Source organism: Methanobrevibacter sp., from assembly GCF_030539555.1.
GTDB lineage: Archaea > Methanobacteriota > Methanobacteria > Methanobacteriales > Methanobacteriaceae > Methanocatella.
Window position 1 is genome coordinate 1 of sequence record NZ_JAUNXX010000008.1, and the last position, 49,666, is coordinate 49,666.

Consider the following 49,666-nt stretch of genomic DNA (forward strand, 5'->3'; position numbering starts at 1 on the left):
TCCCATGGTTTTACGAGAATCACATCTCCTTCACGTATCCAAATACGTTTTTTCATTTTTCCAGGAATTCTGGTCATTCTAATATTCCCATCAGCACAACGAACTTTTAATTTTCCGTGTCCCATAATTTGTTCAACGATTCCAGGGATTTCTCCTTTTTTAGGAGTTCTTACCCTTCTGTACTCTTGTTGTTGATTGTTATTAGGCTTAGACAAATACTCTCCTCCAAAATATATTAGCTTTAAAGCATAAGATTAAATTATTTATATATTTATGAATATATTAATATATTAAGTTATTGGATATTATATAAAGTGGATATTATGGGTACTGAATTTTTAAAGATTAAAGAATGTGATGAAGCTATTGACATTATTCGGGAATTGTTTGACAATAATCTTAAGCCTCAAAGCGAAGAGATTAATGTGGCTGAAGCTTACGGTAGAATTCTTTATGAGGATGTTTATTCCAGAATGGATTTTCCACCCTTCGATAAGGCTTTAAAGGACGGTTTTGCAATTCTTGCTGAAGACAGTTTTGGTGCTTCAGAGGAATCTCCGAATACTTTGGAAGTCATTGACTTTTTGGAAGCCGGTTCCACTACTGATAAGAAAGTCGAAAAGGGCAAATGCATAGAGATTAGTACTGGTGCGGCTATGCCTGAAGGTTCAGAAGCTGTAGTGATGGTGGAATATGCTGAAAAATTTGATGGTAAAGTTAATCTATTGACCACTGCCACTCCGTCACAGGATGTTGCTAAAAAAGGTTCTGATATTGAGGAAGGCAAGCTGATTCTTAAAAAAGGCGATTTCTTAAATCCGGGAAAAATTGGGGTTTTACTTTCACAGGGTTTCGAAAACATCGAAGTTTATAAAAAACCTACTGTAGGTATAGTTTCTTCTGGAAATGAAATCACTCTTCAGGGCGAAGAGCTGGAATACGGAAAAATCTATGATGTAAATGGGGGGATGATTAAAAATGATGCCGTTTCCTGCGGAGCGGATGCAAAATTCCTCGGGGTTATGAGAGACAACTATGATGAAGTTAAGGATAAAATCACTGAATCCCTAAAAGAAGTTGACATACTGTTCTGCTCTGGTGGAACTTCCGCAGGTCTTGGGGACGTTTTAAAGCATGTTCTGGATGAGTTGGGTGAAGTTCATATTCACGGAATTTCAGTTCAGCCTGGTAAACCGACTATTGTTGGGGTAATCGAGGGCAAATTAGTTATAGGTCTTCCTGGAAATCCTGTTTCTGCTTTAATGATATTCAATGCATTTGTTGCTCAGCCTTTATCCAAATTAGCGGGCATTGAAAAGGAATTCGAGTCAAAAATTGTCAGAGGCGTAATGACTCGCAGAATCCATTCTCAAGTGGGCAGAATGCAATATCAACTTGTAAAAGTTGATGGAAATAATGTTAATCCAATATTTAAGGATTCAGGTGCTATTTTCTCACTTTCTACAGCAGATGGATATGTTAAAATTCCTAAATTGGTGGAATTGCTTGATGAAGGTGAAGAGGTAGAAGTTTATTTATTCAATTAATGTTATAATTTAAGTAAGGTGTAATTATGGATTATGAAGTAAAAGTAATTCCTGAACAAAAATTAGGGGTTATTAATTATAAAGGACCAATCTCAGATTTGGACATTCTTGTTTCTAAATTAATGGGTTGGGTTGATGCCGAAGAAATAGAATATGAAGGTGAACCTTTCGTTGTTTATTTTTCACCAAGACATGAAGTTAATAAAGGCGATGCAGTTTATGATGTCAGTATCGTAATCAATGAAGATGCAGATGAAAAGGATATGATTCGTGTTGTGGATATGATAGAAAACAAAGTCTTGTCCGGAGTCCATGTTGGTCCTGCAGACAATATCTTGGATACTTATGCCGAATTGGTTGAAATCGCCCAGGAAAATCATTATGATATTATTGGTTCTCCTAAAGAAGTTTTAATAAAAAATTTCCACAACTGTGATGATGAAAGCGAATTTATCACAGAAATCCAATTGCCTATCATAGAAATGTAAGGTGATATGATGTCTAATAAAGAAGAGTTTGATCTTGACAAGGAAGTTGAAAAGCTTTCTCGCAAATCAAATATAAACATGAGAAAATCAGAATATGCTTTTGAAAATCAAATACGAAAATTGGATAAGGACATTGATAAAATAGTAAAAGAAAAAATAAAAGATTTCGACAATAATAAACAGTTAACACAAGATTATCTAACTATTGATTATACTGAATCAACCATCAATAGGTATAAAGAAAAATTAAAGAAAATTTAATTTTTCTCTTTTTTTTAATTTTGGCCCACTACTCTTAAATCATGCACTATTAATTTTGGAATGATGAATGGGCCGTACTGTTTGATTTCTGAATTGAGACCTTCCACTTTTTTCATGATTTCAAAAATGTTCCCTGAAATCATAGCTTTATTGATAGGATCTGTGAGTTCTCCATTTTCTATTTTAAAAGCATTGCTCGCTTCTACTGAAAAGTCTCCTGAAATCGGATTGGCGGTATGTGCTCCTAAAACACTTGTAGTTAGCACTCCTTTATCAATTTCTGACAAATCTTTCATTTCCTTAAACTTAAATTCCAGATTTGATGGTGAAATCATTGGTGTTGTCAGATAACTTCCTCGGTATCCGTTTGAAGTAGTTTCAACACCTTCTTTGTTTGCGGTGTAAATATCATAAATAAATGAATTTAAAATTCCGTCTTTAATTAATTCAGTTTTCTTGGATACGCTTCCTTCCCCATCACATTTTGCTGTATACATTCCCTTTTCTAAAAGAGGATTGTCAATTATTGAAAGAGTTGGATTTGCTATTTGCATTCCTATCTTATCTTTTAAGATTGATCTGCCCCTCATTACATTTTCACCATCGAACGCATTTAAAAATGTTTGCAGAAGTCCTGTAGCAGCATAATAATCTAAAACTACATTATAATCATCAGTTTCAATAGGTTTGGTGTCAAGTGAACTTTTTGCTAAATTGCACACATCATTAGCTAATTTTTCACCATCTAAGTCATAAAATCTTGAAGAAAGGGAATTGTATGCTGTTGCAATTTGGCCTTCCTTTTGGATTGTTACGGATAATCCTATTCCAAACCCTGTGCCTACATTTTCTATGGAAACTCCGTTTGAGTTTGTAATTAGGGATTTTCCAGCACTTGCAGAAAAACCGGATCCTGTTACTTCACACCCGCTGTCCATTGCTTGTGAAATAACACTTTTTAATAAGTCAACACATTCATCTAAACTTAAATCATTGAATTTTTTATCATAAACGTCTTTAACGTCACATACTTTTTTTACTTCAGCAAAGGAGTAGTTTTCATCAATCTTGTTTAATTTGGTGTTTTCAATGGCCTGTGCGGCAGTCTGTGAAATTTTATCCAAATTGGATGTAAATGCAAAACCGATTTTATTGTCTTTAATTACTCTGATTCCAATTCCTTTTTCAATCTCTTCTTTTGCAAAGTTCAATTCCTCTTTTTTTGAATCAAGCTCTATTGACTTGGATTCATCAACATAAATTTCGTAAGCATCACATTTATTTTCTACTTCTTTTTTTGCAATTTCTGCTATTTCATAAATCATATTTATCACTTATATGGCAAATTTTTCAATAGCTTCAGCTACGCCATCACCAAAGTTATTTTCACATGTGTATGTGCTTATTTCTTTTAATTTGTCTTCTGCATTGCCTACAGCAATTTTATAACCTGCTACCCTAAGGAAATCTTCGTCATTTTGACTGTCTCCAATAGCCATAACGTTTTCCATGTTAATGCCGTTTCTTTCACATAAATACTTGAGTGCGGCACCTTTGTTTACTCGCTTATCTGTAATGTGCAGTGCAAAACCGCTGTCATATATTTCAATTTTATCGAGATTTTCAAAATCGCTTAAAGTCTGTTCAAGTTCTTCGCGTGCAAGGGTTTTATAGAATACTGTTTCAGTTAATCTGTACATGTTGTCATGAGATGCATGCTTTTCAAATTTATCGCCTAATCTCTCTTTTAGGTGTTTTTCTGCAGAGCTTACAAGATCTCTTTCAACCAATGTTTCCACGGCGTTATTGTTTTCCCCTTCTTTGAAAACAATTCCTCCATTCTCAGCAACCAATCCTCCACTGCATCCGATTAGAACTTCCGTGGCGTATGCGTAGTTTACCACGTTGCCGGTAACTATGATTGTGGGGATGCCTTTTGATTCTGCTTTTCTTAGTGCTTCGATTGCAGAAATACAAATTTGCCTTTTTTCATCAGTTATTGTTCCGTCAATATCTACTGCTATAGCTTCGATTGTCATTTTAATCACTGTCTTGAGTATCTATGCGCAATGTTGCAGGTTCCTTCTTTACTTACCATGCATGCTCCAATCGGGTGCAGCGGATTGCATTCTTTTCTAAATAATTTACAATCTTCTGGACGTGCGAGTCCTCTAAGAATAGGTCCGCAAATACATCCTTTAGGTGCTTCATTAACGTCAATCACCTCAATGTCGTATTTTTCACGTGCATTAAACTCGCTGAATTCATCCTTGATTTCCAATATGGAATTAGGTATTTTTGGAAATCCTCTCCATTCTCTGGATGTGACATCGAATACCTGTTCAATCATGTCCTGTGCGATTACATTTCCTTCTTCACGAACAGCCCTATTGTATTCATTTTCTATTTTCGGTGTTTCATTGTGGATCTGTCTTAAAATCATATATACTGACATTAATATGTCTAATGGGTTAAATCCGGCTACTGCTTGTGGTATTCCATAGTCTGTTGAGAAATATTCAAAAGGTTTGGTTCCAATGATGGTACAAACATGTCCGGGTTGTATTAATGCATTTAATGTGGTTTGGCCGGAATTGATTAAAAAATCAATTGCTGGAGGTATTAACCTGTGGCAGGAAAGTACTGAGAAGTTTTCTGGGGGTTTAGCCAATAATTCTGCAGCGGTTGTTGGTGCAGTTGTTTCAAATCCTGCTGCAATAAATACGACGTCATTGTCTTCTTTTTCAGCTATTTCAATAGCTCTGTTAATTCCATAAACGACTCTAACGTCTCCTCCTTCTGCTTTAGCGTCTGCAAGTGATGAATGGGAGCCCGGAACTCTTAACATGTCTCCAAATGTGGTGATTGTAACTCCTTTATCGATTAGTTCTAATGCTTCATCGATTTCACGTGATGGAACTACGCAGACAGGACAACCTGGTCCCGCAACGATTTCAACTTCGTCCGGCAGTAAACTTCTGATTCCATTTTCCATTATTGTATGTTCATGAGACCCACAGACATGCATTATCTTTACGGGGGTGGATAAGTTATTTATTCTTTTTAATAATTCTTGTGACATATCTTTCATATTCATGTTAACACCGAAGATTTAATATTCTATTATAAATATATCTAATTGTATTAATTAAATTTATTGTAATTTTTTAGGGATGATTATGTTTAATAATAATAAAATTCTGGTTGTTATTCCAGCAAGAGAGGATTCTTTGATTATTCCTCGTAAAAATATTCGTTTGCTGGATAATCGGCCGTTAATTTCTTATCCTATTGGAGTTGCCAAATCTTCCCAATATGTGGATGATGTTGTTGTAACTACAGACAATTCAGATATTGCATTGGTAGCTGAAAAATTTGGTGCAAGTGTTGTTAGGCATTCTAAGGATTTGTCAGGCAATCAGTTCCCGATGGAGGCAATAATATATAATGCAATGATTCAAAAAGAAAAATTGGCATTTGATGAGTATGATATTGTAATTAAAATTGAACCTTCTGCTCCTCTGCTCAAAATCAATACTCTAAATAGGGCTATTGAAAAATTTGAAGATTTTTCAATTGATAGTGTGGTTTCTGTTAGGGAAGATAAACATTTGTCTTGGGGATATGATGCAAGTAACCAAAGATATTATCCATTATATTCACAAAGGGATGATAAAAACAACATGCCAAGATTATTTAAGGAAACTGATGCAATTTTAGCCACTCGCAGATCTTTTGTCCTTGAAGATTCCTGTCTTGGAGAAAATGTTGATGTAGTTGAACTGTCCAGAGAAGAGAGTACTGAGATTGTTGATAAAGACGATTGGCTGATTGCTGAAAATTATCTTCAAAAGAAACGGATTGCCATTATCGTTAATGCTAATGATGAAATAGGCACGGGTCATATCTATAGATGTTTATCAATAGCTTCAAAATTATTGTTCAATGATGTTTTATTTTTCATTGATGAATCCCAGCAGTTAGGCATTGATATTTTAAATAGTTATAATTATTCTTATGAGATTTACAGTAATGAAGATGATTTATTATCTAAATTGAAGATGTTCGGCCCTCAAATAGTCATTAATGATATCAATGACACTACTTCGGAGTATATTCTTAAGCTAAAACAGCAAGGTTATTTTGTAGTCAATTTTGAAGATTTGGGAGTGGGAACCGAATTTGCGGATGTCGTATTTGATTCATTATATGAGCATGATTTGTCCGAGAGCAATATATTTGCAGGTTCCAAATACTTTATTTTAAAAGATGAATTTTATTTTCAACCTAGGAAAATTATCACCAATGAAGTTAAAAATGTTTTAATTGCTTTTGAAGGAAGTGACCCCAACAATTTAACTGAAAAAGTCTTAAATGCCATTTTGTCAACTAATTATGAAGGTAGAATTAACATTATTTTAGGATTGGGATACCCTGATAAGGAAGGGTTTATATCTAAAATAGAATCCAATTCTTCTATTCAAGTCTACAGCAATGTATCGCATATCAGTGAATTCATGTTTAAAGCAGATATAATATTCACTTCTGCAGGAAAATATATGTACGAAATCTGTTCATTGGGTGTTCCAACAATATGCTTATGTCAAAATGAACGGGAGTTAACCCATGTATTCTGCAGCAACACAAATGGATTCATAAACATGGGGCTTGGCGATGCTCTTGACAAAAAGGATATCATAACTCAATTCATCGATTTTGTAAATAATTATGATCAGAGAATTGAAATGAACGAAAAAATGCTTTCCATAGATTTAAAAAATGGATTTGAAAACATGTGGAATGTAATAAATACTGAATATAGAAGTTTTAAACTACAAAGATAGGTGTTGATTTGAACATATTTGACAAAAAACCTTATTTAATTGCAAATTTGGGATTTAATTTCATTGATATTGCTAAAAAAGAGGACATATCTGTAATTGATGCTGCAAAACTCATGATTGATGAAGCGAAATCCTGCGGAATTGATTCAGTAATGTTTCAATTAGACTGTCTGGAAGATTCTCAGTTTGATGAATTTGGTGTGGATGAATATATTATATTGTTTGATTACTGTAATCGTGTTGGAATCAAATTTTTAGCAGAACCCTTTGATTTTGATTCTGCTGATTATTTTGATGAATTTGTTGATGTTTATAAAATATCTTCTTGCGATTTGACTAATACTCCTTTTATTAAACATGTTGCAAGTAAAAATAAGCCGATATTACTTTTCACTGGGGCTTCTACTTTAAAAGAGATTAAAGTGGCAGTTAATGCAATTGAGGATGTTTCTACAGTGGACATCGCAATATTTCATTCTGTCTTGTCTTATCCCGTTGATTATAGGGACACTAATCTTTTAATGATTAAGGATTTGGCGAATCATTTTCCTGACTATGAAATCGGGTACGCTGACCATAGCAAAGTCGATGAAAATATGCTGATTTTAACAACTGCTGTTAATTATGGTGCAAGCATTATAGAAAAGTATTTCACATTGGATAAAACTTTAACAAGTGGTAATCATTGTCATTCAATGGATCCGGATGATGTCATCAAATTTAAGAATAACTTAAATACGCTGTCCACAATCAATGGATTTCTAAATAAACAACCTTTAATCTGCGAATCTTCTGCAAGAAAAGAGTTTAGAAAATCCATTGTTGCTAAAGTGGATATTACTAAAGGGGATGTAATTTCTGAATCGGATATTGAATTCAAAAGACCTGGAACAGGAATTTACCCTTCACAAATAGATGATATTATTGGTAAAACTGCCACTAGGAATGTTTCTAAAGGTACTTTAATTGATTTTGAAATGTTGATGGATTGAAAAAATAATAAAGTGTGGTGTTGTTTTATTTGATTATCTATTCGACGGTTATGCATTCATTAGGGCAAACATCAACGCATGTTTCACAGTAACTGCATTCGTCTGGTTCGTTAATAGTTATTTTACCGTCTTTAAGAATTAAAACTTCCATTGGGCAAATGTCACTACATTCGCCGCAATTATCACATTTTTCCAAATCTATTGTTATATCAGCCATTTTATAATCTCCAAAATGTTTATGTAATTCTTTATTTTTGTTTTTATATAATAACTTAATGCTTTTTCATCCTGTTTAATATTAAAATTATTATATCCAAATAAAATTATGAATAAAAAAAAGAAAAATTAAATTTCTGAAGAGCAATCTGCAGAATATCTGTTAATTAAAACAGCACATTTGTCAATTGTTTCAGAATCTAATTTTATGGTGCTAGTTTCGATTTTATGCAATAATTCCTCAATAAACAAATCTTCATCAGTTAAAGGCATATTTATTACAACAACTTCATTGTTTATAAATCCAACTAATGGTTCAACAAAACAATTTCTGATGTTGTTATCATTAAGGAAGTTAATTAAATCTTCACCTAAACTTAATGCTTTTTGTTTGATTTTGTTGTCTTGAGAGAATTTTGCCTGTTTGGTTGTGTATCTGAATTTTCTGGTATTGTCTGAAGTGGTGACTTCTTCAATTTTATCTTCATCCAGTTCACTGGATCCAATCATATTCAGATTTTCATTTTCAGATTCTAATCTAAGTTTTGGATTGTATTTCTGTGAGAGAAGTGCATAAATTCCAGTCGGACCAACTACTAAATGGTTAATGCTTGATGAAGATGTTGGAGTTTTAACATTGTAGAAGACATAATATTCATCAGAGAGAGTTAATAAGTGTTCCCTAATAATTCTTGTTCTTTCTTCATGTTCTTGCACATCACGAGTTTTGTAAAATCCGTAACATAAGATAATCACACCGATAAATAATGCTAGAATACCAATACCGCTATTGATTGTTAATATTTCAACAATGCTTAAAATGAAAATGACCGCACCTATGGCGAGAATTGTTGAATTTGAGTTCAAATCTCCTAAGTTAAAATTAAAATCCTCATTTTCAATAAAAGAAGTATTTGATTCTTCAAGCCCATTATTTGGTTCCTTTATACTTATCTTGTCAATTAAACTTTCGAACGAATTATTGGATTTCACCGGGTCGGTATTTGGATAGTATTCTTTCATTCCTTTGAGAAATTCATCTTTAAGGAAATTCTTCATGATATTGTAATCGTTGGTTTTTGGTATTGCGAATTCTTTTCCAAATTTGGACATGACCGATTGAGGTATTGTAGTTCTGGCGGTTTTAGGAGTAAGTTCCTCTTCTAATTCTGCTTGTTTTCTCTCATCATCAGCTATTTCTAGCATATGCTCTTCTGAGAAAAAATTTTCAAGTTTATTGGTAATTGACTTAAAGGATATATTATCTTCTGTTCCCGGTTCTTCAGGGGTTGGTTCTTTAGGCTTATTCTGTGCTCTGATTTTTTCCACTTCTATTTTCCTTTCTTTGAGATAATTGTCGAGTTCTTTGTTCATATCCTCATCCAAATATCTTAAAGAGCCGCCACAACTGTCACATTCATAGTCAAGTATGCTATCACTGCTTTTGATTTTATATTTTAGTCCGCAGTCTTCGCATTGGACTATATAAGAGTTATCATACTTGAATGAATCGATAAAAGAAGAGTGAGATTTTTTGTCGTCATCAGAATATTCTTCCAGATATTCTAATTCTCCAGCACAAGAAGAACACTCGAATGTAGCTATATCATCATTATCATCGAGTTGGTATTTTGCACCACAGTTCTTACAGCATACAACTTTCATATTATCCTCTTTAATTACTTGTTATGATATTATTTTTTTATTTTTTTTATTATATATGTTTCTAAAGTAATGTGATTTTTAATGTATTGTTGATATTTCGTTATCTTGTTATTTTGGTCAAATAATTGATTATCATTCTCCATTTTCATAATAATATAAGTAAACTTCTCCATTTTGGTATAACTTGGTATAAGGTTGTCCAATGGTCTTATTGTCTTTTGCAATGAAGTAACTAACTTTGTTCTTAACCATTTCGGATGTGAAATTAGTTTCATTGGATGTCTTTTCACACGATGGAATCTCTTTTTTCAATAAAAATGACATGTCTCCACCCCTGTCGGCCCAGATAGTTTTGTTCATGTATTGGGGGTCATGTTTGATTAGCCATTCCCCAACAGCCTTTTCCTCTGATGCAGCAGTGGCAAAATTCGGATGCATCTGATTGTCAAATGTATGAGGGGAATTTCCCAGTGCAAAAACTCCTGAACACAATAGTATTAAACATATCAATCCGATTGGGGCTATTACCCTGATTTTTTCCATGTATCTGTGGGATTTTAATTTATTGAAGATCAGATACATTGATAGGATTATATAATACACCACAACCGGCAGCATTGGTATGAAATACCTGTCTACTTTAATGTGGTGATATGTAAAGAATGAGAAATTAACTACAAACCAGAATATCATTATAAAGTCAAATGAGAAATAATCCACGTCTGTTTTATATAATATCCTATAAAGCGCTAAAAGGGATATTGAGATTATTATCAATGATAAAAGTATGGATATTTTAATAAAAGTGAATAAAAATACTGCCAATCCGATTACGAAAATTGCCAGTTTTAATTTGTTGTTTTTATTTTTCAATATTTCCTTATTTTCGTTACTAAATAACTTTTTAAGATATAATACTAATCCAAATAATAGGATAATCAGTAATATATAGGATATTATTGACGGATATCCTCCATGCCATTTCATATCAGCTATATGGAATGACCCAGGTTTTAATGAGTATGGGATGAACTTTTGAGTTCCCAAGTATATTAGGAAGTTATTGATGTAATAGAATATGTTGTTGTAGCTTGTATCAATGACGGTTTGGGTTGAGCCTGAAATGTCTTGTCCCTGTGATAGGAAAAACATGCCAATATCTAAAAAATAATAAATTCCAATAAATATTGCAAAAACCAGGGCTCCAATGCTTATTCCACAAATTATATCTTTTATATTATCTTTAATATACTGAACCGGTTCATCTTCCAGGAAAAATTGAATCAAAAGAACAGGCACCATTAAAAACACTGTAAATCTTGTGAAAAACCCTAAGATTATTAATGGAAATGCAATATAGAAAAACTTGGTATTTTTTCTAAATGCCAACATCATGAAATAAACAGACCAGATTGAAAAGCACAGTCCCGGAATGTCCAGCATCCCTTTAGTAATCCATACAATTATCAAGGGGAATGTTGATAAAATCATTGAACCTGTAAAGCTTAAAATTTCATCAAATCTTAATCTTAATAAAAAATACATTCCAAGGGCTGAAAATATATAAAAAACGCTGCTTACAATTATTATTGTTGAGTCGGATATGAATCCCATTCTGAAAAATACCGATGTTATCATTGGAATCAAAGGGGATAGTCCGCGTGTATCAGCCAATCCTGTGTCATAGCCTGCATAAAATAGGGCATTGTTTAGATAAAAGAAAACATCCCGGACATAATAAACTCCGACTTTCAAATCAATATTGAGCAGCAATAAGGTAATCGCTGTTACAATAATTAATAGTGAAGATATTGCAATAATATCTCTTTTGTGTTCTTTGAAATTCATAATATTCCTCATCAAAATGATCCAAAAATAAATGCAACAAATGCAATCAGCATTCCAATCTTCAAGTATTTTGATACTTTGCTTGCAGTTAACCTATTCTGATTTCTGATAATTAAAAGTGCTGAGTAGATAAATAATAAAACCGCAATTGCTATTACAATTAAATAATAGAATCCGAATATATTGTTGTAATATAATAATGGGCATAATGCACAGTCTATTATTATTAAAATGAAAGCTAATGTGGCTGTTATCTTTTCACCATATAGGATAGGCAATGTTTTGGCACCTTCGGATTTATCTCCTTCAATATCTTCAATGTCTTTTACAAGTTCACGGGCAGTTGTCATGACCCATGCAAAGAACCCAAGATACATTGATATGAGGATAATGTTTGGGTTGTTGAGAGTAAATCCTCCAAAAACAAATCCAAATCCGGTCATGAATCCTACGGTAATGTTTCCGATAAGGGGTGTTGATTTCAGTTTATATGCATATAAGTATAAAACAACATCTGCAAACAAAACGATAACAAATGGAATCCAGTTATTGGTCATGTAACTTATTAAGAATCCGCAAATTGTTCCAAGGCCAAATTGCAGATAACCGTAATTTCTCCCGGATTTAGGTGAAATTCTTCCTGATGGAATGGGTCTTTCAGGTTTATTGATTAAATCAATTTTATAGTCAAAATAATCATTAATCACATTTCCTGCAGCAGTTTCAAAAAATACAGCAAGCATTGCTAGAATTACTGGTATTGTAAAACTTCTGTCTATTATGGCCACTAAAATTATCGTTATGGCACCCATTAATGCATTTCCTGGTCTTAAAATTTCAATATAGGGATTCATTTTATCTCTCAAACATTTCAATATTTTATCATTCATTGTTTATTCTAATATAGGATATATTATAATAAAGCATACTTTTATATAATTTTACTATATACATAATATTAGTATTTTATTTAATAAAATTATTACTTAAATTAATTTATTAGCTGGTGTTATATTTGAACAAAATAAAAATCGCTATTGTTGGAATAGGTAACTGTGCAAGTTCCCTTATCCAAGGAATTCATTATTATGACGGTAAAAAACCAGAAGATGCAATAGGACTTATGCATTGGGATATTGGAGGATATGAACCAAGTGACATTGAAGTCGTTGCAGCTTTTGATGTGGATGCAAGGAAAGTGGGAAAAACAATCGATGAAGCAATTTTTGCAAAACCTAATTGTACAACCGTTTTCCAAAAGGATATTCCAAAATATGATGTTGAAGTAAGCATGGGTCACGTGTTGGATGGTGTTGCAGAGCACATGTCCAATTATGATGATGAGTACACTTTTGTTGTAAGTGATGCAGAACCTGTTGATGTTGTTGATGTGCTAAAGAAAAGCGGTGCTGAAATTTTAGTCAACTATCTGCCTGTGGGTTCAGAAAAAGCGGCAAGATACTATGCTCAATGTGCACTTGATGCTGGAATAGCTTATGTTAACTGCATGCCTGTTTTCATTGTTAGTGATGATGAATGGGATGCTAAATTTAGAGAAAAAGGAATTCCTATAGTTGGTGATGATATTAAAGCTCAAATTGGTGCTACTATCACTCACAGAACACTGGCTAGTTTATTCATGGATAGGGGTGTAAAGTTAGACAGAACCTATCAGATTAATACTGGTGGTAACACTGATTTTTTAAATATGCTCAATCGTGAAAGATTGGATTCTAAAAAGGAATCCAAAACTGAAGCTGTTCAGTCTGTTTTAACAGAAAGAATGGATGACCGTGACATTCACATTGGACCTAGTGATTATGTCCCATGGCAAAACGATAATAAGTTATGTTTCCTCAGGATGGAAGGCCGTACATTCGGTGATGTTCCGATGAACATTGAACTCAGATTGAGTGTAGAAGACTCTCCAAACTCTGCGGGATGTGTAATTGATGCAGTAAGATGCTGTAAACTAGGTTTGGAAAGGGGTATTGGAGGACAATTGACTTCCATATCATCCTATACCATGAAGCATCCTCCGATTCAATACACTGATGATGAAGCATATGAAAATGTTGAAAAATTCATTTCCGGCGAAGTGGAAAGATAATTTTTTCAATTTTCAAATTTCTTTTAATTATTTTTTAATCAATTGAATAGATATGCAACATATCTATTCGATTTTATTTATTCATTTACTTTTTTTCAAGTGACTTTTATGAGCTATTTACTTTTAGTATAATTTATATAATACAAAAAACATATATTATAGTTGGATATTTTACGATTATATATTAAAAATTATGAAAGAGGTGCAAAATAATGGCTAAAGTAAGATTTACTGAAACAGCACTTAGGGATGCTCACCAATCTTTACTTGCAACTAGGATGAGAACCCGGGACATGATTCCTATTGCAGAGGAAATGGATAAAGTAGGTTATTTTTCAGTTGAAGCTTGGGGTGGAGCTACTTTTGATACTTGTATCAGATATTTGAATGAAGACCCATGGGAAAGATTAAGACAATTAAAATCTGAATTTAATAAAACACCAATCCAAATGCTTTTAAGAGGACAGAACTTGGTTGGTTACAAACACTATCCTGATGATATAGTTACAAAATTCGTTGAAAAATCATATGAAAATGGTGTGGATATTTTCAGGGTTTTCGATGCATTGAACGATATTAGAAACATGGAAAAAGCAATCAAAGTCGCTAAAGACCAAGGAGCCCATGTTCAAGGAACTATTAGTTATACTATAAGTCCAGTCCATACTTTAGATGATTTTGTCGACTTAGCTAAAAATCTTGAAGCTCTTGATTGTGATTCTGTTGCCATTAAAGATATGGCGGGATTAATTACTCCTACTGCAGCTTATGATTTAGTTTCTGCCCTAAAAGAAGAAACTGATTTGCTTGTGGATTTACATTGTCATTGTACCAGTGGTATGACTCCAATAAGTTATTATGCAGCATGTCAAGCGGGTGTTGACATTTTAGATACGGCTATTTCACCTCTTGCTTGGGGAACAAGTCAACCACCTACAGAAAGTATGGTTGCTGCCCTTCAGGGCACAGAATTCGATACAGGTCTTGACTTAAAATTACTGGCCCATATTAAAAAATACTTCGATGACATTAAGGAAAAATACTTAGGTATTCTTGATCCTATCTCTGAAAGTATTGATGCGGACGTTCTATTATATCAAATTCCTGGCGGAATGCTTTCAAACCTCATTTCTCAGCTTAAAGAACAAAATGCATTGGACAGATACAATGATGTACTTGAAGAAATGCCTCGTGTCAGAAAGGATATGGGATATCCTCCTCTCGTAACTCCAACCAGTCAAATTGTTGGTATACAATCAGTAATGAACGTATTGGGTGGAGAAAGATACAAAACAGTATCCAACGAGGTTAAAGAATACATGAAAGGAATGTATGGTAAACCTCCAGCACCGGTTAATGCAGAAATTGCAAGTAAGATAATTGGTGATGATGAAGTGATTACCTGTAGGCCGGCTGATTTGTTGGAACCTGAATTTGATAAATTCAAATCTGAGGGTGAAGAAAAAGGATTTGTCAAATCCGATGAAGATGCTTTAACCTATGCATTATACCCACCAATTGCACCTAAATTCCTCAAAGGGGAAGCTGAAGAGGAAGAACTCAAACCGGCACGCATATTCGATGAGGATGATGCAATCGGAATTCCAACACAATATAATGTTGAAGTTGATGGGGATGTGTATGAAGTTAAAATCATGCCTACTGGTTTTATGGAAATCGAAGAAACTCAAGGCGGTGCTTTCAAACCAGTCGAAGGAGGCATAACCTCTTCTATGCAGGGTATGGTAATCAAACTCAATGTCAATGTTGGAGATAAGGTCACTGCAGGATCCACTATCTGTGTCATTGAAGCTATGAAGATGGAAAACGACATTCAATCCGAAGTTGATGGTGTTGTGGAAGAAATCTTTGTAGAGCCTGGTGATGCGGTTAGCGCAGGAGACACTTTAATGGTAATCAAATAGATTACCTTTTATTTTTTACTTTTTTCTATCTTTATTTTTGGAGTTGCTTTTCATGAAGGATATTTTTGATGAATGCCAACTAGGTGATTTGAAACTTAAAAGCAGAATAGTCAGAACAGGCACATGGGAAACTGAAACAGAAGAAGGTGGATTTTTAACACCTGCCATTTTTGAGAGATATGAAAAGATGGCATCAAGTGGTGTTGGAGCGATAATTTCTGAAATATTCGCACTTGACCATAAAGATAGATTTTTTCCTTATTCCACCAGTCTAAACTATAAGGGGTTCATTAAAGATTATAAGATGGTTACAGATATTGCACATGAATTTGAGGTTCCAATTTTGGGACAATTGGCATTTTTCTATTATGATGACGGAGAAAACCAGAAAGTTGAGGCTAATGACATTTCTCAGGAAGGCATAAGAAAGCTTCAGGCTGAAGTCATAATGGCTGCTAAAAAATTCTCATTTGCAGGTTTTGATGGAATTCAAATCAATATGGGGAATAATTTTTACCTAGCCCGTTTCATGAATCCATATTTTAATCAAAGAGAGGATAATTATGGTGGAAATACTGAAAATAGGGTAAGAATTTCATCAGAGATTATAAAAGTTATCAAAAGCACTATGGATATGCACGTTAGCTGCAGAATCAATCCTTGGGATGTCAGAAAAGGTGGAATCACTGCCGATGAAAGCATAGCCATAGCATGCGAACTTGAAAAGGCCGGTGCAGACAGCATTCAATTGACTGCCCGTACAATTTCACAGATTTATGATAAGGGTGAAAAACATCCGTTTTTAGTCTATGTCGATGATTTGGTTGATGCAGTAGAAATTCCAGTCATTTTGGGTGGATCTTTAAGGGAAATGGCAAAAATCAATGAAGTGTTGATCAATTCAAAAGTTGAACTTGTTTCAATGTCCAAGCCGTTCGTAGCGCAGGCCGACTTTCTGGCGGACTGGAAACGTGATGGTGAAGGTGTGGCGATTTGTCAAAGCTGCAATAATTGCTATTCCAAAAAGACCAGTACTTGTTTTAAATATTAAATTCGAAAAAATAGTTAAAAAAATAAATAAAAAATTCTTTAAAGAATTTATTCAAATCCTTTAAAGATTAACCTGCAAGACTTTCAAATCCTTTTGAAGCTAGTAATCTAGTAAATGAACCTTCCGGTTGCATTACAATATTTCCTTTGGAATATTCTTTTAGGGCTGTTTGTATCATGGTATTTTTCTTGTCAGGATTTTTTGCAGTAGTCGCAAGTGCTTTAACTAAAACCATAACTGCATCTCCTCTGGACATATTTCCTTCAACATTTTCATTACCCGGATAACCTTGATATGCATCGTTTTGACGAATAATTTCGGTTGCAGTAAGATTTGATACTTCTCCGTTTATTTTAAGAGGACGTATAGAATCAATAATGCTGTCTATACCTTCATCATAAACTACAACTACAGCATCAGCTCGAACTCCCATGTTAGCTTCAACAATTTCTTTAGCATATTCCATACCCACATCTAATCCGTCCCAAAGACAGTCGTGCATATACATTTTTCCTCCAAGACCTCCAGGGGCAGCTTGTGATGGGTGTGTCATTCCTCCAGGATATACTGGGGTGTAATTTTTTAATGACCCGTTTTCTAAACGAACTAAAAATGCCATATCGACACCACCATTGGATTGCTCATATTTATCTGAAGCTAAAACGAGAATAGTCTTATTGTCGTTTGTTAAATCGGGACCACTATATAAAGCTCCAAAAATTATGGCTATTAATCCAATAAGAACCACAATAAGAATTGCTATAATGAGTTTTTTTGTTCGATTCATTTAATTCACATGCCTTAATTTATAAAATTATTTTAATAAGATACAAATAAGTGTACTAATTTATATTTTTAATTAATTTATATAAATAATTTATGTAGTATTGTTTATTTGATAGTCAATAGGGATGTATTAACGGCGATAAGTGAGGAGAATTTCATTCAATTTGGTGTTATATTTGTCATTATTCTGTATATCTTGTTTGTATTTTGCTTCCAGGTAGTTATATTCTCCATCTCTATTTAATTTATCAATTTTTTCCTGTTTGTATATGTCAATGGATTCATTTAATATGTTGTTGAATGTATCTTCCGTAATTTCAGATGAAGGGGTGTTTTTAATCATGTTTTCTATTTCTTCTGTAAGTTCCGTGCCTGTCCATTTGATTTCATAGATTGATTCATTGGATGCGAAATATGCATGGGATTGGTTGTCATGAACAAACTCATTATATTGATAGTAATGTCTGACGGGATGATTGTCGATTGTTAGACTTTCAACAAAATCCTTTTCAGTTGCCCAAAGCCCAATATGTTTTGGAATGGCACCATCAATACATTGGATGGAAAATTCATTCTCTAAGCTATACCGGTCATCTGTAAGTTTTCCATCCTGGTATTTTGATGGTATTTCAAATGTTATTCCGTTTATTTCGGTAGTGGATGTATCCTGTGCCCAAACGCAGCCAACAACCAAAACAAATATGAGGATAATAAAAATTTTTTTCATAATTCTCTTATCTATTAATATATTTGCTATCTTTTAAAAAGCTTTTTAAACACAAATTAACAATATAATTATTGAGAGGGAGTATTATGGCAAAGGATGATAAAAGTAGTGTAAATCCATTTACTGGAAAATCACATTTTGACATTGTCAATGATGATAAATTCTTACAGCAGTCTTATAATGAATATTATTCCATGATTAACCAGTCCCAACTTTTAGATGACACTCCTCAGGGACAATTAGTTCGAAATGTGGCTATTAGATTAATTCAGGCTGTGGAAAATCATTTAGCTCAAATTGGGAGAAGTGATTATACGGAGGATTACTATGATTGGGATTTTCATTTAGTTGCCGACGATACGATTAATGCTTTCTGTATGCCTGGCGGAAAAATTGTAATGTTTTCAGGGATTCTTTCTGTTGCAGATACTGAAGAGAAGGTAGCTTTTATTCTGGGCCATGAAATGGCACATGCACTTCTTGACCATTCAAGAACAAGAATCAGCGCTCAAAATGCTCAAAATGCAGTTACTTCTGTAGCATGGATTGGTAGTTTTGCTCTTGACCTTGTCGGGTTGGGTGAAATTGGGGGTCTTGCAAGAGCAGCCACTAATGTTGCAAGTTTGGGTTCACAATTCTTTTTAATGAATCCATGGGGAAGAGACCAGGAATTGGAGGCCGACAAGCTAGGCATGATGATAATTCATTGGGCGGGTTATGATATTTCCCCAATTCCTCAATTTTGGCAGAACATGGCTGGTGGAAATCCGAATAACCATGATTTTTTCTCAACTCATCCGGCTGATAGTAAAAGAATTGCTGTAATGAATGAACTGATTTGTGAAATTGAAAATGAAAAGGATTTTTACTCAGCTCCAGTTTTAGCTGAAGTTCCAACCCCTAAAAATGAATTTAAAGAATCTCACATGATTGACAATGATAAGAAATATTGTCAAAATTGCGGGGCGGCTGCCGATAAAAGCGATAAGTTCTGCACCAGTTGTGGTGCTAAATTCGAAATTGAATTAAAATGTCCTAATTGCGGCAGTTCTGTTGATGATGGTGATTCGTTTTGCACAATGTGTGGAAGCAAACTTAAATAGGTGATTACATGGATGATAAAGTAAGGTATGTTAGTAAATCTTCATACAGACTTAAAGTTTTAAAATCTATTGGAAATGATGTTAAAATTCCTAAAGAGATTGCTCGGGATAGTGGTATTTTGCCAAATCATATTTCTAATGTTTTAAGACAGTTAAAAGAAAATGAAATTGTTGAATGCATCAATCCTGAAGTGAGAAAAGGGCGTCTTTACAGATTGTCTGAAGAGGGATTGGATGTCTTAAACAAATTGGAATAACTGCTTTTTTTACTTTTTTTCATATTTTTTTCGAAATGTTTATATACTAGTTTTGGTTAATATATTGTGTGTAAGTTAATAACAATTTATTAACAAAGTCCATATTGTAAATCCAAAATTTTAGGAGAAGTGAAAAACATGAAAATTTTACCTCAAAACCAGAACTTAGATTTGATATTTTTAATTGATAGAAGTGGATCAATGCATGGCTCTGAAAAGGATACAATCGGAGGGTTCAATGCATTCATAGAAAAAGAAAGAAAAAAGGAGTTGAACACTACTGTAACAACCATCCTGTTTGATGACGACTATGAAGTTTTATACGAAAGAAAAGATATCAATGATGTCGGTGATTTAACAGAAAATGAGTATTACGTAAGGGGATGCACAGCCCTTTTGGATGCAATTGGAAAAACAATAACAACCCTCAACAGAAAAATAGATAACAAGGCATTGTTTGTTATCATGACTGACGGTATGGAAAATGCATCAGTCGAATTCTCAAAAGAGCAAATCAAAAACATGATCTCTTCCCATACTTGGGAATTCATCTTTATCGGTGCCGATATAGATTCTTACGCAGAAGCGGGGAGCATTGGAATTAGAAGATCAAGAACAGCCCATTATGAAAAATCCAAACGTGGCTTTGAAGATTTATATTCCTCTGTTGAAAATGCATCATGCTGTCTAAGGAATGACATTTCACTGGATGAAGCAAATTGGAAAGGCGATTTGGAAAAATATGACTGACTACTGTTCATATTCAGTCAAATCTCTTATTTTCAATTTTTTGAATGCACGTTTGCGTCTCATGCAACTTTCACAAACGCCGCAATGTTTCTCTCTGCCGGCATAACATGAATAGCTGATTTCCATTGGAGCACCAACTTCAATGCCCAATTTAACAATTTCCTCTTTGTCCAAATCAATGGCTGGTGCTTCAATTCTAATATCCTTAGGCGAGCCAATATGTATTAACTCATTAAAAGCATTTAAAAATTCTTTTGAATTGTCAGGGAATGTTGCAGCTTCTTCTCTGTCCCATCCGACAATTATTGCCTCAGCACCTATGCTTTCGGCAAAAGATGTTGCAATTGATGTAAATACCATATTTCTGGCCGGAACCCAAACGCTGCTTGCAGTTTCGCTGCTTTTTTCAATGTCATCCAATTCCTCTTCTTTGATTTCCGGGATATCGTCATCGGTGTTTAATGTTGAATTGCTAATTTGTGCAAGCCATGGCAGGTCAACAACATAATGCTTAAAATCCATTTTTTTACATATCTCTTTTGAAGCTTTAAGTTCCTGATTAAAACTTTTCTGTCCGTAATTAAATGTTATGGCATGAATTTCATAGTCTTTTGCAAAAACACTTGTTGCAACTGTACAGTCGAGGCCACCGGATAAGACGGATATTGCCTTTTTCATTTTATCATCTCTTTAATCTTTATTAAGGGAAGATTTGTTTTTTTGGCAATTTGTTTTAAATCTTCATATTCTGCTCTGGATGAGATTAACTCTCCATTCACGTATCCGTTCTTGAAGGTCACTTCAAAAGTTTCTCCACATATTTCAAATTCTTTTTTTACAAATTCTCGTTTAGCTATTCCCCGATGCATATTTGGTGCTATTCTAATTCCCAAACTTCCGGTTTCTTTAAAGATCACATCAATTAACCTGTCTCTATTTTGTTTTTGGGATATTACTTTTAAAAGGCTGCCTTGACGATTCTTCTTCATTATTATTGGGGTGATGGAAACATCACTCGCTCCAGCATCTAATAGTTTATCGAATAAATATCCGATTTCTTCACCGGTTAAATGGTCGAGATTGGTTTCGATGACATCTATTTCATCACTTTCTGAAATGTCTGATGATTCAATGATTCTTAAAACATTTGGATGGTTAAAATCTTTTTTACCTGCACCGTAACCTATATTTTTTGGTTTTATCTGTGGAATGAATTCCTTTATTTCATCACAGATTTCAGCATAAATTGCACTGCCTGTTGGGGTTGCAAGTTCACTGTCAACAGGCCCACCAATAATGGGAATGCCCTTCAGTATTTCCATAACGGCAGGTGCTGGAACAGGTATTGTTCCATGTGTTGTTTTTACTCTGCCTCCTCCTACAGCTATTGGAAGGCCGATTATTTTTTTTTCATTGAATTTAAGTGAATAATATGCGTAGATTGACCCAATTACATCTGCCACAGCGTCACTCGCTCCAACTTCATGAAAATGTATTGTATCTAAACTTTTCCCATGAACTTTCGCTTCCGCTTTGGCTATTCGCTCGAATACTTTAATCGAAGCATTTTTGATATCATCTTCCAAATCCAAATTATCAATTTTTTCAATAAATTCCGGATAATTGACTGAATGTTCATCTCTAAGCATTTTCACTTGGCAAAATGTTGAATCGATGCCTTGTTTTGTAACTTTATCAAAATTTACTTCCACTCCTCCAAAGGGTAGAGCTGATTTTTCCATTATCTCCTTTAATTCATCTTTGTTGGCACCTAAATCAACTAATGCTCCTATAATCATATTTCCAGCTATTCCGCTAGATTGTGGGTCAATAATAATTGTCATGATAAAAAATCCTTTTTAACTAGTATGATATAAAATTTAAATTAAATAATTAATATACTATATGTATAATTAATCAGGTTACAACATGAAAATTAATATCATTGAAAAGGATTATGGAGTTTGTATTAATAATCCGAAGCATTTTTTAGCGTTCAGTGACTTTGGCGTTAGTGATGGTATTGACATTGTTGAAAATGTCAATGTGGTCATGGCTAAAGATGATTTCAAGTCAACTGCTAGAAAAGCTGAAACATTTAACCAATCTAAAGGTTCATATATTGCCCAATCAACAGAATCCTTGAATTATTTCAAAAAAACCTATGGCGATTTAACCATTTTTACGTTCATGGCTAATGATGTTGTTGTTGAAGAATTTACTCAACATTTGCAAGTTGCAAACTCTCCTAAAGGTTTTGCTGATGCAAGGATTAACTTAAGCCATATTCTTTACATTGATAAAGTATTGTCTCCAAAGGATTTGTTAAAAGTCTTTAAAGTTGTAGCAAACACAAAATCCCGAGTATTTGCGAATATGCGTTTGCCATTGCATATTCAAAACATCCTGAATACTGATGATTTTCTTGCTGTTCTCTCTGATATTCCTGAAAGTGAAAATGAAAGTTTGGACATTAACAATGCAATCTATGACGATGTTGATTTCGAGGAGTTGAAAGTCCGCATTGAGGATGCAGTGGAAATAAGTATTGAGGATGCCTTTGAAAAACTTGAATTGACATTCGGAATTCTGGATTATTTTGTGGCTGAAGGAATTCTTATTGGTGATTTGGTCGATGCCGGAATGGGACTTGTTGAGGATGTTTGCGATGAGTTAAAACAAAAAATGGAGGCTCAAATTCTCAAATCTCTAAGCGATATTAATGTTGTAATGTTGATTGCTGCTGCAATGAGAACGGAAGATGATTTGAATCGAAACAGAATAAGAGAAAATGATAATTCAGATTATTTGTATGTTGGTGAAGTTTTAGGCATGGCCATTTCAAACCAGATAGCAGGCACAAAAGCAATTTTTAATTTTAAAAGGTATTATGAAGCGAAACCGGGCATTATCTATGGATTGCCTCCTGTGTTGGATGGCATTTTCGCAGGTTTAATAGCCGGTTGCATCTCTAAAATATTTGAGGAATAATTATGGAAGATGATAGTTACTTTGAAGATGAAGAATTTTCACCGATAAAATCTCTGTTGGGACTTTTAACATTTTCAACAATATTGCCGATTAGAGTTTATACTTCAATCGAGTACATGACCAAGTTAACATGGTGCTGGCCTTTCCTACATTTGATTATTGGAATTTTGGCTACTGCTTGTGGTTATATTTGCCTTAATTTCCTACATTTAAATTCATTTTTCACAGCAGCAATGGTTTATGCATTTTTAATGATTATAACAGGATATAATCATTTGGACGGAGTAATGGACATGGCAGATGGAGTCATGGTTCATGGAGATCCTGAACGCAAAATTAAAATCATGAAAGATCCTTCTGTTGGTGCCGGGGGTGTTGCAACATTATTTTTGGTGGCCAGTTTAACAGTTGCCGGACTTTACAACATCTTGGATTATAATTTCATATTTGGCATCATTGTTTGTGAAATGGTTGCAAAAACATCTTTAATCACCACTGCACTTTTGTCCGAACCGTTGGTTCCGGGAATTGGAAGCTATTTTATGTTGGAGACCACTCCTTCAAAATATTTAATCTCCACAATAATTGTCTGTGCAATTTCCTTTTTATTGGGGGGCATTGTTGGTGTATGCGGAATGATGGGAGCGATGTTTTCCGGGATCATAATAGCTTTTATTGCAAGAAGGAATTTCGTGCTGGCTAATGGTGATGTTTTGGGAATGAGCAATGAAGTTGGTCGTTTAATGGCATTATTATTCATGTCAGTAGCTTTATATTTCTTTTAAAACATTTTAACATGTTAAAATCAATATTGATTTTTAAAAAAGCATTAGTTTATTAATTAGTGGTTATATAATTAGTTTTGGTGCGATTTACCACTTACTCATGACATATATAATCACCTCCATAACTTGCATCATTCACACTATCCAACATAATTAAACACCTTCAATTTTTAGCTAGTTAAATAGTAAGTGGTAATCCATCATTCAATTCAAGCAAATTATTATATATCTCAAATTTGAAATATTAGATTAGTTATTTTTTCAAATTAATTATTTTTAATTGATAATATGAATGTGAATGTTTTAAGATTGGACCATAGATTAAAAAGAGATACTCGTATAACAACCCATGTATGTTTGACTGCCCGTGCATTTGGGGCCAGTAAGATATATCTTGCAGGCGAAAGGGATAACAAGCTCATGGATAATGTAAGGGATACTGCTTCAAGATTTGGAGGGTCTTTTGAAATAGAATACACTGAAAGTTATATGGGTGTTATTAACAAGTGGAAAGCCGACGGCGGAAAAGTGGTGCACTTAACAATGTATGGATCACAGGCTCACGAAATTGCTCCTGAGGTCAGGGAGGATGGGTCTGATATTCTGATTATTGTTGGGGGTTCAAAAGTCCCCGGAAAAGTTTATAAGGCTGCTGACTGGAATGTTTCTGTGACAACCCAGCCTCACTCTGAAGTTTCTTCACTTGCCGTATTTCAGCATTTGTTGATGGATGGTAAAGAGTTTGATTTGGAGTTTGAAAATCCGGTGCTTGAAGTCATTCCAACAGCTCACGGGAAAAACGTTAATATACAAAACGAAAATCGTTAAGATATGAAATCATCCAATCTTTTTATAGCTTTTAATTTTTCATCTTTTTTTATGCGGGCCTGGTCAAGTGCATCTCTTATTGTTTGAATGGAATTGTCGTAAACTTCCCTATCAACCGGATATGGAAAACCATCTTTTCCTCCATGTGTAAAGCTATATTTTACGGGGTCTTTCCAACTGGCAGGTTCTCCATAAACCAGGTCTGATATTAAAGCTAATGCTCTTATTTTTTTAGGTCCTATCCCTTGAAGAAGAATTAATTCTTCATAATTTTCAGGTTGGATTTCATATGCTTTTGTTAGAACCTCAAATTCCTTATCTGAAATGTCCATGTCCAAGACAGGGTGGTGTTGAGGCATTGTAAAGTCATCTAGAAGCAATTGGTTATCTTTTCTTTTAAAATATTGTCTTAAGTGGTTGGGGTTATCGTTAATCAGGTCTACACTTATTTTTTGAGCTTCTTCACTGTCTTTTGAAGACATGTTTAGGGTATTTGGGGTTGTTTTATCACATGAAATTCCGCTGTGCGGGTCATTAAGTAGTTGGTCTACTTCTTCTCCCAGCCAATGGTATCTACGAGCATATTTGTTTTCGGTATTTAGGCCCTGTTGAACAACGGCCCAATCTCCTTTTTCTGTTACAAAGAAATTATGTTGATATAATGTGTATCCGTCTTGGATACATGAATTATCAATTTTGGCAGATAATTTACTTGTTTCAATTAGTTTTTCAGTTGTTTTTGTTTTTAAATTGAATATCTCTCCGGCCCGTTTAATTCCATTCGGAGTTTTTCTGGATTTTGCACCTTTTCCTCCAGTTAGATATATCCCATGTTCTTCTGGAGATAATGCTGATTTTAAAGCACCTAGGGTGGTTGTTGTGGTTCCTGAAGAGTGCCAATCAAAACCTAAAACGCATGAGAATGCTTGAAACCAGTAGGGATTTGAAATTCTGTTTAAAAATTCATTTAAACTATACTCTTCAATGATGACTGAAGCTAAAGCTCCTGATAATTTAACCATTCTTGAAAATAACCATAATGGGGGGTGTCCTCCATGAAGGGGTAAATTAACTGCTCCTCTTCTTTGCATGAATTGTTATATATAATTGATATGTATTGGCTTTTTAGTAAGAGCATTTGAAAAGTATTGGAGTTAATTTTTTTGGCCAGCATTGTAATTTTTCAATTCATTTCTTTGAAATCTTAAAAAATGAAAATATTTATTATTTGGCTTTATAATAAATATTCATTAAATCAATCAATAATTAAGAGGTTTTTACTTTGAATAAAAAAATAGAACTGTCAATGTTTTTGATGCTGGTTCTCTTTTTTTCAATTAGTGCAGTTCAAGCAAATGAAATCAATACAACTGATTCTCAAACATTGAATTTGGATGAAGATATTCATATTCAACTTGAAAATACAACTCCATTTGAGAAATTGGAATCTGTCGATTCAAATAATTTATCCGCCAATAACGATTATGCAATTTTAAACGATAATAACAAAAATCAAACAGAAATAAAATCACCGACAACCGGAATATATCTGAACGGGTGTTTTAATGTAATCCTAAAAGATGCAAATGCAAACACAACATTGCCTAATAAGCCTGTTAACTTTATCATAAATAATGTTAATTACAGTGCCGTTACGGATAATGACGGTTTGGCTAGCATTAAATTAAATCTAAAACCGGGCAATTATAAGGTAACAGCATATTTTGCAGGTGATGACATTTATGATGCCAGCGATAACCTGACATCAACGGTTAAAATAATTCCAACAATCAAGACAAAAAACATATCCAAATATTATAAAGGAAGCACAAAATACGTTGCAACCTTTTTAGATAGTTGGGGAAAAGTTTTAACAAATACTCTGGTTAAAGTCACAGTCAACGGCAAAGCATACAGCAAGAAAACCAATAATAAAGGCGTTGTAAGTATGCCGGTGAATCTTAAGCCGGGCACCTATAAAGTCATTTCCACCAATCCTATCACAGGATATAAGATAACCACCACAGTTAAAATATTGTCCACAATCAATTCGAAAAATCTCAATAAGGTCTTGGGAGATAATAGGAAATTTGTTGCAAAATTTTTAAAAAGCAATGGAAAGGCTTTGAATAACCAATATGTTAAACTCAAAATCAACGGTAAGATTTACAATGTCAAAACAAACTTCAAAGGTCAGGCAGTTCTCTCATTTAATAATTTCAAACAGGGCATATACAAAGTAATTTCATATAATAAGGATGGGTTATCAAAAACTAACACTGTTAAACTTTTCAACATCGCAAACACTAAACTGACTTCTCATTTTTATACAATTTTACCAACAGATAAAAATAAGGAAATCAAGATTGAATTGTCCACTAGTTTGGGGGGTAATTCAAATTCTGGGAAAATCATCAAAATAAAAATTAATGGAAAAACTTATTATAGGAAAACAGATGGTGATGGTGTTGCACATCTTAATGTGGCATCATTTAAAAAAGGTTATTATGCTGTTGAATATGATTTTGATGGAAATAAATTTTTCAAGCCATCAAAAGCAAAAAATTTTGTCACAATACTTGATGGCACAAAAACATCATTTGTAGTTAAAAGCACAACCAAATTCGGTTATGGTGCAGGCACACAATTGAAAGTAGCTTTCATGGCAGGTGGTGTCCCTTTAGCTAAAAGGACTATGACCTTAAGTATTGCGGGTAAAAACTATACTAGAATTACGGATGATAAGGGAATTGTATTCATACCCATCAACCAAAAGATCGGCAAGTACAATGTAGTCTGTAAAACATACAAGCAATATAAAATTGATGGCAATTCAAAATCTTTCCAAATAACAGTCTTCAAAAGAAGCCTTCCTAAACTTGCTTGGAAAAGCGGAAGTGTATATAAGGACTATTCACAATTTTTCAAAGTATTGTTAACAGATTCCAAGGGAAAAGGCATTAATGGCGGAAATATTGTGCTGTCAATTGATTCCAATAATCGCTTTGCAAAAACATCATCGAATGGATATGCCGGATTCAGAACTAGCGTTGCAATAGGCAAATACAAGGTTTCATTTAAATTCACGGGCAATAACGAGTATCTTCCATGCTCTGCATCTAAATACATTAATGTTAAGCTTTCCAAGTTTGGTGCAGGTCTAAATGAAGCAAAAGGTGCTTCTTCAAGCGCATATCTCTACTCATCCAGCCATTGTCCTGTGAACAATGCAAAAATTAAAGCATTGGTAAAATCATTGACCCGTGGCTTAACAGATAAGATAGACAAAGCGAAATCTTTGTTTAATTATGTGAGGGACAATGTAAGCTATAGCTATTACTATGACTCTAAACTTGGAGCAGTGGGAGCACTAAACGCTAAAACAGGTAACTGCGTTGACCAAGCACACTTACTGGTCTCAATGTATCGGACAGCTGGTTTTAAAGCAAGATATGTACATGGAACATGTTTATTTGCCGACGGCATTTTCGGGCATGTCTGGACTCAGGTCTTAATAGGCAATACCTGGGTTTGCGGAGACCCGATTAATCATAAAAACTCTTTGGGAAAAGTGTTATACTGGAATACAAATTCTTATAAGTTAAATGGCAGATATGCAAGTCTTCCATTTTAATTCTATTTTTTTTATTTTAATTTTTTCATTAACATTTATTTTTTACATAAATTTCAAATTTAAACAAAACTTTAATAAGTAATGGTTACCATATTTATTAATGTTATATTTATTAACAAATTATTTAATCAAAATTATTAAGGAGCGTAATTTTTATGGCTATAGATAACGGAGATTTTGTTAGAGTAAACTTTACTGGTAAAGTTAAAGAAACTGATGAAGTATTTGATACTACTTATGATGAAATTGCACAGGAAGCAGGTATTTTTGAAGAAAATAAAACTTACAAACCAATCCCTATTGTAGTTGGTGGAAACCATTTATTACCTGCAATCGAAGAAGCTATTAAAGGATTAGAAGCTGGAGAAACCAAACATATTGAAGTAGATTCCGACAATGCTTTCGGTCCACGCAATCCTAAATTAATTCAATTAGTACCAATCAAAGAATTCAGAAAACAAGGCATGAATCCTGTTCCTGGTATGAGAATCAACTCTGAAGGAACCACAGGTAAAATATTAACCGTAAACGGCGGAAGAGTAAAAGTTGATTTCAACCACGAATTGGCAGGAAAAGACTTGATTTATGATGTTGAAGTATGTGAAGTCATTGAAGATGATGAAGAAAAAATCAAAAGTATGATTGAGTTACACTACTCAAATCCTAATGTGGACATTGATAAAACCGAAATCGACATAGTTGATGGCGTTGCAAACATCAAATTGGATGAAATGGCTAAATTCGACCAGCAATCTTACATGGACGTTACTTTTGCAAGATTCAGAATAGCTAAAGACATCTGGGACAACATCGAAGACATTACCAAAGTTAATTTCGTAGATGAATTCGAAAAAAGAGAAGAATCTTCAGATGATGAAGAAGATGAAGAATAGAATTTTCACATGAGTTATTTTTAAAATAACTCCATTACTTACTTTTTTTTTAAACAATATTTTAAATACTATTTCTGATAAACTCTCATTCATGTTAGAACTTGATGAATTATTGGCTATTTTTAATGAAGAAAAAACACTGACGATGGATGAGGAGGCTGCCTTAACTTGCAATTATTATTCTCAGGAAGCACAAAAGATTACTTGTGAACTTAACAATAAATATCATGATTTCGATGAAATTCGCGAATTATTTTCTAAATTGATAGGTAAGCAGGTTAGTGATGATTTTAGAGTTTTCCCTCCTTTCACAACAGATTTTGGAAAGAATATACATCTTGGAAAGAATGTTTTCATCAATTCAGGCTGCAGATTCCAGGACCAGGGAGGAATATATATTGGCGATAATGTGCTGGTTGGCCATAATGTTGTTTTGGCAACTCTGAATCATGATGAAAACCCTAAAAAAAGAGGTAATTTAATCCCTGCACCTATAAAAATAGGCAATGATGTGTGGATTGGATCCAATGTCACTATTCTTTCAGGAGTTACAATTGGAGAGGGGGCCATTGTTGCGGCAGGGGCTGTTGTTACAAAAAATGTTGCGGAAAATACCGTCGTTGGTGGTGTTCCCGCACGCTACATCAGAGATATCAGAATGGATTAGATTTTTTCTCCTTTGTGAATTGCTACAATTCCGGGGATTCTGTCCACATTCAGTCTGAACATGGCTTCCATGCCTTCATGTTCGAATAGAACACATTCCTTTTTTAATACTTTGCTTGTAAGCAGTGCCGCTACTGGAGGGGTTATGACAAAAATGGAATTGTTTTCATCAAGGTGTTTGGCGGTTTCATCACTCAGCATCCCTTTTCCAATATGGATTTTAACGCCATTTTTACTTAAGCAGGGTATTGTAGATTCTATTTCTTCCTTATTGCTTGTTGTTGGTGCAATTCCGGCATCACTAAATGCTGTATGCATAATTGCGCTGCCTTTTAAATCGAAAGGAACCTCATTATTCTCAATTAACTCAACTAATTGTGGAAGGGCGGCATCACGGCCTGTATAAATGGTTCCGGAAATGGTTATTTGCTGGCCCACATTAAGATTATCTAAATCGGCATCGGAAATTGGTGTAGTTAGATTTATCATAATTATTATTTTATTTTAATTTTTTATAAGTTTTTTAATTTATCACGATTTTTCATAAGATATTTAAATGTTTATTAACATATATAATTAATATTCTATATTTATTTATGATAAATATATTAGGAGATTTTAAAATTGATTATTATTGATGAAAATTTATGTAAAGGATGTCATCTTTGCTTATTCATGTGCTATAAGAATGTATATGCAATATCTCCTGAAACTAATAAAAAAGGAGTCCAGTTACCTTTTGTTAAGTTTGAAGAGAGATGTACAAAATGCGGCACTTGTGAGATTGCATGTCCTGATCAGGCTATTACAGTAGATTTACCAGAGAATTGGTGGATGAAAGAAGACAATGATGTTAACTTTAATCCTAATTTTACAAAGGAGAAATAAACATGGCGGAAGAATTTTTTATTCAAGGAAATGAAGCATGCGCTAAAGGAGCAATAGCTGCAGGCTGCAGATTTTTTGCAGGATATCCTATCACTCCATCCACAGAAATTGCAGAAACTTTAGCAAGAGAATTGCCAAAGGTCGGAGGTTCATTTGTTCAAATGGAAGATGAAATTGCTTCTGCTGGCGCTATCATAGGTGGCTCTTGGGGAGGAGCTAAATCAATGACTGCAACATCCGGACCGGGTATTTCATTAATGCAGGAAAATATAGGTTATGCATTCATGAGCGAAACTCCAATTGTTGTCGTTGATGTTCAAAGGGGTTCCCCTTCTACTGCCCAACCAACCATGGCTGCACAAGGTGATATGATGCAGGCTCGTTGGGGATCTCATGGGGATTATGAACCGATTGCATTGTCTCCATCAAGCGTCCAGGAATTCTTTGATTTCACAATAAAGGCTTTTAATTTGGCTGAAGAATACAGGGTGCCTGTTTTTGTCATGGCTGATGAAGTTATAGGTCATATGAGAGAAAAGATAGTTGTGGAAGATAATATTGAAATTGTTCCAAGAAAAAGACCTGAAAAATCAGATGACTATCTGCCGTTTGAAAATGTTGAAAATGGAACAACTCCTATGCCTGCATTCGGTGACGGTTTTAACATACATGTAACAGGGCTCACTCACGATGAAAGAGGTTATCCTGACACCAACAATCCTGAAACTCATGATAAACTTATTCAGAGAATTTGTGATAAGATCTTAAACAATAAAGATAAAATCTGCTCTGTAAAATCCGAAAAATGTGAAGATGCAGATATCATTATCGTTTCTTATGGTGCACCGGTAAGATCTGTTGTTGAAGCGGTTAACAGAACAGATAAAAAAGTCGGCTATATTAAAATTGATACTCCATGGCCGTTCCCTGATGAACAGATTGCAGAAATTACAAAGAATGCCGGCGATATACTTGTTGTTGAAATGAATTTAGGTCAGATGTATTATGAAGTTGACCGTGTTTGTAAAAGAAACTCAAATGTTCATTTGATGGGAGTTATCGGAGGATTATTACCTACTCCTGATGAAATAGTGGAACAGATTGATAGGATAGGAGGAAACTAAAATGACTGAACAAAAACAAAATAGATTTCTCCCTTATTTAAGAGAAGACAGATTGCCTCACATATTCTGTCCGGGATGTGGAAATGGAGCCATTATCAATGCATTTCTGGCTGCAATGGAAAAGGCTGAAATGGATTTTGATAATATTGCAATGGTTTCTGGAATCGGATGTTCTTCAAGAATTCCAGGATATCTGAAATGCGATTCTCTCCATACTACTCATGGAAGGGCATTAAGTTTTGCAACCGGTCTCAAAACAGCAAATAAAGACTTGGATGTGGTTGTATTTACTGGTGATGGTGATGCAGCATCCATAGGGGGCAATCATTTAATTCATGCAGCTAGAAGAAACATTAACCTTACTGTAATATGTATCAATAATAATATTTATGGTATGACTGGTGGTCAAATCAGCCCTACATCTCCTAAAGGCAGTTTTGGAACAACTGCACCATATGGTAATCAGGATACTCCATTCAATTTAGCAGAACTTGTTGCCGCAGCAGGTGCAACTTACTCTGCAAGATGGACTACTGTTCAAATGGAAAACCTTGTTTTATCCATTAAGGACGGATTAAAAAACCCTGGGTTTTCATTTATTGAAGTTGCAACTCAATGCCCAACTTACTTCGGCCGTAAGAACAAATTGAAAACACCTACTGCAATGGCAGCCGTTATGAAAGCGAACACTGTCTTCAAATCTGCTGCAGATAGGATGAGACCAAAAGAATTGGAAGGAAAAATTGTAGTTGGTGAATTTGCAAATACTCAAAAAAGCGAATTCACAGAAAACATTGATAAAATTAGTGTAGAGAAATCTGGTAAGAAAACTCTTATCAATTCTGCATATGAAGCGGAGTTATAGGTGGATAAAATGAGAACTGAAATTAGAATTTGTGGATTTGGAGGTCAGGGAATTATTCTTGCAGGTATTATCTTAGGTAAATCTGCAAGCCTTTTTGATAATAAGGAAGCTGTTCAAACCCAATCATATGGTCCTGAAGCTCGTGGGGGAGCTTCTAAATGTGAAGTTGTTATAAGTGACAGTGAAGTTGATTATCCGAAGGTTCAAAGTCCAGATATTTTGGTGGCCATGTCCAACGAAGCTTTAATGAAATATATTGTGGATTTAAAGGATGAAGGAATATTGATTGTTGATCCCGGAACAACCGATGTTGAGGATGTTAGGGAATTTATCGATGAGCATAATATTAAAGTTTATGAGGCTCCTGCAACCAAAACAGCTACTGATGAGATTGGATTAAAAATCGTAGCCAATATTGTTATGGTCGGAGCTATTACAAAAATTACTAAAGTTATATCTAAAGAAGCGGCTATTAAAGCTATTGAAGTTAGTGTTCCTAAAGGAACCGAAGAAAAAAATATTGCTGCTTTTGAGGCAGGATATGCTTTAGCGGAATAGGTGTTATAATGAGATTTTTTGAAAATGTAGCTAAACAGATTTTTAATCAGGAAGGCATTCCAATATTGGAAGGGCATGTTGCATACTCTCCGGAAGAGGCGATGACTATTTCTTCTGAGATGGATGTTCCTGTTGTTATCAAAGCGCAAGTTTTAACCGGTGGTAGAGGTAAAGCCGGAGGTGTTAAATTTGCAGACAATCCTGGTGAAGCCTTAAAAGTTGCTGATGAAATTTTAGGAATGGAAATTAAAGGTGAAAAGGTAAAACATCTTTTAATTGAAGAAAAGGCCGAAATTCTCAACGAATTTTTTGTAACAGTATCTGTTGATAGGGGTGCTAGAAGACCTGTAATTTTGGCAAGTAAGGAAGGTGGGGTTGAAATTGAAAACCTTGCAAAAACCAACCCTGAAAAAATTATCAAATACTATCCAAACCCATTACTTGAATTTTTACCGTATGAAGCACGTGAAATTGCACGTAAAATGGGTGTTTCGTCTGAATTGATCTCTCCGATGGGAGACATGATCTGGAAATTGTACAATGTATTCACTAAATATGATGCCGATACTGCTGAGATAAATCCATTGGTTTTAACTCCTAACGGATTAGTTGCGGCTGATGCTAAAATGGTTGTCGAAAACGATTCTCTATTCAGACATCAGGATTTGGTTGACAGACTTCATTATAAGAAAAAAGCTGTTGACTTTGTACAACTGGATGGTGACATTGCTGTAATCGGTAACGGTGCAGGTTTGACTTTAACTGCAATGGACATGATCAAGCTTAACGGCGGAGAACCGGCAACATTCTTGGATATCGGTGGTGGAGCTTCAGAGCACATTATCAATCAGGCTTTAAACATTGTATTGAACTATGACCCTGTTAAGGTGGTATTTTTAAATGTTTTAGGAGGTATCACTAAAGCAGATGATGTTGCTCGTGGAGTAATCAAAGCTTTGGAACAAGCTGACCGTAAAGTGCATATTGTTATCAGATTGACCGGAACCAATGAGGAAGAAGGTCAAAGGCTTTTGGAAGAGGCTGGAATTCCATTTGAAACCTCAATGGAAAAGGCTGCTCTCAAGGCTGTTGAACTTTGTGAAGAGTTGAAAGCTGAAGGGAAGTAAATGAAGTTTTTTGCCATAAATGGGTCCCCAAGAAAAAATTGCAGCACTGCTCAGCTTCTTGATAAGTCCCTTGAGGGAGTAAGGTCTATCATTTCGGATGCTTCAACTGAAAGGATAGATTTATACGACTTTCCTTTTCACGGATGCATGAGCTGTTTTGCATGCAAACGAAAAAACGGGAAACATTACGGCAGATGCGCTCAAAAAGATGATTTAAAACCTATTCTGGAAAAGATTGTTGAAGCTGACGGTATTATATTGGGTTCTCCAATCTATTTCAGTGATGTTACTGGAAATATGAGGTGTTTTCTGGAAAGATTCATGTTTCCGTTCACAGCTTATAGTAAAACAGAAACTGTTGAACATAAGAAAATGCCGATGGCTTACATTTACACAATGAATGCTTCTGAAGAGTTTTCTCATCAGATAGGTTATCATGATTTGCATGGTCACTTTGAGATGGCTTTAAGCATGGTGTTCACTAAGCCTGAAAATCTCTATGTCTATGAAACATATCAGTTCAGGGATTATTCAAAGTATGTTTCAGACGCATTTGATGAAAAGGAGAGAAAACATATTAGAAAAACACGTTTTCCAAAAGATTTGGAGTCTGCATTTGAACTTGGCCGCAGTGTTGCTATTCGAGCAGGACAACTCGGCTGATTTCAGATTCATTAACCAACTCTTTACCGCATTCATCACCTATTTTTTTTGCAAATTCTTTTACTTCATTAAATAACGGCATATTGTCGAGTGTTAATCTGTCACGTGATGAGCCAACACACATGTATGCTTTAACTTCCACAAAATCGGGGTCCGCTTTTTTAATTAGTTTTGCATATTCTTCTGGTTTTTCCATATTCCTTCCCCTGACGCATGTGTTTCTTATGCATGTGCGTGAGTTGAAACTTGCCAATGTTTCAAGTGATTCATTTAAATTGTTCCAAGCATCATTTATTCTGGGTCTGCACACGGAATTAAATGTTTTCTCGTCAGGCGCATCCAAGGAAAGGTATAGTTGATAGGGATCGTTTTCCAGGTTTCTTAATCTGTCAACGCACTGGCCATTACTGACGACAAATGTAGTAAAGTCACGGCGGTTAAACTCACCAATCAGTTCATCGATTTTGGGATAAAGTGTGGGTTCGCCCGCTAATGAGATGGCGGCATTAGTCGGATTTTTCATTTCTTCCAATTTTTTCCTGTTTGCTTTGTCATTTCCATAAAATCCGCATAGTAAATTATTTTGCGCTTTAATAGCTCCGTCAATTATAGTTTTAGGGTCATCATATTCCTCATCTTCCCAGCTGGTTTGTGTATAAGTCAGGTCCCTCCAACAGAATTCGCATTCCTGCTGACAGTTTGGAACAGCAGGAGACATCTGAAGGCATCTGTGTGACTTGATTCCATAGAATTTCTCTTTATAACAGACTCCTTTATCTACAATACTTTGTCGTGTCCAATGGCATGTCTTTACTGCGGCGTGGCCATGGAATCCAACGAATCTATATCCGCTTTTTTCTAATTTTTCAATTTGGTTTTTATTGAATGACATAAAATCATTTCTATATTTACTTTTGGTAGTATATACATTTTTACAAGAAGATATTGTTCTAACAAATATTAAACAATATTCTAATATAAATAACAATAATTATTTAAACATTCAATTATCATAATTTATTTTATGAATTTATGGAATAAAAGTCAGGAGATATTATTTTTTAATAATTCCAGGTCTTTTGCTTCGATATCTCAATTATTTAACAAAACCGATGATGGAAGGCATGTTGCATATTGGCCAAAAGATTATAAAGGTAAAAAATCGACATTGCAGGCTAGAAATTCGTTAATAGGGAATTTCACTGAAAAATATGTAATGGATTTGTTCACTTCGATTATTGGTGAAGAGTTCCATGTTGTTCAGCAGGCCCAAATTCCTGCATTGGGCATTTCCTCATCATCTCCTGCAGACATTGTAGTTTCAGGGGTGGACAAAAAAATTCTAAAGCCCTCTGACGTAAAATTGATTTGTGAAGTTAAAATGTCTCTTGTTTGGAATTGGGAATATGATGTTGAAAATGATCATCTTGTTGAAATTGGCGATTATAGATATCATCAGGGAAAACCAAGTTTCACACGTTCAGATTCAATCTTGAAGGCCATAGGGAAATGTATTGATATTAGAGTTTCAAGCAGGCTTGCATCAAAAATACCTATCATTGTTTTGGGTAATGCTCCTTTGTCAAATGGATTTTGCAAAAAAGCAGATCATCTAAAAAAAGCAGGCATTATTCAGGGATTTTGGTCTTTAAATCCTTTTCCTCTTAATCATGGAAACACTAGAAAAACAACTCCTGAGGGGGGTTTTGTCAAATTTGATGATGTGGATGAATTAAATAGTTCCTTGAACAAATTATTTAATCGGGATTTAAACTTTTTTTCAGGCATGATTAATCCAACTGAATTGGGAAAAGTTATTGAAATCGCCAATTGCGAAAGGGATTATGAGAAAAAAGGATTAAAATTTTTAAGTTTGATGAAGGAGATTTAGATGGCTAGAAAAACAAAAACAACTTCTTTCGGTTCTATTGTGCGTGAAAGCCATGATTCAAGAAAATTTTACAGTTCAAAAGTTTTTTCACAATTCAAAATTCAAGAAAACATAGAATTTGAAGAAAATGAAATTCCTAAAAAGGACTTAAACAGGCTATATTGCAAATCCAGTGAAAATATGGATGAGATACCAGATAACAGTATTCATCTGATGATTACATCCCCTCCATACAATGTCGGAAAGGAATATGATGATGATTTGACATTGGAGGAATATTTAAGTTTATTGGCCTCTGTTTTTAGTCAATGTTACGATAAACTGGTTACTGGAGGCAGAGCCTGTATTAACATAACCAACATCGGAAGAAAACCCTATTTGCCACTGCATGCGATGGTGATTGAGATAATGTTGGATTTGGGCTTTCTGATGAGAGGTGAAATCATTTGGGACAAGTCAGCCAGTGCAGGAGGGTCTTGCGCATGGGGAAGTTGGATGTCAGCATCCAATCCTGTCCTTAGAGACTTCCATGAATACATTCTGGTCTTTTCAAAGGAATCCTATTCCAAAAACAAGATGCAGGATAAAAGAGATACCATTTCACGCGACGATTTCATTCAATGGACAAAGAGCGTTTGGACATTTCCGGCAGTGAATGCTAAAAAAATAGGCCATCCAGCCCCTTTTCCGATTGAACTGCCTCATAGGTTGATAAATCTGTATAGTTATGAGGGGGATATTGTTTTGGATCCGTTTTGCGGAAGCGGAACAACTTGTATTGCTGCACTTCAGAACAATAGGTCATATATTGGATATGATATTAAAAAAGAATACATTGACCTTGCCAATAATAGAATTAATAATCATAACTTTTTTTAATATAAATAATCATATATTATAATAATATAAGGCAGGCGATATTATGGATACACCAATTGTAATATTAAATTATAAAACATATTTGGAATCAAGTGGAACAAAGGCATTGGATTTGGCACATGACCTTGAAAGTGCTTCTAATGAATCTGGAATTACTATGGTTGCAGCCCCTCAAGCTGCCGATATTTACAGAATCAGCGAAGAAACTTCTCTTCCGATTTTTGCACAACATATTGATCCGATTTCTCCAGGCGGACACACTGGATCCAATTTGATTGATACTTTAATAGAATCTGGAATTAGTGGTTCATTAATTAATCATTCTGAAAATAGGATGAAGTTGGCGGATATTGATGAAGTCATAAAAATGTGCAATGCCAATGAAATAGAGTCTTGTGTTTGCACTAATAATATTGAAACTTCAAAGGCAATAGCTGCTCTTGCTCCAACTGCTGTGGCTGTTGAACCTCCAGAATTGATTGGTACAGGCATTCCAGTTTCCCAAGCACAGCCGGAAGTTGTTGAAGACAGTGTAAAAGAAGTTAAAGCTATCAACAAAGATGTTAAAGTTTTATGTGGTGCGGGAATAACTACTGGTGATGATATGAAGGCAGCAATGGATTTGGGTGCTGACGGGGTATTGCTTGCATCAGGAATCATTAAAGCTGAAAGTCCAAAGAACGCTTTGCTTGATTTGGTAAGTAAATTATAACAATATTATTGAGTGAGATAAATGGCTGAATTTAATACAATTGATGATTTTGACGTTGAAGATAAAACTGTGCTTGTTAGAATTGACATTAACTCTCCTGTGGATCCAAGTTCCGGAATCATTTTGGATGATACAAGATTGAAATTGCATGCTCAAACTGTTAAGGAATTGTCTAATAAAGGGGCTAAGGTTGTGCTTCTAGCTCACCAAAGCCGTCCGGGTAAAAAGGATTTCACAACTTTATCTCAGCATGCCGAAGCGTTATCCGATATTTTGAATTTGAAAGTAAAATATGTTGACTCATTATTTTCAGGTTCTGCTAAAGAAGCTATTAATGGTTTAAAACCTCATGAAATTCTTTTGCTTGAAAATGTTCGTTTCTTTTCAGAGGAAACTCTTTCAAGAACTCCTGAAGAGCAATCAAAGACTTTGCTCGTGAGACATTTATCTCCTCTGATTGACTATTTTGTCAATGATGCTTTTGCAGCAGCTCACAGGTCCCAAGCTTCATTAGTAGGATTCACTGTCAACACTCCTTCTGCGGCAGGCAGGGTAATGGAAAAGGAATTAACTGTAATTCAGGATGCTTTGGACAATGTGGTTCATCCTTGCGTATTCCTGCTTGGAGGGATGAAACCGGATGATTCTATTGATGTTATGGAAAATGTATTGAGCAACGGCACTGCAGATTCTATTTTGACAACAGGTATTGTTGGTAATATTGTATTGTGGGCTTCCGGTGCTGATATAGGTCAGGTCAACAGAGATTTCATTGTAAGTAAGGGTTATGAAGATATGGTTGAAAAATCCAAAGAATTGATTGAGAGATTTGGGGACAAGGTAAAATATCCTATTGATGTTGCCTGTGAAATTGATGGTGAAAGAGTAGACGTTGATTCTGGCGAAATTCCTAATGAAGCTATTTTTGATATTGGTGTAAAGACCATAGCATTTTATGCAAAGGAAATCAGGGATGCCCAAACAATCTTTGCAAATGGGCCTGCGGGAGTATTTGAAGATCCTAAATTCGCTATGGGCACTGAAGATTTGATTAATGCGATGGCAAAGTCTGAAGGATTCTCATTAATTGGTGGAGGACATATTGCGGCTGCTACTGCAGGACTTGGATTGGAAGATCAGATGAGTCATTTGAGCAGTGGTGGTGGTGCTTGCATTAGCATGCTGGCCGGTAAAGAGCTTGCTGCAGTGGAAGCTTTAAAAAACAGTAAAAAATAATTTTTTTTACTTTTATTCTTTTTTTTTAAGTGATATATGGAGAATTTAGCTAATTTCACTTTCAAGAATTGCCTTATCCTTGATTTAATAAAATAATGGAGAATAATTTTATTTTAATTTTATTTCTATTTTCATTTCATCAAATGAAATTCTAATTTTGCATATTTTGGCTATTTTTCGCATTGAAAGAGTTAATTATTGCTCTAAATTCTGATTGCAAAAGTATTTTAAAATAAAAATTAGCTATTAAAGATATTTAATAGCTCTTCTGATGATTTTTTAGGATTGTCGGAACTCATTATTGCGCTTACAACAGACAGTCCTGCTATTCCTGTGTCTGTCAGCTGATTTGCATTATCCAAATTGATTCCTCCAATAGCCACAACAGGAATATCAATGCTGTCAACAATTTGAATTAATTCCTCTTTTGTAACTGAAGGTGCATCATCCTTGGTGGCTGTTGGAAATACTGCTCCAGTTCCGATATAATCAGCACCATCGCTTTCAGCCTTTTTTGCTTCATTAATTGTGGCTGCCGAAACGCCCAATATCTTATTTTGACCGATTAATTTTCTTGTGACATCACAAGGCATGTCTGATTGCCCAACATGCACTCCATCTGCGTCAATGGCAAGTGCTATATCAACCCTGTCGTTAATAATCAGTGGCACATTGTATTTTGCTGTTATTTCTTTAACTTTCAAGGCCAAATTATAAAAATCAAGTGTATCTGCTGTTTTTTCTCTAATCTGAACTACAGTGACTCCACCTTTTATTGCCTCTTCAATTGTGTTTAGGAATTTCTCCACATTGTCGCTGTTGTCTGTGACAAGATAGAGGGATAGGTCTATGCTGTTCATAATATCATGATATTTGATTCGTTAACCAAACTTTCAGTGTTGGTTTTGTAAAGGTAATCTATTAAATAGGCTCTGAATGAACCGGTTCCTTCATCATTATCTTCCACTTTTGCTCTTGCCTTTTCACCGGCAATATCCATTGCTAAAATTGCAACTAATGCTCCTTCAAAAGGTGTTGATCCTCCGATGCAGCTGCCAACAATTGAAGATAGCATACAACCGCTTCCGGTAATCAATGGCATCATGTCATCTCCGTTATCGATTGCCACGGTTGTTTTCCCGTCACTTAATATGTCAATCGGACCGCTTGCAAGAATTGTTGTATCTAAGTTGTTTGCAAGTTCTTTTATGATTTCACCGTTAGCTTTTAAGTTTTCTTCGTTAATTATGTCATCAACATTTACGTCAACACCTTTTGCGATGTTATTTTCATCGATAACTCCAGTCAGTTTTGCTATTGCTTTTATTTCACTTATGTTTCCTCTTATCGCGGTTATTTTGTAATTGTTTAGGAGATTTAATGTTGTTTCGTTTCTAAGAGCTGTAACTCCGACTCCTACTGGGTCTAATATTATTGGTGTATTGGTTTTGTTTGCAACTTCGGCACTTATATTCATGGAATTGATTTGTTCTTTGCTTAATTTACCGATGTTTATTACTAAAGCGTCAGCTATTGTTACCACTTCTTCAAGTTCTTCTGCGTCTTCAGCCATGAATGGTGACCCTCCAATTGCTAGAACTGCGTTTGCACAATCGTTGATTGTAACTGAATTTGTTATGCAGTGTGTTAATGGATTTTTTTCTTTGATTTGTGTGTATGTTTCATCAATTCTTTCCAGTAATTCTTTTTTGCTATTTATCATGATTATTAATTATAAATTATCTCATATTTATATTTTTAATATATTTTGCTTAGTTTATAGTAAAGTATTTAAAGTACTTATAACATAAATTACATTGTTCTATAATATGGAGCTAAGCCTCGGTGGCTCAGTCTGGTAGAGCGCGAGACTTGTAATCTCGTGGTCGCGGGTTCAATTCCCGTCCGGGGCTTTTTAATTCATGTTTCTATTTTGATTTTTCAGTATTTTTTTCAAAATATAGTAACATTTATATAATAGAATGCATAAATTATTATTAGTATGCTATCTCATACATATTTATGTGTGGGTCCGTAGGGTAGCTTGGTCGATCCTTTGGGCTTTGGGAGCCTGAGACTCCGGTTCAAATCCGGGCGGACCCATTGTCCCGCCTTAGCTCAATTTGGCAGAGCGTTGGACTGTAGATCCAAATGTTGCTGGTTCAAGTCCGGCAGGCGGGATTCTAGAAATTATTTATTTATTGTCATAGGTTATTTTTTGGAAAATATTGTAATTTTCCGAAATGTTTATATATGATGACTAATATAGTAATTGATAGTGTATTATTACATGATATTATTTAAGTATTTCTTGCCCTGGTGGTGTAGGGGCTATCATGTGGGCCTGTCGAGCCCGCGACTCGGGTTCAAATCCCGGCCAGGGCGCTTCGAATACTAAATGATAACATATATCTCATAGGCCTGTAGCTCAGTCTGGCAGAGCGCTTGGCTTTTAACCAAGCGGCCGCGGGTTCAATTCCCGTCAGGCCTGTTTCTAATTTTATATTTTAACTTTTCTATTTGGAGGAAAATAATTTGAAAATTGATATTCAAGACCATAAACTTGTACCAACACACGAAATCATGACCGAAGAAGAAATTGCTGAGGAATTTGGTGATGTTGAGTATGATTTTAAAGACCTTCCTAAAATAAGATCTGATGACCCGGTTGTTAAAGCCATTGAAGCAAAAGCGGGCGATGTTTTGAGAATTACCCGTGAAAGTCAAACAGCTGGTGTATTTATCACTTATAGAATAGTAGAAGGTTAATTCAAATATAATTTTAGAGTAGTGAAATTTAATATAGTATAATTTCTGTGTTTTTTTGTTTTTTAGAAATTCATATAATAAATTTAACTTAGTTTGAGAGGAATTATCTTATAGGAGATAGTTATGAGTAAATTAAGAATAATGATTAAATGAATTAGTTTTATTATTTACTTTTATTTAGTTTATTATTTTTATATAGCGTTTACGTAAATGCTGGAGGAAGTCCATGACAGAGAATAATTGGAAATTAGTTGATGCATTTTTCGATAAATATGATTTAGTAGATCACCATATTAAATCATATAATGACTTTGTAAATAATAGGATTCAAAATATCATTGATATTACTGAACCTATTACATTAGATGATGGAAAATACACTTTAAAAACTGGTAAAGTACGTATTGAAAAACCATCTAATAAAGAAGCAGACGGATCAAGCAGTATCATTGATCCAACTGAAGCAAGACTTAGAAATTTAAATTATTCTGCAGATATGTACCTTGAAATGGCATTAAATGAAGAAGGGGAAGACAATCCTTTAGAGGAAGTATATATTGGTGAATTGCCAGTAATGCTTAAATCAGATATTTGCCACCTCAATGGCCTTACTGCTGAAGAATTAATTGAAAAACATGAGGATCCTCAAGATTTAGGAGGTTACTTTATTGTAAACGGTTCAGAAAGGGCTGTTGTCACAATGGAAGAAATCGCTCCAAACAAAATCATCCTTGAACGTTTGGATGAAGTAGAAGACAGACATGCAAAAGCTGTTGTTACTTCAATCAAAAGTGGTTTTAGAGCTAGAATTACATTGGAATACAAAAAACCACGTAAAAATGGAGTATTTTTAAGAATTTCCTTCCCATATCTTCCAGGAGAAATTCCATTAGTTATCCTTTTAAGAGCTCTTGGATTGGCTACTGATGAAGAAATCATTACAGCAATCTCTGATGACAATAACTTCCAGATGATGATTGCAGACGATATTCAAGTTTCACTTGAAGCTTTAAAACTGGACCAAAATGAAATGGACGGCATGTCCCTTGAAGAAAGAAGGGAATACATGCAGAATGCTGCTATTAGATACATAGGTAATAGGGTAGCTAAAAACATGCCTAGCGATTATCGTACAAAACGTGCAACCGATGTTATAAATCGTTATCTGTTGCCTCATATGGGTACTGAACAAGAAAGATGTTATGATAAAGCGATTTACTTGGCTGAAATGACTGAAATGTTATTGGAAGTTATTGAACAAAAAAGAGAACCTCACGATAAGGACCATTATACTAATAAAAGACTTAGAGTTTCTGGTGATTTAATGGAAGACTTGTTCAGAGTTGCTTTCACTAATTTAACCAGAGATATGAGTTATCAACTTGAAAGAAGCCTTTCTCGTGGTAAAGAACTTTCAATTAAGCAGGCTGTTCGTAGTGATGTTTTAACTGAAAATATTAAACACGCTATTGCTACCGGAAATTGGGTAGGTGGAAGAGCTGGTGTTAGTCAGTTATTGGACAGAACTAGTTACATGGGTACATTATCTCACTTAAGACGTGTTGTATCTCCGTTAACCAGAAGTCAACCTCACTTTGAAGCAAGAGATTTACATCCAACTCAATTTGGAAAGATATGTCCAAACGAAACTCCTGAGGGACCTAACTGTGGTTTGGTAAAGAATTTAGCTTTAATGTGTAATATTTCTGAAGGTTCTGATGAACAAGAAATTATAGATGTTATTGAAAATATGGATGTATTAATCGAATAAGCTATTAGGAGGGAATTTTTTGCAAAAGTGTAAAATTTACATAAATGGTGAACTTCTCGGGGCTTGTGAAAATCCGGTTGAGTTTACTCAAGAGATGAGAGAAAAAAGAAGAAACGGTGAAATCTCTCATGAGATGAACATTACTTATTATGAAGATAACAATGAAATTTATATATTTAATGATCCAGGAAGAGCAAGAAGACCATTAATTATTGTTAAAGAGGGTGTGCCTCTCCTCAAGGATGATCATTTAAATAAAATCGCTAATGGAAAATTAAAATGGGATGATTTGATAGACAACGGTCTCATAGAATACTTGGATGCTGAAGAGGAAGAAAACTCCTACATTGCAATGTCTTTAGCTGAGTTGAACGAAGAACACACTCACTTAGAAATTGACCCGGCTACAATGCTAGGAATTTGTGCCGGAATTATTCCATTCTCTGATCACAACTCCTCTCCAAGGAACACAATGGAAGCGGGAATGACAAAACAGGCTTTAGGTTTATATGTATCCAACTATGCATTACGTACTGATACCAGAGCACACTTATTACATCATCCGCAAACTCCTATCGTAAAAACACGTATTATTGATTCAACTAATTATGATTTAAGACCATCCGGTCAAAACTTTGTTGTGGCTTTAATGTCTTATGAAGGATACAACATGGAAGACGCAATGGTTATCAACAAAGGAGCTTTGGAACGAGGTTTAGCAAGATCTTCTTTCTTCAGAGCTTATGATACTTCAGAAAAAAGATATGCTGGTGGACAAGTCGATAAATTTGAAGTGCCTGATAAAAATATCAAAGGATACAGATCCGAGGAAGCTTACAGAAACCTGGATGACGATGGTGTAGTCAACCCAGAATCTGTGGTTAAATCCGGAGATGTATTGATAGGTAAAACTTCACCACCAAGATTCTTGGAAGAGGACTTCGGCACTGTTGCTGATAGAAGAAGAGAGACTTCCGTAACTGTAAGACATGGTGAAAAAGGTATTGTCGATGCAGTTCTTTTATCCGAGACTGTTGAAGGTTCAAGATTGGCAAAAATTAGAGTAAGGGATACAAGGCAACCTGAATTCGGAGATAAATTCGCATCAAGACACGGTCAGAAAGGGGTTGTCGGTTTGATTTTATCCCCTGAAGACATTCCATTCACAGAATTCGGTGTCGTACCTGATTTAATAGTTAACCCTCACGCTATTCCTTCAAGGATGTCTATTGGACAAGTGCTTGAGATGGTTGCCGGTAAAGCGGGCTGTCTTGAAGGCCAAAGGGTTGATGCAACTCCATTCAATCAAACTCTTGAAGACGAAATCAAACAGCAGCTTATCAACAACGGATTTGAATCTGCAGGATGTGAATCATTATACAGTGGAGTGACCGGTGAAAGATTGGATGCTGAAATATTTGTGGGAGTAGCTTACTATCAAAAATTACACCACATGACTACTGATAAAGTTTACGCTCGTTCCAGAGGTCCAGTGCAAGTACTTACACGTCAACCTACAGAAGGTAGGGCACGTGAAGGTGGTTTAAGATTTGGAGAAATGGAAAGAGATTGTCTTATTGCACATGGTGCAGCATTAACCTTAAAAGAAAGACTTTTAGATGAATCAGACAAATATGAAGCTATTGTCTGTGAAAACTGTGGTATGCTAGCAGTATTCGATAAAAATAAAAATAAGAAATACTGTCCTATCTGTGGAGATGTGGAAACATATCCGGTTGAAATTTCATATGCATTTAAATTATTATTAGACGAACTTAAGAGTTTATGTATTTTCCCTAAATTAGTTTTAGGAGACAAAGCATAATTAAATCGATATAAGGAGCCAACACATGAAAGGATTTATCAAAAAAATTGAGCAAATAAATTTTGGGCTAATGTCTCCTGATGACATTCGTGAAATGTCTGTTGTTACTGTTGAAACTCCAGATACCTATGAGGATGATGGTTTTCCTATTGAAAAAGGTTTAATGGATCCTCGTTTAGGTGTTATTGACCCAAGTTTAGTTTGTAGAACTTGCGGTTTCAGAGGTGGGGACTGTCAAGGTCACTTCGGAAGTATTGAACTTGCAAGACCTGTTATTCACATTGGTTTTGGTGATGTAATCCATAAAATTTTACGTTCAACATGTAATAGCTGCGGCCGTATTCTCTTGCCTCAGGATGTCATTGATGATTATAGCAATAAAATCTCTGAAGCGATGGAAAACAGGGAAAGCATATCCGACATTTTGAAAAAGTTACAGACTGAAACCAAAAAAGTCGAAATGACAGATGCCAAACAGGAAGAAATAGTTAAAAAGATCATGGATGAAGTATATCCTGAAGAAAATGATGATTATGATGCTGCAGATAGGGAAGATATATTATTAAACATCCTGGACCAGCTCTATGCAGAAGCATACATGGAAAGGTTCGAAACCGAGGAAAAACCTCAATTCAAATACATTGACCCTAAATTGCTTTGTCCTCATTGTAAGAAAAACCAATCTTTAGATGACATTGAAGCAAGCTACAGTATAATTGAAGCTAAAAATTCCGATGAACTTAAAAAGATTCATGATAAAGTAGTTGCAGATATAGAAGATGAATACGAGAAAAAGATTCAAAAGATAGATAACAAAATCGAGAAGCTTCAAAATGCAGCTGATGAAAACCCTGACGAAGAGCTTGATGAAGATGCAATTTCTGATTTGGAAAATGATAAAGCAAATATCATCGCTGAATTCGAGGAAAAATCCGAATCAAAAATTGAAAAAGAGATTAAAAAACGCACTAAAGATTTCGTGAAAGCTTACTTACAGGACTTAGTTCAGGAACCTATTCTTTTGGACAAGCCGGTTACCATTCGCCAAGGCGATTATAAATTGACCGCATCTGAAGTAAGGGAAAGACTTGAAAACATCTCTGATGAAGACTCATTTGTTTTAGGTGTAAACCCTGAAGTTGCAAGACCTGAATGGTTAGTGCTAACAGTATTGCCTGTTCCTCCTGTAACCGTAAGACCGTCAATTACATTGGATACCGGTGAAAGGTCAGAAGACGACTTGACCCACAAGCTTGTGGACATCCTACGTATCAATCAACGTTTACTTGAGAATATGGAAGCTGGAGCTCCACAACTAATTGTTGAGGACTTATGGGAATTATTACAATATCACGTTACAACTTACTTTGATAATGAAGCAAGTGGTGTTCCTCCTGCAAGACACAGGTCAGGCAGACCACTCAAAACCTTAACTCAAAGGTTAAAAGGAAAAGAAGGAAGATTCAGATCAAACCTTTCCGGTAAACGTGTAAACTTCTCAGCACGTACTGTAATTTCACCAGACCCAAACATCAGTATCAATGAGGTCGGTGTTCCTGAAATGATTGCAAAAGAAGTAACCGTGCCTGTTTATGTAAATGAATGGAACATTGAAGAGATGAAAAAATACATCCAGAACGGTCCTGACATACACCCTGGTGCCAACTACGTAATCAGAAACGACGGAAGAAAAATCAGAGTACGTACAGAAGAAACCAAAGAGTTAATACTTGAACAACTGGAACCTGGTTTCATTATTGAAAGACACCTGAAAGATGGAGATATGGTTTTATTCAACCGTCAGCCATCCCTTCACAGAATGAGTATGATGGCACACGAAGTAAGGGTACTTCCATACAAAACTTTCAGATTAAACTTATGCGTATGTCCGCCATACAATGCAGACTTTGACGGAGACGAAATGAACATGCACGTATTCCAGACTGACGAATCCCGTGCTGAGGCCAAGTCCCTGATGCGTGTACAGGAACACATTCTCTCTCCAAGGTTCGGTGGACCTATTATTGGTGCAATTCACGACCACATTTCTGGAGCTTACCTTTTAACCAGGGATGGTGTTGAATTCACAGAAGAAGAAGCTTTACAGATTATCCGTAAATCTCACTTGAAAATACCTGAATTCAAATCAAATCAGTGGATCTTAAAATATGACCCTGATTTCAGTGAAGATTCATTTATCTATAAGGATAAAGGTGAGAAATGGACAGGTAAAGAACTGTTCTCATTATTACTACCTAATGACTTGAACTTATCATACAGTGCCGAGATTTCAAAATGTCCTGTCGTATACCCTGCCGAAGATGCTACCGTTGTCATTAAAAACGGTATTTTGACTCAGGGGGTTATTGATGAATCCGCATACGGATCATTTTCAGGTAAAATCTTGGACAAAATTGTTAAGGAATATGGTCCTGGAAGAGCAAAAGAATTCTTAGACCGTTCCACTGACCTTGCAATCTGTGGAATTATGAAAACCGGAATTACCACATCATTGAATGATGAGGAAATTCCTACCGAAGCTCAAGACCGTATTAACGAGCACTTGGATAATAAAATGGCTGAAGTAGATAAACTTGTAGAGTCATATGAAGAAGGATATCTCCAAGCTTTGCCTGGTAGAAGCCTAGAAGAGACTTTAGAGATGAAAATCATGCAGGTTCTCGGGGAAGCTAGGGACATGTCCGGTCAAATTGCAGAAAACTACCTTACTATGGGTAAGCAATCCGACGATGATTCATATGAACATGTGATGGCTGTAGAAAACCACTCTGTAGTAATGGCACGTACTGGTGCAAGGGCATCCATGCTGAACCTTACTCAGATTACTGCTTGTGTAGGTCAACAGGCGGTTAGGGGTGGACGTATCGAAAGAGGATACTTGAACAGAACCTTGCCTCACTTCAAGAAAGGTGAGTTAGGGGCAAAAGCTAAAGGATTTGTACATTCAAGTTATAAATCCGGTCTTGACCC

General features: G+C 35.0%; 48 protein-coding genes and 5 tRNA genes. 36 read left to right on the top strand and 17 right to left on the bottom strand.

Annotated elements, in window-relative coordinates:
• Window positions 1-215 (bottom strand): translation initiation factor eIF-1A (locus tag Q4Q55_RS03100; protein ID WP_303371359.1); only part of this gene is annotated, 215 nt, incomplete at its 3' end.
• Window positions 216-323: 108 nt separating this feature from the next.
• On the opposite strand from Q4Q55_RS03100, the gene glp reads away from it, so the two are divergent.
• Genes glp through Q4Q55_RS03115 form a run of 3 tightly spaced genes read left to right on the top strand, consistent with a single transcriptional unit; the run spans window position 324 to window position 2,296 of the window.
• Window positions 324-1,547 carry a gephyrin-like molybdotransferase Glp gene (glp, locus tag Q4Q55_RS03105; RefSeq protein ID WP_303371360.1) on the top strand — a complete coding sequence of 408 codons (1,224 nt, stop codon included), beginning with the start codon at window positions 324-326 and terminating at the stop codon, window positions 1,545-1,547.
• Window positions 1,548-1,573: 26 nt separating this feature from the next.
• A complete protein-coding gene (locus Q4Q55_RS03110; RefSeq protein ID WP_303371361.1) occupies window positions 1,574-2,035 on the top strand; it encodes a GyrI-like domain-containing protein in 462 nt (153 codons plus the stop codon).
• Window positions 2,036-2,044: 9 nt separating this feature from the next.
• On the top strand, window positions 2,045-2,296 hold the full coding sequence (locus Q4Q55_RS03115) for a hypothetical protein (protein ID WP_303371362.1): 252 nt from the start codon (window positions 2,045-2,047) through the stop codon (window positions 2,294-2,296).
• A 14-nt stretch (window positions 2,297-2,310) separates the two neighbouring features.
• Here the strand turns inward: Q4Q55_RS03115 and Q4Q55_RS03120 are convergent, their stop codons facing one another.
• The 3 genes from Q4Q55_RS03120 to hypD are packed head-to-tail and all read right to left on the bottom strand — an operon-like array spanning window position 2,311 to window position 5,387.
• Window positions 2,311-3,621 carry a TldD/PmbA family protein gene (locus tag Q4Q55_RS03120; RefSeq protein ID WP_303371363.1) on the bottom strand — a complete coding sequence of 437 codons (1,311 nt, stop codon included), beginning with the start codon at window positions 3,619-3,621 and terminating at the stop codon, window positions 2,311-2,313.
• Between the two features lie 9 nt (window positions 3,622-3,630).
• Window positions 3,631-4,335 carry a phosphoglycolate phosphatase gene (locus tag Q4Q55_RS03125; protein ID WP_303371364.1) on the bottom strand — a complete coding sequence of 235 codons (705 nt, stop codon included), beginning with the start codon at window positions 4,333-4,335 and terminating at the stop codon, window positions 3,631-3,633.
• 5 nt (window positions 4,336-4,340) lie between these two features.
• Window positions 4,341-5,387 carry a hydrogenase formation protein HypD gene (gene hypD / locus Q4Q55_RS03130; RefSeq protein WP_303371405.1) on the bottom strand — a complete coding sequence of 349 codons (1,047 nt, stop codon included), beginning with the start codon at window positions 5,385-5,387 and terminating at the stop codon, window positions 4,341-4,343.
• Between the two features lie 88 nt (window positions 5,388-5,475).
• Here hypD and Q4Q55_RS03135 point away from each other — a divergent pair, with 88 nt between their 5' ends.
• Both Q4Q55_RS03135 and Q4Q55_RS03140 read left to right on the top strand, forming a co-directional pair.
• Complete coding sequence (locus Q4Q55_RS03135) at window positions 5,476-7,140, top strand: UDP-2,4-diacetamido-2,4,6-trideoxy-beta-L-altropyranose hydrolase (RefSeq protein WP_303371365.1); 1,665 nt, start codon at window positions 5,476-5,478, stop codon at window positions 7,138-7,140.
• An 8-nt stretch (window positions 7,141-7,148) separates the two neighbouring features.
• On the top strand, window positions 7,149-8,132 hold the full coding sequence (locus Q4Q55_RS03140; protein ID WP_303371366.1) for an N-acetylneuraminate synthase family protein: 984 nt from the start codon (window positions 7,149-7,151) through the stop codon (window positions 8,130-8,132).
• A gap of 37 nt (window positions 8,133-8,169) precedes the next feature.
• On the opposite strand, the gene Q4Q55_RS03145 is transcribed toward Q4Q55_RS03140, so the two are convergent.
• The 4 genes from Q4Q55_RS03145 to Q4Q55_RS03160 form a co-directional block, all read right to left on the bottom strand.
• Window positions 8,170-8,349, bottom strand: coding sequence for a 4Fe-4S binding protein (locus tag Q4Q55_RS03145; protein ID WP_303371367.1), 180 nt, complete (start codon window positions 8,347-8,349; stop codon window positions 8,170-8,172).
• A 128-nt stretch (window positions 8,350-8,477) separates the two neighbouring features.
• Window positions 8,478-10,013 (bottom strand): NERD domain-containing protein, encoded by a 1,536-nt coding sequence (locus Q4Q55_RS03150; protein ID WP_303371368.1) that lies wholly within the window; start codon window positions 10,011-10,013, stop codon window positions 8,478-8,480.
• A gap of 132 nt (window positions 10,014-10,145) precedes the next feature.
• Window positions 10,146-11,861 (bottom strand): glycosyltransferase family 39 protein, encoded by a 1,716-nt coding sequence (locus tag Q4Q55_RS03155; protein WP_303371369.1) that lies wholly within the window; start codon window positions 11,859-11,861, stop codon window positions 10,146-10,148.
• An 11-nt stretch (window positions 11,862-11,872) separates the two neighbouring features.
• A complete protein-coding gene (locus tag Q4Q55_RS03160) occupies window positions 11,873-12,715 on the bottom strand; it encodes a UbiA family prenyltransferase (RefSeq protein WP_303371370.1) in 843 nt (280 codons plus the stop codon).
• 161 nt (window positions 12,716-12,876) lie between these two features.
• Here Q4Q55_RS03160 and Q4Q55_RS03165 point away from each other — a divergent pair, with 161 nt between their 5' ends.
• The 3 genes from Q4Q55_RS03165 to Q4Q55_RS03175 all read left to right on the top strand — a co-directional run bounded on the left by Q4Q55_RS03165 (window position 12,877) and on the right by Q4Q55_RS03175 (window position 16,947).
• Window positions 12,877-13,971: an inositol-3-phosphate synthase gene (locus tag Q4Q55_RS03165; RefSeq protein ID WP_303371371.1), complete on the top strand. Its 1,095-nt coding sequence runs from the start codon at window positions 12,877-12,879 to the stop codon at window positions 13,969-13,971.
• A gap of 212 nt (window positions 13,972-14,183) precedes the next feature.
• A complete protein-coding gene (oadA, locus tag Q4Q55_RS03170; protein ID WP_303371372.1) occupies window positions 14,184-15,896 on the top strand; it encodes a sodium-extruding oxaloacetate decarboxylase subunit alpha in 1,713 nt (570 codons plus the stop codon).
• A 52-nt stretch (window positions 15,897-15,948) separates the two neighbouring features.
• Window positions 15,949-16,947 carry an NADH-dependent flavin oxidoreductase gene (locus Q4Q55_RS03175; protein WP_303371373.1) on the top strand — a complete coding sequence of 333 codons (999 nt, stop codon included), beginning with the start codon at window positions 15,949-15,951 and terminating at the stop codon, window positions 16,945-16,947.
• A gap of 67 nt (window positions 16,948-17,014) precedes the next feature.
• Here Q4Q55_RS03175 and Q4Q55_RS03180 read toward each other — a convergent pair whose 3' ends face one another.
• On the bottom strand, window positions 17,015-17,734 hold the full coding sequence (locus tag Q4Q55_RS03180) for a DUF4012 domain-containing protein (protein WP_303371374.1): 720 nt from the start codon (window positions 17,732-17,734) through the stop codon (window positions 17,015-17,017).
• Window positions 17,735-17,863: 129 nt separating this feature from the next.
• On the bottom strand, window positions 17,864-18,460 hold the full coding sequence (locus Q4Q55_RS03185) for a hypothetical protein (RefSeq protein ID WP_303371375.1): 597 nt from the start codon (window positions 18,458-18,460) through the stop codon (window positions 17,864-17,866).
• Window positions 18,461-18,546: 86 nt separating this feature from the next.
• Here Q4Q55_RS03185 and Q4Q55_RS03190 point away from each other — a divergent pair, with 86 nt between their 5' ends.
• The 3 genes from Q4Q55_RS03190 to Q4Q55_RS03200 all read left to right on the top strand — a co-directional run bounded on the left by Q4Q55_RS03190 (window position 18,547) and on the right by Q4Q55_RS03200 (window position 20,570).
• Entirely contained in the window at window positions 18,547-19,563 is a 1,017-nt protein-coding gene (locus tag Q4Q55_RS03190) for a M48 family metallopeptidase (protein ID WP_303371376.1), read from the top strand.
• An 8-nt stretch (window positions 19,564-19,571) separates the two neighbouring features.
• Entirely contained in the window at window positions 19,572-19,820 is a 249-nt protein-coding gene (locus Q4Q55_RS03195) for a transcriptional regulator (RefSeq protein WP_303371377.1), read from the top strand.
• 138 nt (window positions 19,821-19,958) lie between these two features.
• Window positions 19,959-20,570 (top strand): vWA domain-containing protein, encoded by a 612-nt coding sequence (locus tag Q4Q55_RS03200; protein ID WP_303371378.1) that lies wholly within the window; start codon window positions 19,959-19,961, stop codon window positions 20,568-20,570.
• Here the strand turns inward: Q4Q55_RS03200 and queC are convergent, their stop codons facing one another.
• Together queC and larC are read right to left on the bottom strand one after the other, a co-directional pair.
• The gene (gene queC, locus Q4Q55_RS03205) at window positions 20,571-21,248 is read right to left on the bottom strand and encodes a 7-cyano-7-deazaguanine synthase QueC (RefSeq protein ID WP_303371379.1); all 678 of its coding nucleotides are present in this window, start codon (window positions 21,246-21,248) and stop codon (window positions 20,571-20,573) included. It abuts the gene before it with no gap.
• Entirely contained in the window at window positions 21,245-22,414 is a 1,170-nt protein-coding gene (gene larC / locus Q4Q55_RS03210; RefSeq protein WP_303371380.1) for a nickel pincer cofactor biosynthesis protein LarC, read from the bottom strand. The genes queC and larC overlap by 4 nt, the downstream gene beginning before the upstream one ends.
• Before the next feature lie 85 nt (window positions 22,415-22,499).
• On the opposite strand from larC, the gene Q4Q55_RS03215 reads away from it, so the two are divergent.
• The 3 genes from Q4Q55_RS03215 to Q4Q55_RS03225 all read left to right on the top strand — a co-directional run bounded on the left by Q4Q55_RS03215 (window position 22,500) and on the right by Q4Q55_RS03225 (window position 25,174).
• On the top strand, window positions 22,500-23,561 hold the full coding sequence (locus Q4Q55_RS03215) for a phosphatidylglycerophosphatase (protein ID WP_303371381.1): 1,062 nt from the start codon (window positions 22,500-22,502) through the stop codon (window positions 23,559-23,561).
• A 2-nt stretch (window positions 23,562-23,563) separates the two neighbouring features.
• Window positions 23,564-24,346 (top strand): adenosylcobinamide-GDP ribazoletransferase, encoded by a 783-nt coding sequence (cobS, locus tag Q4Q55_RS03220; protein WP_303371382.1) that lies wholly within the window; start codon window positions 23,564-23,566, stop codon window positions 24,344-24,346.
• Between the two features lie 288 nt (window positions 24,347-24,634).
• Window positions 24,635-25,174 (top strand): tRNA (cytidine(56)-2'-O)-methyltransferase, encoded by a 540-nt coding sequence (locus tag Q4Q55_RS03225; RefSeq protein WP_303371383.1) that lies wholly within the window; start codon window positions 24,635-24,637, stop codon window positions 25,172-25,174.
• Here Q4Q55_RS03225 and Q4Q55_RS03230 read toward each other — a convergent pair.
• Window positions 25,171-26,265 carry a DUF763 domain-containing protein gene (locus Q4Q55_RS03230; protein ID WP_303371384.1) on the bottom strand — a complete coding sequence of 365 codons (1,095 nt, stop codon included), beginning with the start codon at window positions 26,263-26,265 and terminating at the stop codon, window positions 25,171-25,173. The two genes, Q4Q55_RS03225 and Q4Q55_RS03230, sit on opposite strands and share 4 nt — an antisense overlap.
• Window positions 26,266-26,456: 191 nt before the next feature.
• Between Q4Q55_RS03230 and Q4Q55_RS03235 the strand changes: the two genes are divergently transcribed.
• The 3 genes from Q4Q55_RS03235 (at window position 26,457) to Q4Q55_RS03245 (ending at window position 30,368) form a co-directional block, all read left to right on the top strand.
• Window positions 26,457-28,808: a transglutaminase domain-containing protein gene (locus tag Q4Q55_RS03235; protein WP_303371385.1), complete on the top strand. Its 2,352-nt coding sequence runs from the start codon at window positions 26,457-26,459 to the stop codon at window positions 28,806-28,808.
• 155 nt (window positions 28,809-28,963) lie between these two features.
• Window positions 28,964-29,701: a peptidylprolyl isomerase gene (locus tag Q4Q55_RS03240; RefSeq protein WP_303371386.1), complete on the top strand. Its 738-nt coding sequence runs from the start codon at window positions 28,964-28,966 to the stop codon at window positions 29,699-29,701.
• 91 nt (window positions 29,702-29,792) lie between these two features.
• Complete coding sequence (locus Q4Q55_RS03245; protein ID WP_303371387.1) at window positions 29,793-30,368, top strand: sugar O-acetyltransferase; 576 nt, start codon at window positions 29,793-29,795, stop codon at window positions 30,366-30,368.
• On the opposite strand, the gene Q4Q55_RS03250 is transcribed toward Q4Q55_RS03245, so the two are convergent.
• The gene (locus tag Q4Q55_RS03250; RefSeq protein WP_303371388.1) at window positions 30,365-30,856 is read right to left on the bottom strand and encodes a fumarate hydratase C-terminal domain-containing protein; all 492 of its coding nucleotides are present in this window, start codon (window positions 30,854-30,856) and stop codon (window positions 30,365-30,367) included. The two genes, Q4Q55_RS03245 and Q4Q55_RS03250, sit on opposite strands and share 4 nt — an antisense overlap.
• 135 nt (window positions 30,857-30,991) lie before the next feature.
• Here Q4Q55_RS03250 and Q4Q55_RS03255 point away from each other — a divergent pair, with 135 nt between their 5' ends.
• From Q4Q55_RS03255 to Q4Q55_RS03280, 6 genes are read left to right on the top strand one after another with little or no spacing between them, the layout of a single operon-like run.
• Window positions 30,992-31,255: a ferredoxin family protein gene (locus tag Q4Q55_RS03255; RefSeq protein ID WP_303371389.1), complete on the top strand. Its 264-nt coding sequence runs from the start codon at window positions 30,992-30,994 to the stop codon at window positions 31,253-31,255.
• Window positions 31,256-31,257: 2 nt separating this feature from the next.
• On the top strand, window positions 31,258-32,379 hold the full coding sequence (locus Q4Q55_RS03260) for a 2-oxoacid:acceptor oxidoreductase subunit alpha (protein WP_303371390.1): 1,122 nt from the start codon (window positions 31,258-31,260) through the stop codon (window positions 32,377-32,379).
• Window position 32,380: 1 nt separating this feature from the next.
• A complete protein-coding gene (locus tag Q4Q55_RS03265; protein ID WP_303371391.1) occupies window positions 32,381-33,244 on the top strand; it encodes a 2-oxoacid:ferredoxin oxidoreductase subunit beta in 864 nt (287 codons plus the stop codon).
• A 9-nt stretch (window positions 33,245-33,253) separates the two neighbouring features.
• A complete protein-coding gene (locus Q4Q55_RS03270; protein ID WP_303371392.1) occupies window positions 33,254-33,802 on the top strand; it encodes a 2-oxoacid:ferredoxin oxidoreductase subunit gamma in 549 nt (182 codons plus the stop codon).
• Window positions 33,803-33,810: 8 nt separating this feature from the next.
• Window positions 33,811-34,929 carry an ADP-forming succinate--CoA ligase subunit beta gene (gene sucC, locus Q4Q55_RS03275; protein ID WP_303371393.1) on the top strand — a complete coding sequence of 373 codons (1,119 nt, stop codon included), beginning with the start codon at window positions 33,811-33,813 and terminating at the stop codon, window positions 34,927-34,929.
• A complete protein-coding gene (locus Q4Q55_RS03280) occupies window positions 34,930-35,592 on the top strand; it encodes a flavodoxin family protein (RefSeq protein WP_303371394.1) in 663 nt (220 codons plus the stop codon).
• Here Q4Q55_RS03280 and twy1 read toward each other — a convergent pair.
• The gene (gene twy1 / locus Q4Q55_RS03285; protein WP_303371395.1) at window positions 35,567-36,484 is read right to left on the bottom strand and encodes a 4-demethylwyosine synthase TYW1; all 918 of its coding nucleotides are present in this window, start codon (window positions 36,482-36,484) and stop codon (window positions 35,567-35,569) included. The genes Q4Q55_RS03280 and twy1 overlap by 26 nt on opposite strands.
• A gap of 132 nt (window positions 36,485-36,616) precedes the next feature.
• Here twy1 and Q4Q55_RS03290 point away from each other — a divergent pair, with 132 nt between their 5' ends.
• The 4 genes from Q4Q55_RS03290 to Q4Q55_RS03305 are packed head-to-tail and all read left to right on the top strand — an operon-like array spanning window position 36,617 to window position 40,310.
• Window positions 36,617-37,483, top strand: a complete 867-nt coding sequence (locus tag Q4Q55_RS03290) for a hypothetical protein (protein ID WP_303371396.1) — start codon at window positions 36,617-36,619, stop codon at window positions 37,481-37,483.
• On the top strand, window positions 37,484-38,362 hold the full coding sequence (locus Q4Q55_RS03295; RefSeq protein ID WP_303371397.1) for a site-specific DNA-methyltransferase: 879 nt from the start codon (window positions 37,484-37,486) through the stop codon (window positions 38,360-38,362). It abuts the gene before it with no gap.
• 43 nt (window positions 38,363-38,405) lie between these two features.
• Window positions 38,406-39,074, top strand: coding sequence for a triose-phosphate isomerase (gene tpiA / locus Q4Q55_RS03300; RefSeq protein ID WP_303371398.1), 669 nt, complete (start codon window positions 38,406-38,408; stop codon window positions 39,072-39,074).
• Window positions 39,075-39,095: 21 nt separating this feature from the next.
• A complete protein-coding gene (locus tag Q4Q55_RS03305) occupies window positions 39,096-40,310 on the top strand; it encodes a phosphoglycerate kinase (protein WP_303371399.1) in 1,215 nt (404 codons plus the stop codon).
• A 239-nt stretch (window positions 40,311-40,549) separates the two neighbouring features.
• Here the strand turns inward: Q4Q55_RS03305 and thiE are convergent, their stop codons facing one another.
• Window positions 40,550-41,170 carry a thiamine phosphate synthase gene (gene thiE / locus Q4Q55_RS03310; protein WP_303371400.1) on the bottom strand — a complete coding sequence of 207 codons (621 nt, stop codon included), beginning with the start codon at window positions 41,168-41,170 and terminating at the stop codon, window positions 40,550-40,552.
• Window positions 41,167-42,033: a hydroxyethylthiazole kinase gene (gene thiM, locus Q4Q55_RS03315; protein ID WP_303371401.1), complete on the bottom strand. Its 867-nt coding sequence runs from the start codon at window positions 42,031-42,033 to the stop codon at window positions 41,167-41,169. Before thiM ends, thiE begins: the two co-directional genes overlap by 4 nt.
• A 116-nt stretch (window positions 42,034-42,149) precedes the next feature.
• Between thiM and Q4Q55_RS03320 the strand changes: the two genes are divergently transcribed.
• The 9 genes from Q4Q55_RS03320 to Q4Q55_RS03360 form a co-directional block, all read left to right on the top strand.
• Window positions 42,150-42,223 (top strand) — tRNA-Thr (locus tag Q4Q55_RS03320).
• 115 nt (window positions 42,224-42,338) lie between these two features.
• A tRNA-Pro gene (locus Q4Q55_RS03325) sits at window positions 42,339-42,413 on the top strand.
• A 4-nt stretch (window positions 42,414-42,417) separates the two neighbouring features.
• Window positions 42,418-42,491, top strand: a tRNA-Tyr gene (locus tag Q4Q55_RS03330).
• Window positions 42,492-42,623: 132 nt separating this feature from the next.
• Window positions 42,624-42,695, top strand: a tRNA-Asp gene (locus tag Q4Q55_RS03335).
• 32 nt (window positions 42,696-42,727) lie between these two features.
• A tRNA-Lys gene (locus Q4Q55_RS03340) sits at window positions 42,728-42,801 on the top strand.
• 44 nt (window positions 42,802-42,845) lie between these two features.
• Window positions 42,846-43,079: a DNA-directed RNA polymerase subunit H gene (locus Q4Q55_RS03345; protein WP_303371406.1), complete on the top strand. Its 234-nt coding sequence runs from the start codon at window positions 42,846-42,848 to the stop codon at window positions 43,077-43,079.
• Window positions 43,080-43,305: 226 nt separating this feature from the next.
• A complete protein-coding gene (locus Q4Q55_RS03350) occupies window positions 43,306-44,850 on the top strand; it encodes a DNA-directed RNA polymerase subunit B'' (RefSeq protein ID WP_303371402.1) in 1,545 nt (514 codons plus the stop codon).
• Window positions 44,851-44,869: 19 nt separating this feature from the next.
• Complete coding sequence (gene rpoB, locus Q4Q55_RS03355) at window positions 44,870-46,675, top strand: DNA-directed RNA polymerase subunit B (protein WP_303371403.1); 1,806 nt, start codon at window positions 44,870-44,872, stop codon at window positions 46,673-46,675.
• 25 nt (window positions 46,676-46,700) lie between these two features.
• Window positions 46,701-49,666, top strand: a 2,966-nt coding sequence (locus Q4Q55_RS03360) for a DNA-directed RNA polymerase subunit A' (protein ID WP_303371404.1), incomplete at its 3' end; no start/stop codon positions are given.

Bases quoted from the DNA above. Each gene is read 5' to 3' on its own strand.
- glp (WP_303371360.1), top strand. From the start codon at position 324: ATGGGTACTGAATTTTTAAAGATTAAAGAATGTGATGAAGCTATTGAC.
- Q4Q55_RS03110 (WP_303371361.1), top strand. From the start codon at position 1,574: ATGGATTATGAAGTAAAAGTAATTCCTGAACAAAAATTAGGGGTTATT.
- Q4Q55_RS03115 (WP_303371362.1), top strand. From the start codon at position 2,045: ATGTCTAATAAAGAAGAGTTTGATCTTGACAAGGAAGTTGAAAAGCTT.
- Q4Q55_RS03120 (WP_303371363.1), bottom strand. From the start codon at position 3,621: ATGATTTATGAAATAGCAGAAATTGCAAAAAAAGAAGTAGAAAATAAA.
- Q4Q55_RS03125 (WP_303371364.1), bottom strand. From the start codon at position 4,335: ATGACAATCGAAGCTATAGCAGTAGATATTGACGGAACAATAACTGAT.
- hypD (WP_303371405.1), bottom strand. From the start codon at position 5,387: ATGAAAGATATGTCACAAGAATTATTAAAAAGAATAAATAACTTATCC.
- Q4Q55_RS03135 (WP_303371365.1), top strand. From the start codon at position 5,476: ATGTTTAATAATAATAAAATTCTGGTTGTTATTCCAGCAAGAGAGGAT.
- Q4Q55_RS03145 (WP_303371367.1), bottom strand. From the start codon at position 8,349: ATGGCTGATATAACAATAGATTTGGAAAAATGTGATAATTGCGGCGAA.
- Q4Q55_RS03150 (WP_303371368.1), bottom strand. From the start codon at position 10,013: ATGAAAGTTGTATGCTGTAAGAACTGTGGTGCAAAATACCAACTCGAT.
- Q4Q55_RS03155 (WP_303371369.1), bottom strand. From the start codon at position 11,861: ATGAATTTCAAAGAACACAAAAGAGATATTATTGCAATATCTTCACTA.
- Q4Q55_RS03160 (WP_303371370.1), bottom strand. From the start codon at position 12,715: ATGAATCCCTATATTGAAATTTTAAGACCAGGAAATGCATTAATGGGT.
- oadA (WP_303371372.1), top strand. From the start codon at position 14,184: ATGGCTAAAGTAAGATTTACTGAAACAGCACTTAGGGATGCTCACCAA.
- Q4Q55_RS03175 (WP_303371373.1), top strand. From the start codon at position 15,949: ATGAAGGATATTTTTGATGAATGCCAACTAGGTGATTTGAAACTTAAA.
- Q4Q55_RS03180 (WP_303371374.1), bottom strand. From the start codon at position 17,734: ATGAATCGAACAAAAAAACTCATTATAGCAATTCTTATTGTGGTTCTT.
- Q4Q55_RS03185 (WP_303371375.1), bottom strand. From the start codon at position 18,460: ATGAAAAAAATTTTTATTATCCTCATATTTGTTTTGGTTGTTGGCTGC.
- Q4Q55_RS03190 (WP_303371376.1), top strand. From the start codon at position 18,547: ATGGCAAAGGATGATAAAAGTAGTGTAAATCCATTTACTGGAAAATCA.
- Q4Q55_RS03195 (WP_303371377.1), top strand. From the start codon at position 19,572: ATGGATGATAAAGTAAGGTATGTTAGTAAATCTTCATACAGACTTAAA.
- Q4Q55_RS03200 (WP_303371378.1), top strand. From the start codon at position 19,959: ATGAAAATTTTACCTCAAAACCAGAACTTAGATTTGATATTTTTAATT.
- queC (WP_303371379.1), bottom strand. From the start codon at position 21,248: ATGAAAAAGGCAATATCCGTCTTATCCGGTGGCCTCGACTGTACAGTT.
- larC (WP_303371380.1), bottom strand. From the start codon at position 22,414: ATGACAATTATTATTGACCCACAATCTAGCGGAATAGCTGGAAATATG.
- Q4Q55_RS03215 (WP_303371381.1), top strand. From the start codon at position 22,500: ATGAAAATTAATATCATTGAAAAGGATTATGGAGTTTGTATTAATAAT.
- cobS (WP_303371382.1), top strand. From the start codon at position 23,564: ATGGAAGATGATAGTTACTTTGAAGATGAAGAATTTTCACCGATAAAA.
- Q4Q55_RS03225 (WP_303371383.1), top strand. From the start codon at position 24,635: ATGAATGTGAATGTTTTAAGATTGGACCATAGATTAAAAAGAGATACT.
- Q4Q55_RS03230 (WP_303371384.1), bottom strand. From the start codon at position 26,265: ATGCAAAGAAGAGGAGCAGTTAATTTACCCCTTCATGGAGGACACCCC.
- Q4Q55_RS03240 (WP_303371386.1), top strand. From the start codon at position 28,964: ATGGCTATAGATAACGGAGATTTTGTTAGAGTAAACTTTACTGGTAAA.
- Q4Q55_RS03245 (WP_303371387.1), top strand. From the start codon at position 29,793: ATGTTAGAACTTGATGAATTATTGGCTATTTTTAATGAAGAAAAAACA.
- Q4Q55_RS03250 (WP_303371388.1), bottom strand. From the start codon at position 30,856: ATGATAAATCTAACTACACCAATTTCCGATGCCGATTTAGATAATCTT.
- Q4Q55_RS03260 (WP_303371390.1), top strand. From the start codon at position 31,258: ATGGCGGAAGAATTTTTTATTCAAGGAAATGAAGCATGCGCTAAAGGA.
- Q4Q55_RS03265 (WP_303371391.1), top strand. From the start codon at position 32,381: ATGACTGAACAAAAACAAAATAGATTTCTCCCTTATTTAAGAGAAGAC.
- Q4Q55_RS03270 (WP_303371392.1), top strand. From the start codon at position 33,254: ATGAGAACTGAAATTAGAATTTGTGGATTTGGAGGTCAGGGAATTATT.
- sucC (WP_303371393.1), top strand. From the start codon at position 33,811: ATGAGATTTTTTGAAAATGTAGCTAAACAGATTTTTAATCAGGAAGGC.
- Q4Q55_RS03280 (WP_303371394.1), top strand. From the start codon at position 34,930: ATGAAGTTTTTTGCCATAAATGGGTCCCCAAGAAAAAATTGCAGCACT.
- twy1 (WP_303371395.1), bottom strand. From the start codon at position 36,484: ATGTCATTCAATAAAAACCAAATTGAAAAATTAGAAAAAAGCGGATAT.
- Q4Q55_RS03290 (WP_303371396.1), top strand. From the start codon at position 36,617: ATGAATTTATGGAATAAAAGTCAGGAGATATTATTTTTTAATAATTCC.
- Q4Q55_RS03295 (WP_303371397.1), top strand. From the start codon at position 37,484: ATGGCTAGAAAAACAAAAACAACTTCTTTCGGTTCTATTGTGCGTGAA.
- tpiA (WP_303371398.1), top strand. From the start codon at position 38,406: ATGGATACACCAATTGTAATATTAAATTATAAAACATATTTGGAATCA.
- Q4Q55_RS03305 (WP_303371399.1), top strand. From the start codon at position 39,096: ATGGCTGAATTTAATACAATTGATGATTTTGACGTTGAAGATAAAACT.
- thiE (WP_303371400.1), bottom strand. From the start codon at position 41,170: ATGAACAGCATAGACCTATCCCTCTATCTTGTCACAGACAACAGCGAC.
- thiM (WP_303371401.1), bottom strand. From the start codon at position 42,033: ATGATAAATAGCAAAAAAGAATTACTGGAAAGAATTGATGAAACATAC.
- Q4Q55_RS03350 (WP_303371402.1), top strand. From the start codon at position 43,306: ATGACAGAGAATAATTGGAAATTAGTTGATGCATTTTTCGATAAATAT.